Here is a 53,165-nt window from a genome sequence, read left to right on the forward strand (position 1 = left end):
GACGCCCGCCGACGGCCACGGAGGCGGCGTTGCTCGCCGAGCGCGGCACGCCGTCGCCGTACCCCACCGGCACCAGGCCGAGCGTCGTCGCTCGGTCGGCGACCCAGGTGTGGCCGTAGGACACCCCGGCGCCCGCCGGCACGTCCTTGACCATCGCGAGCGTCGCGCGCGCGGTCATCGCCGGCACCAGGCCGAGGTCGGGGAGGCGCCCCGGTGCGGGGTCGAGGCCGTACGACGCGATCCCGCAGCGCACCAGGTCGAAGCGCGCGCTCGGCCGCAGCACGGCCGCAGCGCTGTTCGCCAGGTGGCGCACCTCCGGGGTCAGGCCCGCCTCCTCCGCGACCGCGAGCGCCTCGCGGAAGACCTGTTCCTGGCTGTCGTTGGCGGGGTGGTCGGGCTCGTCGGAGGCGGCGAGGTGGGACCAGAGGCCGGTGACGCGCCAGTGCCCGGCGACCTCGCCGACGCGGGCGGCCTCGACGAGGGCCGGCCAGTCCGCCGGGGTCGCGCCGCCGCGCGAGAGCCCGGTGTCGACCTTGAGCTGGACCCGGGCCGGGGTGCCGGTGCGGCGGACGGCGGCCTCGACCTCGGCCAGCTCGGCGAGGGAGTACGCCGTGACGTCGACGTCGGCGGCGACCGCGCGGTCGTAGGGGTCGCCCGGCACGGTCAGCCAGCACAGCACGCGTCCGGTGTCGCCGGCCGCCCGCAGTGCGAGCGCCTCGTCGATCGTGGCGACGCCCAGCCAGGGCGAGCCGGCCTCGCGGGCGGCGCGGGCGACCTCGACCATGCCGTGGCCGTACCCGTCGGCCTTGACCACCGTCATCATCGCGACGCCGCAGTGCTCGGTGAGCAGCCGCACGTTGTGCCGGACGGCCGCGAGGTCGACCACCAGCTCGGCGCGCGGGACCGGCAGGGGGCTCATGGCGGGCCATTCTCCCACCCGGCCCCGGTCAGGGTCGGGGCAGGCTCCGGACCGCGGCGGGCAGGGCGCGGGCGACCTCGGTCGCGACGAGCGGCCCGTCGCCGCCGGCCAGCGTCGCCGCGGCCCCGTGCAGCCAGGACCCGACGCTCGCCGCGTCGAACGGCTCGAGGCCCGCCGCCAGCAGCGCACCCACCACGCCGCCGAGCACGTCGCCGGCGCCGGCCGTCGCCAGCCACGGGGTCCCGGTCGTCGTCACGCGCACCCGCCCGCCGGGTCGCGCGGTCACGGTGTGGCGGCCCTTGAGCACCACGACGGCGGCGTACTCCTCGGCCGCGTGGCGGGCCCAGGCCAGCGGGTCGCCCTCGATCTCGCCGCGATCGCGACCGAGCATCGCGGCCAGCTCGCCGGCGTGCGGGGTGAGCACCAGGTCGCGCGGGCCCGGCCGGAGGTGCTGGAGCGCGTCGGCGTCGACGACGGTCGGCACCTCGTCGGCCAGGGCGGCCGCGAGCGCCTCGTCGGCGTGCTGCCCGCCGCCGGACCCGACCACCCACGCCTGGACGCGGCCGGCGCCGACGACCTCCGGGTGCGCCTCCCGCACTCGGTCCGCGACGCGGTCCTCCCCGACGTACCGCACCATCCCGGCGAGCCCGCAGGCGGCGCCGGCGACGCAGAGCAGCGCGGCGCCGGGGTACTGCGCGGAGCCGGCCCGGACGCCGACGACGCCCCGGGTGTACTTGTGGTCCTGCGGCCGCGGTCGCGGCACCAGCCGCGCGACGTCCTCGGCCTGCAGCGACTCGACGGCCGCGGGCGGCAGGTCCAGGCCGATGTCGACCAGGTGCACCGCTCCGCACGCCTCGGCCGCCGGGTCGAGGAGGTGCGCGGGCTTGTGGCTGCCGAAGGTGACGGTCAGGTCGGCGACCACGTACGGCCCCTCGACCCGGCCGGTGTCGACGTCGACCCCCGACGGCACGTCGACCGCGACCACCGGGACTCCCGCCACCTGCGTCAGCGCGGCCTCCGCCTCCGGCCGCAGCCCCGGGCGACCGCCGATGCCGACGATCCCGTCGACCACGACGTCGGGCCGGCGGCTCGCGCGCTCGACGCTGCGGCCCCCGGCGGCCCGCAGCGCGGCGAGGCCGCCCGCGTGCACCTGCTCGGAGAGCAGCACCGCCTCGACCGCGCAGCCGCGCCGGGCCAGCAGCGCGCCGGCGTGCAGGGCGTCGCCGCCGTTGTCCCCCGACCCGACCAGCAGCAGCACCCGCGCGCCGTACGCCCCGCCCAGCAGGTCGACCACCGCGTGCGCCAGCCCCGACGCCGCCCGCTGCATGAGCGTGCCCTCCGGCACCCTCGCCATCAGCTCCCGCTCCGCCGCGCGGACCTGCTCGACCGTGTGGGCGTACCGCATGGGCGCGACGCTATCCGCCTCGTGATGCTGAGCGTGCGCTCCACCGCACTCCCAGCATCACGAGGCGGGGTCGGGGGCGGCCTGTGGACGGGCCGGAGCAGCGGCGGCCGATCCGCGGCACCCTCGGACGATGGCGCGCGAGACCTGGCGGACGGTGAGCGCCCGGCAGGCCGGCATGGTCAGCCGGGCGCAGCTTGCCGCGGTCGGGGTCGACCGGTTCGCGGTGCGCAACCAGGTCGCGGCCGGCCGCTGGGTGCTGCGGTCGGCGACCGTCGTCAGCACCACGACCGGCGAGCTCACCCGCCTGCAGACGATGTGGCTCGGCGTCCTCCACGCGGGCGACCGCAGCGTGCTGGGCGACCTCACCGCCGCCGAGCTCGCCGGCCTGCGGCACTGGCACCGGGAGACCGTCACGGTGCTCGTGCCGTACGACCTCGACCTCGACGACGACGTGCCCGGCGTCCACCTCGCCCGGACGCGCCGGCGGCTCAGCTCGATGCAGGACCCCTCGAGCCCGCTCCCCCGGCTGCGGATCGAGCCGGCGGTGCTCCACTTCGCCGCCTACCAGCCCTCCCCGCGCACCGCCCAGGGCGTCGTCGCCGCGGCCGTGCAGCAGCAGCTCACCACCGCCGCGGACCTGCTCGCCTGGGTGGACCGCATGCGCCCGCTCCGCAAGGCGCCGGTGCTCAGGTCGGCGCTCGCCGACATCGGCCGTGGCTCGCACTCCGTGTCCGAGCTCGACCTGGTCCGCCTGTGCCGGGACCACGGCCTGCGCACCCCCGACCGGCAGGTACGCCGCCGCGACGGCGAGGGACGGCTCCGGTTCACCGACGCGGAGTGGCTGCTGCCGGACGGCTCCGTGCTGGTGCTTGAGGTCGACGGCTCGTTCCACATGGCGGTCGAGCAGTGGGAGGACGACCTCGCCCGTCAGCGGCGGCTCACGACGGTCAGTCGCCGAGTCGTCCGGTGCACCTCCCGCGAGCTGCGCGACGAGCCGGCCCGCCTGGCCACGGATCTGCGTCGGCTCGGCGTCCCGCGCGCCGCCCGCCCCGCCTCGTGATGCCCAGCGTGCGCCCCAGCGCACGCTCAGCATCACGAGGCGGTGGACGGGACGCCTCAGGACTCCAGGACGACGACGGCGGAGGCGACGCCGGCGTCGTGGGAGAGCGAGAGGTGGACCGAGGTGACGCCGAGCTCGTCGGCCCGGGCGAGGACCGAGCCGCGCATCTCGAGCAGCGGCCGGCCGGAGGACTCCGAGACCACCTCGGCGTCGTGCCAGGCCAGGCCGACGGGGGCGCCGAGCGCCTTGGCGAGCGCCTCCTTCGCGGCGAACCGGGCGGCCAGCGAGGCGAGCGGCCTCGCGGCCTCGGTCGGCGTGAACAGCCGCGCCGAGAGACCCGGCGTGCGGGTCAGCGACTCCCCGAAGCGGGCGATGTCGACGACGTCGATGCCGACGCCGATGACCGGCATCAGCGGCTCACTCGACGGTGACCGACTTGGCCAGGTTGCGGGGCTGGTCGACGTCGTGGCCCATCGCGGTGGCCAGCTCGCAGGCGAACAGCTGCAGCGGCACGACCGCCACCAGCGGCTGCAGCAGCACCGGCACCTTCGGCAGCCGGATCAGGTGGTCGGCGTACGGCTCGATCGAGGTGTCGCCCTCCTCGGCCAGGCAGATCGTCCGCGCACCCCGCGCCCGAACCTCCTGGATGCCCGAGATCATCTTCTCGTGCAGCTGGTCCCGACCCCGGGGCGGCACGACGCACAGCACCGGCAGCCCCTCCTCCACCAGCGCGATCGGGCCGTGCTTCAGCTCGCCGGCCGCGAACCCCTCGGCGTGGATGTAGGCCAGCTCCTTGAGCTTCAACGCCCCCTCCAGCGCCACCGGGTAGCCCGCGTGCCGCCCCAGGAACAGCACCGACTTCGTGTCGACGTGCGCCCGCGCCAGCGCGTAGACGTCCTCGGCCTGCGCCAGCACCGAGGAGATCTGCTCGGGCACCGCCTCGAGCTGGTGCATGATCTCGCTGATCTCGTCGCCGTAGCGGGTGCCCTTGACCTGCGCGAGGTACAGCGCCAGCAGGTAGCAGGCGACCAGCTGGGTCAGGAACCCCTTGGTCGAGGCGACCCCGATCTCCGGGCCGGCGTGGGTGTAGATCACCGCGTCGGACTCCCGCGGGATCGTCGACCCGTTGGTGTTGCAGATGGCCAGCACCTTGGAGCGCTGCAGCCGCGCGTGCCGGATCGCCTGCAGCGTGTCCGCGGTCTCCCCCGACTGGGAGATCGCGACCACCAGCGTGGAGTAGTCCAGGATCGGGTCGCGGTAGCGGAACTCGCTGGCCAGCTCGACCTCGACCGGCACCCGCGTCCAGTGCTCGATGGCGTACTTCGCGACCAGCCCGGCGTAGAACGACGTGCCGCACGCGATGATGATGATCTTGTCGATGTCGCGCAGCTCCTGGTCCGAGAGCCGCATCTCGTCCAGCTGCAGCAGCCCGTTGCGCGCGTGCCGGCCCAGCAGGGAGTCGGCCACCGCCCGCGGCTGCTCGAAGATCTCCTTGCGCATGAACCAGTCGTGGCCGTCCTTCTCCGCCGCCGACAGGTCCCAGTCCACGTGGTAGCGCGTGCCCTCGGCCGGCGCCCCGTCGAACGTCGTCACCTCGACGCCCTCGCGCGTGATCGTCACGACCTGGTCCTGGCCCAGCTCCAGCGCCTCGCGCGTGTGCTCGATGAACGCCGCCACGTCCGAGCCGAGGAAGTTCTCGCCCTCCCCGATGCCGACCACCAGCGGCGAGTTGCGCCGCGCGGCCACCACCCGCGAGGGGTCCTGGGCGTCGACCGCGACGAGGGTGAACGCACCCTCGAGCCGCTGGCAGACCCGCTGCATCGCCGTGGTCAGGTCGACCCCGGACTCGACCTGCAGCTCCAGCAGGTGCGCGGCGACCTCGGTGTCGGTCTCGGAGACCAGCACGTGGTCGTCGGCCTCGAGCCGCGCGCGCAGGTCGTCGAAGTTCTCGATGATGCCGTTGTGCACCAGCGCCACCCGCCCGGTCGAGCCGAGGTGCGGGTGGGCGTTGACGTCGTTCGGGGCACCGTGGGTGGCCCAGCGGGTGTGCCCGATGCCGGTCGTGGAGGTCGGCAGCGGCTGGTCGGCCAGCACCTTCTCCAGGTTGGCCAGCTTGCCGGCCTTCTTCGCCGAGGCGATGCTCCCGCCGTCGACGAGGGCGATGCCGGCGGAGTCGTACCCGCGGTACTCCAGCCTGCGCAGGCCCTCGATGACGACGTCCTGGGCCTGCTTGTCCCCGACGTACCCGACGATCCCGCACATGGGCCCCACTCTAACGAGATGGGACCGCACGCCCCGCTTCGTCGCGCGGCTGCAACAATCGCCGCCATGTCGCGAGGGTCGTCAGGCTCGACGGGTCCCCTGCCCGGGGCCGGTCCCGTCCACCCCGACGAGTCCCACAAGGAGCCGTCGCCCTACATCGAGCTCGACCGCTCCGCCTGGGCCGCGCTCGGCACCGGCGCCGAGAGCCCGCTGAGCGGCCAGGAGATCCGCACGCTGCGCGGTCTCGGCGACTCGCTCGACCTCGACGAGGTCCGCGACGTCTACCTGCCGCTGAGCCGGCTGCTGAGCCTGTACGTCGAGTCGGCCGGTCGCCTGCACCGCAAGCAGGAGGACTTCCTGCACCGTCGTACGCCGCCGCGCACGCCGTTCGTCATCGGCGTGGCCGGCTCGGTGGCGGTCGGCAAGTCGACCACCGCCCGCGTCCTGCAGCAGATGCTGGCCCACTGGCCCGAGCACCCCAACGTCGCACTGGTGACGACCGACGGCTTCCTCTACCCCAACGCCGAGCTCCAGCGCCGCGGCATCCTGCACCGCAAGGGCTTCCCGGAGTCCTACGACCGCCGCGCGCTGCTGCGCTTCGTCGTCGACATCAAGTCGGGCAGGGACGAGGTCGAGGCGCCGGTCTACTCCCACCTCGTCTACGACGTGGTCAAGGACGAGAAGGTCGTCGTCAAGCGCCCCGACGTCGTGATCGTCGAGGGGCTCAACGTCCTCCAGCCCGCGCGGGTCCGCGAGGACGGGCGCACCAGCCTCGCCGTGAGCGACTTCTTCGACTTCAGCGTGTACGTCGACGCCGGCCGCGACAAGATCCGCGCCTGGTACGTCGAGCGGTTCCTGCGCCTGCGCGAGACCGCCTTCCGCGACCCGGGCTCCTACTTCGCCAAGTACGCCACCCTCACCCGCGAGGAGGCGGTCGCCGAGGCCGAGCGGATCTGGGACACCATCAACGGCCCGAACCTGGTCGAGAACATCCTCCCGACCCGTTCCCGCGCGAATCTCGTCATGCGCAAGGACTGGGACCACTCGGTGCGCTACGTGCGACTCAGGAAGCTGTAGCGACCTTCTTCTGCACGTCCAGCGCCCGCTCGACGACGCGGTAGCCCATCGCCTCGTTGACGGCGTTCATCGGCGCGTTGACGCCGGCGTTGCCGGTCTCGACGTGGGCGCAGGCGGGGAAGAGCTCCCTCACGCGGCGGTGGCTGCGCAGCTTCATCGCCAGCCCGAGCCGGTGACCGCGGTGCTCGGGCAGCACGAGGGTGCCACCGACCTCGGCGTGGCGCGGGTCGACGTCGTGCACCGACAGCTCGGTGAACCCGCACGCGGTGCCGCCGGGGGTCAGGGCCAGCGCGCCGATCCAGGTGCGGCCGGTCTCGAGGAACCGCTCCTCGGTGGCGTGCAGCCGCTCGGCGGTCCAGGTCGTCTCGCCGAGCTCGAGGTCCCCGCTCGGCACCATCGAGGAGAAGACCGAGAGCATCGCGCAGAAGGCGTCGACGTGCTCCGCGGGCATCCGCCGCTCGAACCCCACGACGGAGTACGCCGCCAGGCCGGCCGCCACCTCGCGGTCGAGCGCGTCCCACGAGGCGGGCGCGGTCCGCAGGTCGACCAGCTTGGTCTCCTCGCGGCTGGCGACCGGGTAGCCCCGCGCCGCGCAGAACAGCGTCCCGGCGCTCTCGGCCCCGACCGGTGCGTAGGCGGTGGCGACCAGCGCGGTGCGGCCATCGGCGACCGCCCGCGCCTCGAGGTCGGCGAGCACCGCGGACCCGACGCCCTGCCGCCGCGCGTCGGGCACGACGTACACGAACAGCTCGGCGAGGTGGGGGTTGTCGGCGCGGAACAGCACGAGCATGCCGGCCCCGACGACGCGGCCGTCGAGGGCCGCCGCGACGAGCACGACGTCGACGTCCGGGCGCGGCCGCGGGATCGAGACCCGGGAGACCTCCCAGGCCGGCCACGCGTCGAAGGCACGCTCACGCGAGGCGGCCTCGCCGACCTCCCACCAGGCCCGCAGGGCGCTCTCGTCGGAAGGGTCGACCACGGTGACGTCCACGGGGCGGGAGGCTACGAGAGGGCGAGCCGCTCCCGCACCACATTTGCGAGCCGGTCGGCCACCTCGCGGGCGACCTCCTGCGAGGCCGCCTCGACCATGACGCGCACCAGCGGCTCGGTGCCCGAGGGCCGCAGCAGCACGCGGCCGGTGTCGCCGAGCGCGGCCTCCTCGGCCGCCACCGCGGCGACGAGGACCTCGTCGTCGGTGCGGCTCTTGTCGACGCCCGGCACGTTGACCAGCACCTGCGGGAAACGGGTCATCACCGACGCCAGCTCGGCCAGCGACCGTCCGGTGAGCGCCATCTGCTCGAGCACGTGCAGCGCGGTGAGGATGCCGTCGCCGGTGGTGGCGTGGTCGCGCATGATCACGTGCCCGGACTGCTCGCCGCCGAGGGAGTACCCGTGGGCGTTCATCTCCTCGAGCACGTAGCGGTCGCCGACGGCCGTCTGCCGCACGGCGACGCCGGCGTCCCGCATCGCGTTGACGAAGCCGAGGTTGCTCATCACCGTGGCGACCACGGTGTCGTCCTTGAGCTGGCCGGCCGAGCGGAGGCCGAGGGCCAGGATCGCGAGGATCTGGTCGCCGTCGACGACCTCGCCCGAGGCGTCCACGGCCAGGCAGCGGTCGGCGTCGCCGTCGAGCGCGAAGCCCGCGTCGGCGCCGTGCTCGACGACCGCGGCCTGCAGCGGCCCGAGGTGGGTGGAGCCCACGCCGTCGTTGATGTTGAGCCCGTCGGGGTCGGCGTTGATCGCGACGACCGTGGCCCCGGCGGCCTCGAGGGCGCGGGGGCCGGCCTCGGACGCCGCGCCGTGGGCGCAGTCGAGCACGACCCGGAGGCCGCGGAGCGGCTGCACGGTGGCGACCAGGTGGGCGACGTACTCCTCGATGGGGGTGGCGTACGGCGTCACGCGGCCGACGTCGCCGCCGACCGGGGGCTGCCACGGCTCGCCCATGAGCTGCTCGATCGCCTGCTCGAGGGCGTCGTCGAGCTTGACGCCGCCGCGGGCGAGGAACTTGATGCCGTTGTCGGGCATCGGGTTGTGCGAGGCGCTGATGACGACCCCGACGTCGGCGCCGAGCGCGTCGGTCAGGTACGCGACACCCGGCGTCGGCACGACGCGGACCCGGACCACGTCGACGCCGGCCGACGCGAGGCCGGCCACGACGGCGTGCTCGAGGAACTGCCCCGAGATGCGGGTGTCGCGACCGACGACGGCCAGCGGGCGGGAGCCGCTGAACTCACCGCGGTCGACGAGCACCCGGGCGGCAGAAACGGAGAGGTCCAGGGCCAGCGAAGCGGTGAGGACACCGTTCGCCTGGCCCCGGACCCCGTCCGTGCCGAACAGACGACCCACGTGGGACGTCAGCGCTTGCTGAACTGCGGCGCCTTGCGCGCCTTCTTCAGACCGGCCTTCTTGCGCTCGATGACACGCGCGTCGCGGGTCAGCAGCCCGGCCTTCTTCAGGGTCGGGCGGTTGGCGTCGAGGTCGATCGCGTTGAGGCAGCGGGCCACGCCGAGGCGCAGGGCGCCGGCCTGACCGGTGATGCCGCCGCCGTGGATGCGGGCGATGACGTCGAAGCGACCCTCGAGCTGCAGGGCGGCGAACGGCTCGTTCACGACCTGCTGGTGCAGCTTGTTGGGGAAGTAGGAGTCCAGGGTCCGTCCGTTGACGGTCCAGACGCCGGTGCCCGGCACGATGCGGACGCGGGCGACGGCCTCCTTGCGACGGCCGGTGGCCGCGCCGGGGGCGATGGTCGCGGGACGGGCCGGCGCGTCGGCGGACGGCGCGCTCTCCGAGCTGTAGGCGACGCCCTGCTCGTTGACCTCGTAGGTCTCCTCGACCTCAGTGGTGGTGTCGGTGGTCTCAGCCACGGTGATCCTCACTCAGACTTTCGGTAGGGCAGTCGATTACTGGGAGATCTGGGTGATCTCGAACGGGACGGCCTGCTGGGCCTGGTGCGGGTGGTTCGGGCCGCTGTAGACCTTGAGCTTCTTCAGCATCTGCCGACCGAGGCGGTTCTTGGGGAGCATGCCCCAGACGGCCTTCTCGATGACCTTGCGCGCGTCCTTCTCGAGGAGCTCGCCGACCGGGGTGGCCGAGAGGCCGCCCGGGTAGCCGGAGTGGCGGTAGGCCATCTTGGTGGTCTTCTTGTTGCTCGACAGCGCGACCTTCTCGGCGTTGATCACGATGACGAAGTCACCGGTGTCGGCGTTGGGCGCGAAGATCGGCTTGTGCTTGCCGCGCAGGAGGTTGGCGGTCTGCACGGCGAGACGACCCAGGACGATGTCGGTCGCGTCGATGACGTGCCACTCGCGCTGGATGTCAGCGGGCTTCGGGGCGTACGTACGCACGGCTGTTCTGCTCTCTTCGTTCGTGGTGCCCGGCGCGGAGGGCCCGCGCGGGTTGGTGCTGCTGCGGCTTCTGACGAACACGGCCCGGCTCGCCGTGGCTCCCCTGCGGGAGCGTCGGCGTCCGGATCTGCACCCGCACCCCGGAGGGGGCGGACGCGGCAGGAGTCGCGACCGGCAAGACTACGGCGACGCGCGATCCCCGGTCAAAACGTGGGACCCGCCGTACCGGGTGCCGGGACACCGGGTTAACGCGGTTGCCGGGCGAGGTCTAGGTTGGGTCGCGTGACTGACTCTCTCACCGTCCGCGACAACCGCACCGGACAGGAGTACGACGTCCCGATCACCGACGGCGCCATCAAGGCCGCGGACCTCGGGAAGATCAAGGCCGGAGAGGACGCTCCGGGCCTGGCCGTCTACGACCCCGGCTTCGTGAACACCGCCTCGTGCCGCAGCTCCGTCACCTACATCGACGGCGACCAGGGGATCCTCGAGTACCGCGGGTACCCGATCGAGCAGCTGGCCGAGAAGTCGACGTTCCTCGAGGTGGCCTACCTGCTCATCCACGGGTCGCTGCCCGACAAGGCGCAGTACGACGCGTGGGTGCACGAGATCACGTACCACACGTTCGTGCACGAGAACGTCAAGAGCTTCATGCAGGGCTTCCGGTACGACGCGCACCCGATGGGGATGCTGATGGCGTCGGTGGGGGCCCTGTCGACGTTCTACCCCGACGCGCGCAACATCTCCGACGCCGACAACCGGCACATGCAGATCGTCCGCATGATCGCGAAGATGCCGACCCTCGGCGCCTGGTCGTTCCGCCACGCGCAGGGCAAGCCGTACGTCTACCCGGACAACGACCTCGGCTACACCGCGAACTTCCTCTCGATGCTGTTCAAGATGAGCGAGTCGAAGTACGAGGCCGACGAGCGGCTGGTCAAGGCGCTCGACGTGCTGTTCATCCTGCACGCCGACCACGAGCAGAACGCCTCGACCAACGCGGTGCGCTCGGTCGGCTCGACCCAGGTCGACCCGTACTCCGCGGTCGCGGCCGGCGTCGGCGCCCTCTACGGCCCGCTGCACGGCGGCGCCAACGAGGCCGTGCTGCGGATGCTGCGCCGGATCGGCTCGACGGAGAACATCCCGGCGTTCATCGCCGGCGTGAAGGACGGCAACGAGCGCCTCATGGGCTTCGGCCACCGGGTCTACAAGAACTACGACCCGCGCGCCCGGATCATCAAGAAGGCCGCCACCGACGTCTTCGAGGTCACCGGCACCAACCCGCTGCTCGACATCGCGCTGGAGCTGGAGAAGATCGCGCTCGAGGACGAGTACTTCGTCAAGCGCAAGCTCTACCCCAACGTGGACTTCTACTCCGGCCTGATCTACGAGGCCTTCCAGTTCCCGCCGGAGATGTTCACCGTCCTCTTCGCGATCGGCCGCACCCCGGGCTGGCTGGCCCAGTGGCTGGAGCTGACGCAGGACAAGGAGCAGAAGATCGCCCGCCCCAAGCAGATCTACACCGGCGACCGCGGCCTGACCTTCACCCCCGCCGCCGAGCGGTGGAGCTGACGGGCCACCCGCACCACCCCACGACCCCGGACGGCCAGCCGTCCGGGGTCGTGCGCGTCGAGGGCGTGGTGTGGGACTTCGGCAACGTGCTCATCGACTGGGACCCGCTCGCGGCGATCGCGGCCGGCGTCGGCAAGGACGAGGCGCGGCGGTTCCTTGCCGCCACCGACTTCGACTTCCTGGCCTGGAACCACGGACCCGACTCCGGTGGCACCTGGGAGGACGCCGAGGCGGAGGTACGCCGTACCCACCCGCACTGGGTCGAGCACGCGCTGGCCTACCGCGCGAACTTCGCCGCCTCGCTGCTCGGCGAGGTCCCCGGCACGGCCGACCTGGTGCGCGAGCTGCACGCCGCGCGCGTGCCGCAGTGGGGGCTGACCAACTGGTCCGACGAGCTCTACCCGCACGCGCCGGAGCGCTTCGAGGTGATCGCCCTGCTCGACGGCGTGGTGGTCTCCGGCACCGAGCGCATCGCCAAGCCCGAGCGGCGCGCCTACGAGCTGGTCGCCGAGCGGATGGGGCTGCCGCTCGGCGCGCTGGCCTTCGTCGACGACCGGGTCGCCAACGTCGAGGCCGCGACCGCGCTCGGCATGGCCGGCGTGCTGTTCACCGGCGCCGAGGACACCCGGGCCCGCCTGCGCGGGCTCGGGCTCCCCGTCTGACGGCGCTCAGTTCACGCCCCGGCTGCGCCCCTCCCAGTACGGCGCGCGCAGGTCGCGCTTGAGGATCTTGCCGGTGGGGTTGCGGGGCAGCGCCTCGAGGACGTCGACGCTGCGCGGGCACTTGTAGTGGGCCAGGTGCTCGCGGCAGTAGGCGATGATCTCCTCCTCGGTCGCCGAGGCGTCGGGCTTGAGCGCCACGACCGCCTTCACCGACTCGCCCCAGGTGTCGTCGGGGACGCCGATGATCGCGACCTCCATGACGGCCGGGTGCTCGGCGAGCACCCGCTCCACCTCGGGGCTGTAGATGTTCTCCCCGCCGCTGATGATCATGTCCTTGAGCCGGTCCTCGACGAAGAGGTAGCCGTCCTCGTCGAGCTTGCCCATGTCGCCGGAGCGGAACCAGCCGTCCTCGACGATCACCTCGGCGGTCGCCTCCGGCTTGTTGAGGAACCCCTTCATCAGCTGCGGCGTGCGCAGCCAGATCTCGCCGTGGGTGCCGACCGGGAGGTCCTCGAGGGTCGCGGGGTCGACGATCCGGATCTCCACCCCGGGCACCGCCTTGCCGGCCGAGACCAGCCGCTCGGGGTGGCCGGACGCCTCGGCGGTCCGGTGGTCCTCGGGCATGAGGTGCGTGGCGACGCCCGCGACCTCGGTCAGGCCGTAGACCTGCATGAAGTCGGTGTCGGGCCAGGCCTGCATCGCCGCGCGCAGCAGCGGCGGCGGCATCGGGGCGGCGCCGTAGGTGTAGGTCTTCAGCGCCCCGAACAGCTTGACCGCGTCCTCGCCCGACTGCAGCACCTGGGCCAGCACGGCCGGCACCAGGAACGTGCGGTTGGCGCCGGCCAGGATCGCGCCGGCCAGCGACATCCCGTCGGGGTCGCGGGTCATCACGCTCGGGATGCCGTCGTGGATGCCGAAGAGGACGTACGACGACCCGCCGACGTGGAAGAGCGGCATGGCGACCATCGACTTGTCGCCGGGCTCGAAGCCCCAGCCGTCGTGGGCGTTGACGGTGTGGCTGACCATGTTCCGGTGGGTCAGCATGACGCCCTTGGGCCGGCCGGTCGTGCCGGAGGAGTACATCACCAGGCACACGTCGTCGGGCTCGACGTCGGGCTGGCGGCCCACCGGGGTGGCCCCGGCCAGCAGCGCCTCCCACGCGTCGCCGTCCGCGCCCTCGGGCGTCACCTCGACGACGTGCTGGACCGCCGGCAGCCGGTCGCGGATGGCCTCGACGGTCGGCACCAGCTCGCTGCCGACGACGAGCACCGTCGCGCCGGAGTCGTTCACGGCGTAGTCGACCTCGTCGCCGGCCAGGCGCCAGTTGATGATCGCGTTGGCGGCGCCGAGCGAGCCGGCCGCCATCGAGAGCTCTACGCAGGCCGGGTGGTTCTTGTCCAGGAACGCCACGACGTCCCCGCGCCCGACGCCGAGCTGCTGCAGGGCCCCGGCCGCGCGGCGTACCCGCTCGTCCCACGCGGCCCAGGTCCAGGTCCGTCCGAGGTAGGTCATCGCCTCGGCGTCGGGCGTGGTGGCCGCCCAGTGCGCGAGGCGGTCGTCGACGAAGACGGGGTCGGGGGCGGGGGTGTCGAGGTCGAACTGGGCGGCCGTGGTGGTCATGGCCCGCATTGTGGTCCAGATCACAGCGGCCGTCGACCCTTCTGTCCGGACGGCCAGCCCCGTCTCAGGATCGTCACAGGAGCGCTGGGCACCGTGGAGCCATGACCGAGCACGACCGCGATCCCCAGGACGCCCAGGACACCGCCCCGCTGCACGCCTACCCCGCCGGCCCGCCGCCGTCGGGCCCGCCGGCCGGCCACGGTGGCGGTGCGGCGTCCGGTGGCGCGACGCCCCCGCCCACGCCCCCGGCCCGCGGCCGCAAGGGCTTCGCGGCCGCCGTGCTGGCGGGCGCGCTGGTCGTGGGCGGCGGGGCGGGCGTCGGCGGCGCCGCGCTGTGGTCGGCGTACGACGACGAGGGCGGCTCGTCCTCGCCGGGCGCCGGGCGCACCACCTCCCAGGTCGTCTCGACCTCCGACGACCCGGCCCCCGAGGGCTCGGTGGAGCAGGTCGCGGCCGAGGTGCTGCCCTCGGTCGTGCAGATCGAGGTCACCGGCACCGAGGAGGCCGGGTCCGGCTCGGGGATCGTGCTCAGCTCCGACGGCCTGGTCCTCACCAACAACCACGTGATCGAGCTGGCGGCCGACGGCGGCGAGATCACGGTCGCGTTCAGCGACGGCACCCGGGCCGACGCGGAGATCCTCGGCCGCGACCCGCTGACCGACACCGCGGTCGTCCGGGCCGAGGGAGTCGAGGGCCTGACCCCGGCGACCATCGGCGACTCCGAGGCGCTCGACGTGGGCGAGCAGGTCGTCGCCATCGGCTCGCCGTTCGGTCTCGAGTCGACGGTCACCAGCGGCATCGTCAGCGCGCTGGACCGCCCGGTCAACGTGGGCCAGGACGACGAGAACAACTCCACGACGTACCCCGCCATCCAGACCGACGCGGCGATCAACCCGGGCAACTCCGGCGGTCCGCTGGTCAACATGGCCGGCGAGGTCGTCGGCATCAACTCCTCCATCCGGACCGCCTCGAGCGGCTTGGGCTCCGAGGGCGGGTCGATCGGCCTCGGGTTCGCCATCCCCGTGGCGCCCGTCCTGCCGATCGTCGACCAGATGACCGAGGGCGAGACGCCCACGCACGCCCGCCTCGGCATCACCGTCAGCGACCCCGGCGCGCGCACGACGACCGATGCCCCCGGCCTGCCCGACGAGGACCTGCAGGAGTCCCCGGCGGCCTCGCCGGACGTGCTCGGCGCCGAGGTGGTCGAGATCGGCGACGGATCGACCGCGGGCGGCGCGGGCATCGAGGTCGGCGACGTCATCACCGCCGTCGACGACACCTCGATCACCAGCGCGGACTCGCTGGTGGCGACGATCCGCTCCTACCGCCCCGGTGACCAGGTCAGCGTGACGTTCGTCCGCGACGGCGAGGAGCAGACCGTCGACCTCGAGCTGGACTCCGACGCGGCGGACGGCTGACCCGGCACCGACGGCGGGCGGCTCACAGCCGCTTCTGGAACTCCCCCAGCCGGGCCACCGGCTCGAAGCCGAGCAGCTCGTTGACCGCGATCATGTGGTCGTTGACCTCGGCGTTGTAGGTCAGCAGGTGGGTGATGTCGGGGCGCTGGTCCTGCAGCTGGCGCAGGTTGGCGACCTTGACCGCCAGCCCGAGCCGGTGCCCGCGGTGGGCGCGCCGCACCAGCGTGCCCCACTGGTAGGCGCGGCCCGGCTCGTGCACGGTCGTCGCCAGGTCGGTGTAGGCGACGACCGACCCGTCGGGGGCGAGCGCGACGGTGTTGTACTTGCGGCGGCCCTGCCGGGCCACGACCGCCTCGTGCTCGCGGACCGCCTCCGGGTCGGCCCGCTCCGGCTCGAGCGCCAGGTCGCCGGTCGGCGCCTCGGTCATCAGCGAGGCGGTCACCTCGGCCCACCCGTCGAGCAGCTCGTCGGGGACCGGTCCGACCCAGGACCGCAGGGTGTACGCCGCGTGGTGCGGCGCGGCCTCGGCCGCCAGCCGGTCGAGCAGCCCCGCGTCCACCGGCAGCCGGACCCGCCGCTGCACGTCGCCGAGCCCGAGGGCGTACCCGCGGGCGCGGGCGAACTCCGGGCCGCACTCCCCCGCGCCGTCCGGCCCGGCGGCGTACGCGTAGTGCGCCTCGGCGAGCAGGATGGTGCGGCCGCGCTCGCGGGCGACCTGCTCGAGGTGCTCCAGCACCCGGGTGCCGTGCCCGCGGCGCCGGTGCTCGGGGAGGACGTGCACGGTGAGGTCGGCCCGGTCGAGGTTGTCGTGCAGCGGCGTCCGCATCCAGCCCGCGGCGACCACGGCGGCGTCGGGCCCGTCGCCGAGCACCCCGCTCCAGGCGTCGACGCGGTAGCCGGAGGCCGGCAGCTGCATCAGCGCGCGGACCTCCTCCAGCTGCCAGACGGTCGCGGTGTCCTCGTGCCCGTGCGCCTCGGCCACGGCGTACGTCGCGTGCCAGGCCTCCAGCGCGGCGTCGTCGAAGGGGTCGACCTCGACGACCCGCAGCGCGCTGGTCATCGGGCGCGCGCCACCCGTCCCTCGTCCCAGACCGGGCCGTCGGACTCGTAGACCTCACCGTCCGCGCCGTAGACCAGGAACCGGTCGAAGCCGCGGGCGAACCAGCGGTCGTGCGTCACCGCCAGCACCGTCCCCTCGAACGCCGCGAGCCCCTCCTCCAGCGCCTCGGCGCTCTGCACGTCGAGGTTGTCCGTCGGCTCGTCGAGCAGCAGCAGCGTGGCTCCGGACAGCTCGAGCAGCAGGATCTGGAACCGCGCCTGCTGGCCGCCGCTGAGCGACTCGAAGGCCTGGTCGCCGGCGTGCGCGAGCTCGTAGCGGTCGAGCACCCGCGCCGCCTGCTCGCGGCCCATCCCCTTGCGTCCGTCGGGGTGCCCGTCGCCGCGGTGCAGGACCTCCAGCAGCGTCCGCCCGAGCAGCTCGGGGTGCTCGTGGGTCTGCACGAACCAGCCGGGCCGGACCCGCGCACCGAGCTTGGCCCTACCGGTGTGGGCCACGGGCCGGATGTCGACCTCCCCCACCGGACGGTGCTCGACGTCGGGGTCGCTGCCGCCGGCGGCGAGCAGCCGCAGGAAGTGCGACTTGCCCGAGCCGTTCGAGCCGAGGACGGCTACCCGCTCGCCGTACCAGACCTCGAGGTCGAAGGGGCGCATCAGCCCGGTCAGCTCCAGCTGCTCGCAGACGACCGCGCGCTTGCCGGTGCGGCCGCCCTTGAGCCGCATCGAGACCTGCTGCTCGCGGGGCTGCTCGGTCGGCGGGCCGGCCTCCTCGAACTTCCGCAGCCGGGTCTGCGCCGCGCGGTACTGGCTCGACATCCCGTCGTTGTACTCGGACTTGACCTTCAGCCGCAGGACGAGCGCCTTGAGCTTGGCGTGCTCCTCGTCCCACCGCTTGCGCATCTCCTCGAAGCGCGCGAAACGGTCGGTGCGGGCCTGGTGGTACGACGCGAAGCCGCCCGGATGGGTCCACACGCTGTTGCCGGTGCCGGGCCCGCCGGCGCCGAGCTCGACGGTGACGACCCGGGTCGCGGTGTTGTCCAGCAGCTCGCGGTCGTGGCTGACCATCAGGACGGTCTTGTCCGACTCGCGGATCCGACCCTCGAGCCAGATCTTGCCCGGGACGTCGAGGTAGTTGTCCGGCTCGTCGAGCAGCAGCACCTGGTCGGGCCCGCGGAGCAGGAACTCCAGCACCAGCCGCTTCTGCTCACCGCCGCTGAGGGTGGTCAGCTCGCGGTACTTCACCCGGTCGTAGGGCAGGCCGAGCGCGGCGGTCGTGCAGACGTCCCAGGTGACCTCGACGTCGTAGCCGCCGGCGTCGGCGTACTCCCCCAGCGCCGTGGCGTAGGCCAGCTGGGTGCGCTCGTCGTCGGTCTCCATGAGCGCGACCTCGAGCCGGTCGACCTCCGCCGCGGCCGCAAGCACCCGCGGGGGGGACACGCTCAGCAGCAGGTCGGCCACGGTGGTCGAGCCGTGCGCGACCTGCTGGCGCATGATGCCCAGGCCGCCGCTGCGCGTGACCACGCCCGCGTGCGGCTGCAGCTCGCCGGTGACGATCCGCAGCAGCGTCGTCTTGCCGGCGCCGTTGGCGCCGACGAGCGCGACCTTCTGGCCCTCCCCGACGCGGAACGACACGTCGTCGAGCAGCACCCGCCCGTCCGGCAGCTCGTAGCGCACCCCGGCGACGTCCACGTGTCCCACGAGGGGAGATTGTCCGTGGTCGGGGACCGGAGGGCGACCGGATTACGCCCCTCGGTCACTCGAGCGCGATCGAGCCCTCCGGCGCCTCGACCGTGTCCCGGACGTCGGTGCCCTTCAGCCGCAGGACGGTCTGCCGGACCCTGAGCTCGCCGGTCCCCACCGCCTCGACCGGCACGGAGAAGGTCAGCTCGCCCGCACCGGCGCCCATGGAGGAGAACCCCGTGGACACCGGGACCCACTCGCCCTCGGCGTTCTTGCGCAGCAGGGTCATCCGGGGGTTCCGCGGGATGCCGTAGGCCGCCTTGTAGGAGCGCTTGCCGACCGCGAACCAGGTGGTGGCGAGGTGGGCGTTGTCGCCGCCGAGCAGCGAGCGGCCGTGGCGGACCTCGAAGGTCAGGATGTCCAGGCGCTCGGCGTCCCCGGAGACGACCGGCTCGGGCGCGACCTCGACCCGCACCTTGCGCACGTCGGTCGCCCCCACCAGCCACGGCTCGGCCGAGCCGGTGACATCGCCCTTCGGGTCGCTCGCGGCGACGCCGACGCCCTCCTCGGGAGCGGCGGCGGGGGCGCTCGTGGCCGGGGCGAGCGGCACGGCGAGGGAGAGGGCGAGCGGCAGGGGCGCGAGGGCCACGGAGGCGCGGAAGCGGGTCATGGCCCCACCCTTCCCCGCGCGGTCGCCGTCACTCCTCTCGATCACCGGGCGGAGACGCCGGCGCGGCGCTAGCGTCCCCGGCGTGAGGTCCACCGCGCGCCGCCGCGCCACCACAGCCCTGTCCGCGCTGCTCCCCGCCGTCCTCGCTGCCGGCGCCCTCGCGCTCGGCCCGGTGGCCGTCCCCGCGCCGGCGACGGCGGCAGCCACCGGCGAGGCGACGGTCCCCGGCCCCACGGCGTACGCCGAGGACGGACCGTACGGTGTCGGGCAGCGCACCATGCGCCTGCCGTCGGGGGCCCCAGTCGAGGTCTGGTACCCGACCCGCCCGGCCGACGTCGCCGGGGAGCCCGCCGGCACCTACGACATCGTCGACTGGCTGCCGCCGGTCCTCCAGGGGCTCCTGCCGGAGGGCGCCAGCGTCACGCACCCGAGCGGTGGCGTGCGGCGCGCGCCGATCGCGCGGCGCGGCTTCCCCCTCGTGGTCTTCAGCCACGGGTTCGCCGGCTTCCGCCAGCAGTCGGCCTTCCTGACCGCGGCGGTGGCGTCGTGGGGCTACGTCGTCGCGGCGCCCGACCACCGCAGCCGCACCATGACCACCGTGCTCGGCGGCGAGGCCGGCACCACCACCGACGTGCAGGACCTGCGCGACACGATCACGCTCCTCGGCACGAAGTCGCGCACGAAGAAGAGCTGGCTCCACGAGCGCGTCGACATGACGCGCGTCGGCGCGGTCGGCCACTCCGCCGGCGGCCGCGCGGTGGAGAACCTCGCCGTCGCCGACGCCCGCGTCGACACCTGGGTCGCCATGGCCGGTGCCGCGACCGGCGCGCTCGACGAGGGCGCCACCGAGGTGCCGACCCAGCCCGGGCTGCTGCTCGTCGGCGGCGCCGACCAGATCGTCACGCGCGAACGGATGGAGGCGGCGTACGTCGCGATGAGCGCGCCGAAGCGCTGGGTCGAGCTCGGCGGCGCCGGGCACCTCGCCTTCAGCGACCTGTGCGAGGTCGGCGACGGCGAGGCCGGCCTGCTGTCGGTCGCGGACCTGCTCGGCTTCCCGATCCCGGCCACCCTGGTCCGGCTCGCCTCCGACGGCTGCATCGACCCCGCGCTGGCGGCCGTCGACGCCTGGCCCGCGATCCGCCACGTCGTCGTCGCCCAGCTGCGCTCGGTGCTCGGCCCCGACCAGGCGGCACCGGCGCTCGACGGGCTCGTCGAGGCCTGGCCGGGCGTCGTCACCGACAGCCGCAGCGCCTCCTAGCCGCCTCCCAGCCGCCCCGCCCCGCCTGCGCGACCCCGGACGCTCCATGCACCCGGGGTGTTGCCCAGGTCCCATGCAAAGCGGCGGCGCGCGGCCAGACCACTCTTTAGGATGAGGCGCGTGACGCAGGTCGAGGAGGTCCCCGGACCCCCGTCGACCGACCCCGGGCCGGCGCCCGGCCGTCGCACCCGGCGAGGTGCCCGCGTCGCGGCCATGGCGGCGTACGCCGTCGCGCTGGTGGTGTGGTCGGAGCTGCTCGGCATCCCGAACGACACCGTCCAGGTGTTCCTGTGGCTGTGGCTGGCCACGATCGCCTGGAACGTCCAGGAGCCCGCCCGCCACCACCTGCAGTTCCTGCGGGACTGGTGGCCGCCGGTGGTGGGCCTGGTCATCTACTTCTACAGCCGCGGCCTGACCGACGAGCTCGGGCTGCCGGTGCACGTCACCATGCCGATCCGCGTCGACGAGTGGCTCGGCGGCGGCACGACGCCGACCGAGCACCTGCAGGCCGCCTGGTGCGGCGACCCGTGCCTGCGCGACAGCTCGCCGCGGTGGTACGACGCCGCGCTGACCACCGTCTACGCCTCGCACTTCGTCACCGGCCTGACGCTCGCCGCCGTGCTGTGGCTGCGCAGCCGGCCGGAGTGGGTGCGGTGGATGCGGCGCTACCTGGCGATCAACTTCGGCGCGCTGGTGGTCTACATCCTCTACCCGATGGCACCGCCGTGGATGGCCTCGCGCGACGGCTACCTGGGCGAGGTCACCCGGATCACCAGCCGCGGGTGGGCCGACCTCGGCCTGGGTCGCTTCGACCTGGTGCTGCAGGGTGTCGGCAACCCGGTCGCCGCGATGCCGTCGCTGCACGCAGGGATCGCGTTCCTCGTCGCCGGCTACGGCGTCCTCCGGCTCCGGACCCGCTGGCGGTGGCTGCTCGCGGCGTACCCCCTCGCGATGTCGCTGGCACTCGTCTACTTCGCCGAGCACTACGTGATCGACGTCGTCGCCGGCGCCGCGCTCGCCGGGCTGGTGCTCGCGGGCTGCGGCTGGTGGGAGCGCCGCCAGGACCGCGCGCCGGCCGCGCGCTGACCTCGCCCACGCGCCGGGCAGGATGGCCCGCATGGACCTGAGCCTGACCGACGAGCAGGAGGGCTTCCGAGCGCTGGCGCGGGAGTTCCTCGAGCGCGAAGCCGTGCCGCACCGGGTCGAGTGGGACCGGCGCGAGGCCGTCGACACCGCGATCGTCCCGGCGATGGCGGAGATCGGGTTCTTCGGGCTGACCATCCCCGAGGAGTACGGCGGGCTCGGCGGTGACTACCTGACGTACGTGCTCGCCATGGAGGAGCTCGGCCGCGCCGACTCCGCCCTGCGCGGCATCGTGTCGGTCTCCAACGGCCTGGTCGGCAAGTCGATCCTCGCCGCGGGGACCGAGGAGCAGAAGCAGGAGTGGCTGCCGCGGATCGCGTCCGGCGAGGTGCTCGGCTGCTTCGGCCTGACCGAGCCCGACACCGGGTCCGACGCCGGCAACCTGACCTCGCGGGCGGTGCGCGACGGCGACGACTACCTCATCACCGGGCGCAAGCAGTTCATCACCAACGGCACGTGGGCGCAGGTCGCCCTGGTCTTCGCGCGCACCGGCGGGCCGGGCGCGCGCGGCGTCACGGCGTTCCTCGTCCCCACCGACGCGCCGGGCTTCGAGGCGCGCGAGATCAAGGGCAAGCTCGGCCTGCGCGGCCAGGCGACCGCGGAGCTGTTCCTCGACGACGTGCGGGTGCCGGCGTCCGCGCGCCTCGGCGAGGACGGGCAGGGCTTCAAGATCGCGATGACGACCCTCGACAAGGGCCGGGTGTCGGTCGCGGCCGGCTGCGTCGGGATCGTGCAGGGCTGCCTGGAGTCAGCGGTCTCCTACGCGACGACGCGGACCCAGTTCGGGCGGCCCATCGCCGGCTTCCAGCTCGTGCAGGACATGATCGCCGACATCTCCCTCGACGCCGACGCCGCGCGCCTGCTGGTCTGGCGGTGCGCGGACCTGATCGACCGCGGGCAGCCGTTCGGCGTGGCCGCCTCGAAGGCGAAGCTGTTCGCGTCCGAGGCCGCGGTCCGCGCCGCGAACAACGCGATCCAGGTGCACGGCGGTGCCGGGTACGTCGATGAGTACCCCGCCCAGAAGTACCTTCGCGACGCCCGCGTGATGACCCTCTACGAGGGCACCAGCCAGGTGCAGAAGCTGCTCATCGGGCGCGCCGAGACCGGCATCAGCGCCTTCGTCTGACCCGTCCCCGACCCTTCTCCAGGAGGACCCTCCGTGCCGATCGACCCCCAGCTCGACGTGCTGCTCCAGCTCATGGCCGGCTCCGGCCACCCGCCCATGTGGGAGCAGACCCCCGAGGACGCCCGCCGGGGCTTCCGCGTCCTCACCGTCGACCTGCGCGACCCGGCGTCCGTGCCGGAGGTCGCCGCCGTCGAGGACGTCACCGTTCCCGGCGCCGCCGGATCGCTGCCCGCCCGGGTCTACCGGCCGCGCGCGGACGCCGGTCCACTGCCGACCGTCGCGTTCTTCCACGGCGGCGGGTTCGTCATCGGCGACCTCGACACCCACGACCTCACCTGCCGCACGATCGCCACCCTCTGCGACGCCGTCGTGGTCTCCGTCGACTACCGCCTCGCCCCCGAGCACCCGTTCCCCGCGGCGCCCGACGACGCGCTCGCCGCTGCCCGGTGGGTCTCGGACTCCCTCGCCGACCTCGGTGGCGACGACCGGATGGGCGTGGCCGGCGACTCCGCCGGCGGCAACCTCTCCGCCGTCGTCGCCCAGGCCTTCCGCGACGAGGGCCGCCCGCTCGCCGGCCAGCTGCTCGTCTACCCCGTCACCGACATGGGCGGCTCCTACCCCTCGCACACCGAGAACGCGGAGGGCTTCTTCCTCGACTCACGGACGATGGCGTGGTTCGGCGCGCAGTACGTCGGCGACCCCTCCGCGCTCGGCGACCCGCGCCTCTCCCCGCTCCACGGCCGCCTCGAGGGACTGGCTCCCGCCGTCGTCGTCACGGCCGAGCTGGACCCGTTGCGCGACGACGGCAACGCCTACGCCCGCGCCCTCGCCGACGCCGGGGTCCCCGTCGAGCACCGGGTCTACCCCGGCCTCATCCACGGGTTCGTCGACATGGGGCGCCACTCCGCCGCCGCCCAGGCCGCCGTCGAGGAGACGTGCGCACTGTTCCGGAGGGTCCTGCACGGCTGAGGCGCCTGGGCCCCTCTCACCGGAGCGGGCGCTCGACACCCACCGCGTCGAGCAGGTCCCCGCCGCCGCCCAGCACGCCCGGCACCGCCCGACCCTGATCGCCCTCGCCCGGCACGGTCGTGAACGGGTCGTCGGTCAGCCGCACGTCGCGACAGCCGTAGCCCTCGACGACCACGCCGGTCAGGTCCCGCCCGTGGGCGAGCACCAGCACGTGGCGGGGGCCGAGGTCGGCGGTGCACAGGCGCTCGCCGTCGTCGTACGGCGCCACGCCGGCGAGCGCCTGCTCGACCGCCTCCGACCGGCTCCCCGTCAGCGACTGCGGTCGGTCCAGGCGCTCCCAGCGGTACACCGCGCCGCCGCCCCGGGGCTGCCGGTGGTCGAGCACGCCCCGGTACGTGCACACCCACGCCCGGTCGGCGCCGGACAGGTCGGGCACCTCCGTCGCCGGGGCGTCGGTCCCGAAGCCGTGGCTTTCGTCGTCGGCCTGCGCCAGGCGCTCCGGACAGGCCCGACCTCCGTGGTCCGACAGCTCGTCGACCGAGGCCGTCGAGACCTGCTCCGGCTCCTCGGCGCCACCGGCGCAGGCGCTGGTCGCTGCGAGCAGCCAGGCGGCGAGGATGGCGGTGGCGCCAGTCGGCACCGCTCGTCGGACAGGCACGGGACCTCCAGGTCGTCCTCGGTTCCAGCGGTCCGACGCGCGAGGCGGTCCCGCGGTTGCGCGCCCGCGCCCGGCCGCCGATCGCGACCGTCGACGCCGGACCGCTCCCGCTCGACCGGCGGCGCGGCGGGTCGCGAGACGCCCGCAGGCCACGGGCTCAGGCGGACCCGCACGCGATGAGCGCGAGCTCGAGGAGGAGCTTGTCGCGGGGGTCGGTGAGGGTGCGGCCGGTGAGCTGCTCGATCTGCTTGAGGCGGTAGATGACGGTGTTGCGGTGGCAGTAGAGCTCCTCGGCGGCGTGCGTCGGGGACCCCCCGTGACGCAGGAGCGCGGCGAGGGTGTCGAGGAGCATACGGGACTGGCCCTCGGGGAGGGCGAGGATCGGCCCGAGCGTGCGCGCGAGCAGCAGGGGCGCGACCTGGGGGCTGCCGGCGAGGAGCACCTCGGGCAGCCGTTCGGTGACGGGGACGACGCCGCACCCGGCGCGCGGCAGCGTCTCGGCCGCGCGGGTGGCCAGCTGGAAGGCGGTGGCGAAGCCGGCGATGCCGTCGGGTGAGGCGGCGACGCCCATCCGGCCGGCGGAGTACGGCGCGAACAGCTCGGCGATCCCCGGCTCGTCGGGCAGCGGGCCGGCCAGCAGCCCGAAGTACACCCCGGAGCGGACGTGCCAGCGGGCGACCACGCCGAGCCGGTCGAGCCGGTCCTCGGCCGGGCCGAGCGAGTCCGGCGGGTCGTCGTACAACGCGACCACGCACGCCACGGCGTCGTCGGGGCCGACGTCGAGGACCGTGCGGGCCTCGTCGGCGAAGTCCGGGTCGGCGCCGCGGCCCTCGAGCAGCCCGTCGAGCACGGACTGCTGTCGCTGGAGGTCGTGCCGCTGCAACCGGGCGGCCTCGCGGCGGTAGGCCTCGATGAGCACGGCGTTCTGGACGTCGAGGTTCGACCAGACGGTCCCGCCGGCGGCCAGCAGCACCCGGTCGTCGACCAGCCCGTCCGGGGCGGTGGCCGACCGGGCGATGAGCGCCTCCCACAGCACCCGCGCGCCGTGCATGTAGGCGTTGAGCACCAGCTCCAGCGGGACGCCCTGTCGTGCGCGCCGACGGCCGGTCTCGCGCCAGACGTCGATGGCGGTGGGGTTGCCCGACGTGCGCTGCCCGGACAGCACCTCGAGCCCCCGGCGGATGTGCACCCGCGTGCTCTCCCGGACGTCGACCCGCAGCTCGGGCCCCATCCGCTCGTAGAGGTGCGCGTCCCGCTCGAAGAGCGCCAGCGTGATGCTGTCGGCGATCGTGTCGGACTGGTCGAGGAGCAGCGCCCAGGCCTGCGCCGCGAGCTCGGCGGAGGCCCCGCCGGCGGTCGACTGGGCGGAGCGCATGGACGCACGTTCGCACTCTTCGCACAACCGGCACCAGCCCCGACCCCGGATCGGGGCGGTTCGACCAAGCGAATCTGTGCGCTGCGCCCAGTGCGCATCCTGTGCGCCCGCACCAAGGTGGTGCCCGTCACAGCTCGGGGCGCCGCCCGGAGCGCCGCCCTCTCGGAGGTCCGATTGCCGCCGTCCACGAGCGCCCCCGGCCCGCCGGCGCTGGAGCTGCGCGGCATCACCGTGACCTTCGGCGGCATCACCGCGCTGTCCGACGTCGACCTCGCCGTCACGCCCGGGACCGTCCACGGCGTCATCGGCCCCAACGGCGCCGGCAAGACCACGCTGTTCAACGTCGCCTGCGGCTTCGTCGTCCCCGAGCGGGGCGCCATCAGCCGCCGCGGGGACCGGCTCGAGCGGCTCCACCCCCACGACCTCGCCGGCCTCGGCATGGCCCGCACCCTGCAGGGCCTCGGCCTCTTCGACCGCGTCACCGTGCTCGAGAACGTCCTGGTCGGCGCCGACCGCCACGCCCGCACCGGGTTCCTCGGCTCCCTGCTCGGCCTCCCCCGGGCTGCCCGCGAGGAGCGGGAGCTGCGCGAGCGCGCGACGGACGTGCTGGACCGGCTCGAGATCGGGGCGTACGCCGCCCGCTACCCCGCCAGCCTCCCCTACCCGGTCCGCAAGCGGGTCGCGCTGGCCCGGGCGCTCGCGGCCGAGCCCGACCTCCTGCTCCTCGACGAGCCGGCCAGCGGGCTGGGTGCGGCCGACATGGACGAGCTCGGCGACCTGGTCCGCGGGCTGGTGAGCGACCGGGCGATGTCGGTGATGCTCGTCGAGCACCACATGGACCTGGTGATGCGGGTCTGCGACGAGATCACCGTCCTCGACTTCGGCCGGCGCATCGCCCACGGCACGCCCGACGAGGTCCGCCACGACCCGGCGGTCCTGGCGGCGTACCTCGGCGAGGAGGTCGACTGATGCTCACCGTCACCGACCTCTCCGCCGGCTACGGGCCGGTCCGCGCGCTCGACGGCGTGTCCTTCACCGCCGACCGCGGCCGGGTCACGGCCGTGCTGGGCGCCAACGGCGCCGGCAAGACCACCCTGCTGCGGACCATCTCGGGGCTGCACCGGGCCGACCGCGGCAGCGTCGAGCTCGACGGGAGCCGCCTGGACCGGGTCGCCGCGGAGCGGATGCCGGCCCTGGGCCTCGCGCACGTGCCCGAGGGGCGGGGCGTCATCACCGAGCTCACCGTCGAGGAGAACCTCCGCCTCGGCGGCCTCGGCCGCGCCGGCCGCGTCGACCCGGCCGACCTCGAGCGCGTCTACACGCTCTTCCCGGTCCTCGCCGACCGGCGCGCGGCCCTCGCCCACGTCCTGTCCGGCGGCGAGCGGCAGATGCTGGTGATCGCCCGCGCGCTGATGGCGCGCCCGACGATGCTGCTGCTGGACGAGCCCTCGCTCGGGCTCGCGCCGCGCATCGTCGCGCAGATCTTCGAGCTGCTGCGCGGGCTGGTCGAGTCGGAGTCGCTCAGCGTGCTGCTGGTCGAGCAGAACGCCCGGAGCGCGCTCTCCATCGCCCACCGCGGCGTCGTCCTCAACCTCGGCCGCGTCGTCGCCGACGACGACGCCGACGTGCTCGCGGCCGACGACCAGCTCCGCCACGCCTACCTCGGATTCTGAGCGGGAGACCCAGTGCAACAGCTCCTCAACACCGCCCTCGGCGGCCTGACGCTCGGCATGGTGTACGCCGCGTTCGCGCTCGCCCTGGTCCTCATCTGGCGCTCGACGCGGATCGTGAACTTCGCGCAGGCGCCGATGGCCATGGTCACCACGTTCGTCGCGCTCGTCGTCGTCGACGCCGGCCACTCGTACTGGCTGGCCTTCGCCGCCGCGCTCGTGAGCGGGCTGCTCCTCGGCGCGGTCGTCGAGCGGCTCGTCGTGCGCCCGGTCGAGGGCGGCCCGGAGATCAACGCGGTCATCCTCACCCTCGGGCTGTTCATCGTGCTCCACGCCCTCGCGGCGGTCGTCTTCGGCAACCGGTACCGCAGCTTCCCCGCGCCGTTCGGCGTCCGCGGCCTCGAGGTCGGCGGCACCACGATCGCGCTCACCGGCTTCGGCGTCTTCACCGTCCTGGCCGTGCTGGTGACGATGGGCCTGCTGCTGGCGCTCTTCCGCTACACCGACGTGGGGCTGCGGATGCGCGCCTCGGCCTTCAACCCGGAGGTGGCGCGCCTGCTCGGCGTACGCGTCGGCCGGATGCTCACCCTCGGCTGGGCGCTCGCCTCGCTCGTCGGGTCGCTGGCCGGCCTGCTCATCGCCGGCGGCAGCCTCGTCCACCCCGCCTACATGGACTCGGTCGTCGTCTACGGCTTCGTCGCCGCGGTCCTCGGCGGCCTCGACAGCCCGATCGGCGCGGTCGTCGGCGGGCTGCTCCTGGGGGTCGCGCTCTCCTTCGTGAGCGGGTACGTCGGCTCGCAGCTCGTCGCGCTGGCGGCCCTGGTGATCCTGATGCTCGTCCTCACGCTGCGACCCGGGGGCCTGTTCGCGCAGGCCGCCGCGAGGAGGGTGTGAGATGGCCACCGCGCTCCGACGCGGCCGGACCTGGTGGGCCGGCTCGGTCCTGGGCCGCCACCTGCTGGTCGCCCTCCTCGGCCTCGTGGTCGTCGTGGTGGTGCTCGAGAGCGCCAGCGACTTCCGCAACCTCCAGCTCGCCTCGATGGCCTACCTCGGCATCGCCGCCGGCGGCCTGACGGTGCTCACCGGCCTCAACGGGCAGATCTCGCTCGGCCACGGCGCCCTGATGGCGATCGGCGCCTACACCACCGCGCTGCTGCTCGACGACCGCGACGCCGGCACCCCGCTCCCCCTCGTCGTCCTCGCCGCCGTGGCCGTGACCCTCCTCGTCGGGGCCGTGGTCGGCGCCGCCGCGGCCCGCCTGCACGGCCCCTACCTCGCCGGCGCGACGCTCGCCCTCGCGGTGGCCGTGCCGGGCATCGCCCTCTACTTCAAGGAGCAGCTCGGCGGCGAGCAGGGCCTGCGCGTCGTCCTGCCCGACATCCCCACCTGGGTGCTGGACCTGGCCTTCTTCGTCACCGGCCAGGACCTCACCCGCAGCCGGTACGTCGCCTGCCTGGCCTGGCTCACGCTGATCGTCACCTTCGTGCTCCTCGCGAACCTCTCCCGCACCCGGGTCGGCCGCCGCTGGCGCGCGGTCCGCGACGACGAGGTCGCCGCGGAGCTGGCCGGCATCCGGCTCGGCCGCGCGCGGGTCTCGGCCTTCGTGGTCAGCGCGGCCGCGGCCGGGGCCGCCGGCGCGATGATGGCGATCACCGTACGGCTCGCCGCGCCCAGCGGCTTCACGATCACCCTCAGCCTCACCCTGCTCACGGCGGTCGTGCTGGGTGGGCTCGGCAGCCTCGGCGGCGCGCTCCTCGGCGCCGCGCTGCTCACCTTCCTCCCGCAGGTCGTCACCGACCTCGGCGTCGACGCCGGGCTGTCCGACATCCAGGCCGCGGAGCTGGCGCCCCTCGTCTACGGCCTGGTGATGGTCGTGGTCGTCCTGGTCGCGCCGGCCGGGCTCGTGGGCACCGCCCGCACCGCCCTGCTCCGGCGACGGCTGCAGCGGGCCGGCACCGGCACCAGTACCAGCACCAGCACCGACACAGCAGCACCCACCTCCACCTCCACCACCTCGAAGGGAACCACCACATGAGACGACGGCTCCACAGGTCAGCACCCCTCGCCGCGGTGCTGGCCGGTGCCCTGCTGCTGAGCGCCTGCGGCGCCGGCGGTCGGTCCGACGACGGCGACGGCGGGGACGAGGGCGGCGGTGGCGGCGCCACCGCACCGGGCGTGACCGAGGACTCGATCACCATCGGCGCGCACTTCCCGCTGACCGGCGTCGCGGCGCCCGGTTACAACGAGATCCCCACCGGCGCGAAGGCCTACTTCGACTACGTCAACGCCCAGGGCGGCGTCAACGGCCGGCAGATCGAGTACCTCGTGCGCGACGACGGCTACAACCCCACCAACACCAGCTCGGTGACCAACGAGCTGGTGCTGGAGGAGGAGATCTTCGCGATGGTCGGCGGCCTCGGCACGCCCACCCACAGCGCCGTCGTGGACTTCCTCAACGACGAGGGCGTCCCCGACTTCTTCGTGTCCTCCGGATCCCTGCAGTGGGGCGACGACCCCGAGAACGCGCCGTACACCTTCGGCTGGCAGCCCGACTACGAGATCGAGGGCAAGATCATCGGCCAGTACGTCGCGGAGAACATGCCCGACGCCAAGGTCGGGCTGTTCCTGCAGGACGACGACTTCGGTGACGACGCCGAGAAGGGGGTGCGTCAGTTCCTCGACGAGCAGATCGTCGCGGCCGAGCGCTACACCTCCGGGAACACCGACGTGGGGCCGCAGATCGCCGGGCTCCAGGCCGCGGGCGCGGACCTCGTGCTGGCCTTCAACACCCCGTCGTACACCGCGTTGAGCCAGCTGGTCGCGCTCAAGCTGGGCTACCAGCCGCAGTGGTTCTACTCCAACGTCGGCTCCGACGCCGACCTGGTCGGATCGCTGCTCTCCCGCTTCTCCGAGGGCGCCGTCGAGGGCGGCTCGGGCTCGCTGGACGGGGTGATGACGACCGAGTACATCCCCGGCGTCGACCAGCCCGACGACCCGTGGGTCCAGCTGTGGCAGAAGGTCTGGGACGAGCACGGCGAGAAGGGCGAGCTGACCAACTACCGGGTCTACGGCATGTCCCACGCCTACGCCTTCGTCCAGGCGCTCCTGGCCGCGGGCGAGGACCTGACCCGCGACGGGCTGGTCGAGGCGATGGAGGAGGTCGGCGCCGACCTCGACGGCCCGCAGCTGGCTCCCTTCCGCTACTCCGCCGACAGCCACCTCGGCATCTCCGGGCTGCGCGTCGTCGAGATCCGCGACGGCGCGGGCGAGGACCTCACGCCCGTGCTGGTCACCGACATCGGCGACGCCGAGATCGCCGAGGACGACTCCGGCCAGGACGGCGACGCCCCGCCGGAGAGCGGCGTCCCCGAGGCGCCGTGACCCGCTGAGCCGAGCAGGAGGACCGCTGACGCCCACCCGGCCCGCCCGGGTGGGCGTCAGCGGTAGAGCCGCACCCTCGCGAGCAGCGGCGCGTGGTCGGAGGCGTAGCCGCGGAGGACGGCGTGGCGGGCGAACTGCGCGGTGCCTCCCCGGTCCCGGCGGGTCCGCAGGGAGCGGTCGGCGAGGTGGACGTAGTCGATCCACCGGGTGTTGCGCGTCGGCGCGAGGCCGCGCAGGCCGAGCGCCTGGTACGACGAGGTCGCGCGCCCGCGGAACGCGCGGGTGATGCCACCCGCCGGCCGCGCCCGGGAGTCGTCGGCGAAGTCGAAGTTGTAGTCGCCGGTGCCGACGACCACCGGTCCCGGCGCGGTGTCCCACATCCGGGCGAGCGTCGCGAGGTGCCGCTTGGCCCGACGCGCGTTCAGGTTGTCCTCGAAGCGCTGCCCGGTCTCGATGTGCTGGTTGACGTGGGTGTTGAGCAGCGTGACGGTGCGTCCGGACCCGCGGTGCCGCAGCTGCGCGGTCACCACCCACCGGGCGGGGAACGGGTGGGTGGTCTCCCGCGGGTGGCCACCGCGGTGCATCCTCCGGAACGACACGTCGAGCAGCTCGAAGGTCGCGGTCCGCCACGAGACCGCCAGCGAGATCGGCCCGTCGGGGTCCGGCCAGTGCCAGGTCTGCCAGCCGCGCGAGCGGTACTGCGGGTGCAGTCGTCGGAACGCCGACGACTTCGACTCCTGCCACCCGATCAGGTCCACGTCGCGGCGGGCGGTCAGCCGGTCCCAGTCGCGTCGTGCCCGCTCCAGCGGCAGGAGGCGCAGCGCGTTGTAGGAGACCACGCCGATCGTCGTCAGCAGCTCCCCGGGGAGCCTCGGCGCCACCCGGGCCGGTCCGCCCCGGGTGCCCACGGACGTCGGCGGAGCCGGCTCGTCCGACCGCTGCCACACCACCAGCGCCACCGTCGTCAGGACGGCCAGCACGACGAGCCCCCCGAGGGCTCGGACGGCGACGCGGGTCATGGCAGGACGGTACGGCGGAAATCCCGGTGCGCGGGGAGCCGTGCGGGCCCTAGCCTTCACCGCCGTGGCCGACGACTGGACCGACCCCGCCTGGCTGGCGGAGGTGCGGGCGTGGGTCGACGAGCGGCTGACCTCACTCGGGACCACGCGCAGCGGCGAGGTCGAGCAGCCCCACGTCGAGCCGTGGTCGACGGTGCTGCGGGTGCCGACCGGGCTCGGGCCGGTCTGGTTCAAGGCGACGACGGCGTCGTTGCGGCACGAGGCGTCGACGGTCGCGCTGCTGGCCCGACGCGCGCCCGACCGGGTGCCGCCGCTGCTGGCGGCCGACCCCGACCGCGGCTGGATGCTCATGGCGGACGCCGGCGAGCGGCTGCGCGAGGTCGTCGCCCGCGAGCGCAGCCTGGCGCACTGGCACGACGCGCTCGAGGGCGTCGCGTGGGTGCAGCTGGCGTGCACCCGCGACGTCGAGGAGCTGCTCGCGGCCGGCGTGCCCGACCGGCGGCTGCCTCTCCTCGCAGAGCAGTACGACGCCCTGCTGGCCGGTCTCGACGTGGACCCGCGCTACCGGTCGGCCGCGCCGCTCGTCGAGCGGCTGGCCGCCGACCTGGCGGCGTACGGCCTGCCCGACAGCGTGCAGCACGACGACCTCCACGACGCCCAGGTGTTCCTCCGACCCGGCGGGGACGGGCCGGCGCTCCTCATGGACTGGGGCGACGCCTGCGTCACCCACCCGTTCCTCGTGCTGGCCGTGCCGCTCCGCGGCGTCATCGCCTGGGGGCTCGACGACGAGGAGGACGCCGTGGACACCGCGCCGTACCGGGAGTCCTACCTCGGCCCCTGGGCCGCGGCCCGCCCCGACCTCGGGCCCGACGCCCTCCGGGACGCCGCCGACCTCGCGACCCGGCTGGGGTGGGCGTGCCGCGCGGTCAACGGGCACGTCCCGGGTGACCTGCGCAGCACCGAGCTGCGACTGCGGATGTTCCTGGACGGTCGGGTCACCGAGGACCCGTGACCGACCTCCCTGTGTGGCTCCAGGCCGGCGGCTGGGGGCTCCTCGCCGGTGGCGCGCTCGTGCTCGGCGCCCTCGTCGCCTGGTTCGTGGCCGTGCCCCAGCGGGTGGTCGCCGGTGTGATGGCGTTCGGCGCCGGCGTGCTCATCTCCGCGCTCGCCTTCGACCTCGTCGACGAGGCCGAGCGGACCGGGGGCCTCGGCCCGACCGTGGTCGGCTTCCTCGGCGGGGCGCTCGCGTACGTCGCCGCCAACATCGCCCTCGCGCGGCGCGGCGCCCGGCACCGCAAGCGCTCGCAGGACCAGCAGGCCTCCGAGGAGGACCAGGAGGGCAGCGGCGCGGCCATCGCGGTCGGCGCGCTGCTCGACGGCGTGCCCGAGTCGGTCGTCCTCGGCGTCTCGCTCCTGGGCGGCAGCGGCGTGGGGGTGCCGGTGCTGGCAGCGATCTTCATCTCCAACCTGCCCGAGGGCCTCTCCTCGGCGGCCGGCATGAAGCGGAGCGGCCGCAGCGCCCGCTACGTCTTCGGAGTCTGGGGCGGCATCGCCGCGGCCAGCGGCCTCGCCGGGCTCCTCGGGGCGCTGCTGCTCGACGGCGCCCCGGCCACCACGACCGCCGTCATCACCGCCGTCGCAGCCGGGGCGATCCTCGCGATGGTCGCCGACACGATGATCCCCGAGGCGTTCGAGGACACCCACCTCTACGCCGGCCTGCTGGCCACCCTCGGCTTCATCGTCGCCTTCAGCATCGAGCGGCTCTGACCGGGTCGGAGCGGGTCTGCGCGGCTCGCCCGGAACCGGGCGGCCGTATCCCCCGCGACCGCCCGGGTACCGAGCCGGCTTCCCCCCACCGACCCCGGAGGTCACAGCCCATGGCTCGCAACACCCTCTCCCGCTCCCTGCACGACGTCGGCCTCGCAGCCTGGTTCGGCGGCACGCTCGCCAATGCCGTCGCCCTCAACCCGGCGGCCGCGCAGGCGACGGCCTCCACCGACGTGGGCGCCGTCGCCAACACCGGCTGGGACCGCTGGACGCCGGTCAACGCGGCCGCCATCGGTGCCCACCTCGCCGGCAGCATCGGCCAGCTCGGCGGCAACAAGGGCCGGATCGCCGGCCAGCAGGGCGTCGGCTCGATGGTCGTCGCCAAGACCGCGCTGACCGCGGCGGCGCTCGGCGTCACGGCGTACTCCCGCGCGCTGGGCAAGAAGGTCTCGCAGGAGACGCAGATGCCCGCCGCCTCCGGCACCGAGCCCGAGAGCGGCACGCCGCCCGAGGTGGCGAAGGCCCAGAAGCAGCTCGCCGCCCTGCAGTGGGTGGTCCCGGCGCTGACCGGCGCGCTCGTGGTGGTCAGCTCCTTCGCCGGCGAGCAGCAGCGTGCCACCGAGCAGAAGAAGGGGATCCTCGGGCGGATCACCCCCTGACGGCGGGCGGTCAGCCGCGCCGCGACTCCAGCACCCGGAAGCCCTTCGCCGAGGCCAGCCGCGTGGTGGGGAAGCCCTGCTCCCCCAGCCACCGCTGGAGGGAGTCGGCGCCGAGGTTCTTGCCGACCACCATCACCGCGCGCCCGTCCGGCGCGAGCCGCGGCAGCCAGGTGAGCAGGAGCTCGTGGAGCGCCTGCTTGCCGATCCGGATCGGCGGGTTCGACCAGATCTCGTCGTACGTCGCGTGGGGCTCGACGCCGGCGGGCGTCGCGGCGCGGTAGCGGTCGGCGACGCCGAGCGCCGCGGCGTTCTCGTTCGCGAGCAGCACCGCGCGCTCGTTGACGTCGACGGCGGTGACCGCCGCCGCGGGCACGCAGGCCGCGACCGCCAGCCCGATGACGCCGTAGCCGCAGCCGAGGTCGAGCACCCGTCCGCCGGCGGGCGGCTCGGTCTCGCGGAAGAGCACCGACGTGCCGATGTCGAGGCGCCCCTGCGCGAAGACCCCCGAGCCGCTGACCAGCGCCAGCGACCGGCCCCAGACCTCTGCCGTCACCGGCATCCGCTTGAACGGCACCGACGGGTCGGCGGAGAAGTAGTGCTCCTCCTGCTCGCTCACGGCTTCTCCCTCCGGGCGCGTGTCAGCTCGACCCGGGCGCCGAGCTCGGCGTCGGGCGGGTAGGCGACCTCCTCCAGCGTGAGGCCGTGCGCGTGCACGACGGCGACGGAGGCGTCGCGTCGCTCGGCCGCCAGGACGTCGGCCGCCCAGGCGACGGGCCGGCGCCCCTCCCCCACGGCCAGGAGGCAGCCGACCAGCGAGCGGACCATGCTGTGGCAGAACGCGTCCGCGCGGACCGTCGCCTCCAGCACGCCGGACGGCAGCCGCCGCCAGGACAGCTCCTGCAGCACGCGGATCGTCGTCGCGCCCTCGCGCTGCTTGCAGAACGACGCGAAGTCGTGCTCGCCGACGAGCAGGACGGCGGCCTCGTTGAGCAGGTCGACGTCGAGCGGCCGCGGCCAGGCCAGGACGTGCCCGCGGACCAGCGGGTCGACCGCGGCGGGGGTGTCGGCGACGCGGTAGGCGTAGCGGCGCCACAGCGCGGAGAAGCGCGCGTCGAACCCGGGCGCGGCTTCGACCGCGCGGCGTACGCGCACGTCGGCGGGGAGGATGCCGTTGAGGCGGCGCACCAGCGCCTCCAGCGGCGGGTCGGGCGATCGCCCGGCCGAGCGCGCCAGCGCGTCGGGCTCGACGTCGAGGTGCACGACCTGGCCCCGGGCGTGGACGCCGGTGTCGGTGCGGCCGGCGCACACCAGCTCCACCGAGGGCACCCGCAGCGCGGTCGCCGCGGCCGCCGACAGCTCTCCCTGCACCGTCCGCAGGCCGGGCTGGGCCGCCCAGCCGTGGAAGCCGCCGCCGTCGTAGGCGAGGTCGATCCGGATCCGCACCCCCTCATCCTTCCGTACGCTGTGCGCGTGAGCGCAGCCCCCGCGATCGTCCTCGTCTCCGAGCACCACACCGACGACCTGCAGGACGCCTTCGGGCGCTACCAGCGCGAGTACGACGTGCGGTGCGCCCGTAGCTGCGCGGAGGCCGAGGAGGTCTCCCGCGAGGTCGTCGCGGGCGGCGGGACCGTGGCGATGTACGTCGCCGAGTCCGTCCTCCCCGACTGCCACGTCCTCGAGGCGTTCCACCGCTGGCGCGGCGTCGTGCCCAACGCCCGCCGGATGATCGCCGCGCACTGGGACCGGTTCCTCGCCGACGCCCCCGGCCTGCGCGCCGGCATGGCCAAGGGCAAGTACGACGCCTACCTGCTCATGCCGCGCGGCACGCGCGACGAGGAGTTCCACCACGCCGTCACCGACCTGCTCAGCGACTGGGGCGCCACCATCGCCGAGCCGGAGGTGGTCTCGGCGAAGATCATCAGCCCGGTCCGCGACGGCCGGGTCCTCGCGATCCGCGACTTCCTCGACCGGATGGGCATGGCCAGCCGCGTCTACCACCCCGACGACCCGGTGGCGCGCCACCTCCTCGGCGACCCGGCCGAGGGCGCCGACCCGCCGGCGTACCCCCTCGTCTGGGCGCCGGAGCGACCGGTCGTCGAGGACGCCACCGTGCGCACCGTGGCGATGAGCCTCTACGGCGCACCGAGCGACCTCGACGTCACCGGCACCGTCGACGTGTGCGTGGTCGGCGGCGGCCCGGCGGGCCTCGCGACGGCGGTGTACGCCGCGTCCGAGGGCCTCTCGTGCGTCGTGCTGGAGGCGGAGGCTATCGGCGGGCAGGCCGGCACCAGCTCGATGATCCGCAACTACCTCGGCTTCCCCCGCGGCATCTCGGGGATGCGGCTGGCCCAGCGGGCCCGCAACCAGGCGCTGCGCTTCGGCACCCGCTTCGTCACCGGGTGGACCGTCCACGGCCTCGTGCCGGGGGACGCCGAGCGTCCGCACCTGGTCCGCACCGACGGAGGCGACGTCGCCGCGCGTGCGGTGGTCGTCTCGACCGGGGTGGCCTACCGCAAGCTGCGGGTCGAGCCGCTGGAGCAGCTGGTCGGCAGCGGCGTCTTCTACGGCGCCGCGATGACCGCCGCCCGGGAGATGGAGGACCAGGACGTCGTGGTCGTCGGCGGCGGCAACTCCGCCGGCCAGGCCGCCGTGCACCTCTCCCGGTTCGCGCGCTCGGTCACGGTGCTGGTGCGCCGGCCCGGCCTGGCCGAGACGATGTCGCAGTACCTCGTCGGGGAGATCGCCTACAACCCTCGGATCACCGTGGCGACCTGCAGCGAGGTCGTCGACGGCGGCGGCGACGGACGGCTGGAGTGGATCGAGGTCCGCGACACCCGCGACGGCACGCTCCACCGGCGCGAGGTGGGCGGCCTGTTCCTCCTCCTCGGCGCCGAGCCGCAGTGCGACTGGCTCCCGGCCGAGGTCGCCCGTGACGACCGGGGTTTCGTGCTCACCGGCCGCGACGTGCCCAAGGAGCGCTGGCACGACGGCCTGCCGCCGGCCAACCTCGCCACCACGGTGCCCGGCGTCTTCGCGGCCGGCGACATCCGCGCCGGCTCGATGAAGCGGGTGGCCGCCGCCAGCGGCGAGGGCGCGTCGGTGGTGCCGCTCGTGCACCAGTGGCTGGCGCCCTGACCCACCGCGCCCGGGCCGAGCCGGCTCCGAGCCGCCTCAGAGCCGACCTCAGAGCCGACCTCAGAGCTCGTGGCGGTACGGCGGGTCCGCACCCGGCCGCGACACGGTGACCGCGGCCGCCCGGGCGGCGTGCTCCAGCACCTCGGCCACGACGTCCTCCGCGACCCCGGCGAGCTCCTCGCGCCGGTCCGCGCCGAGCAGCCCGCGCTCCCACAGCGCGTCGACGAGCGCGGCCCCGAAGGTGTCGCCCGCGCCGATCGTGTCCGCCACCTCCACCGGCAGCGAGGCCACCTCCACCGAGCACCGCCCGGTGGTCCAGGCCGCTCCCTCGGCGCCGCGGGTGACCACCACCGCCGCCGGCCCGAGCGCGAGCAGGTGCGCCACCGCGGACGCCTCGTCCAGGTCCGGCCAGAGGGCGGCGAGATCCTCGTCGCTGGCCTTGACCAGGTCGGCCAGGGCGGCCACCCGCTCCACGCGCGCGACGACGTCCGCGCCGGTGCCGGTCACCGCCGGCCGGGCGTTGACGTCGTAGGTCACCGTGGCGCGGTCGCGCAGCCGCCGGAGCAGCGCCGCGACGTCCTCGGCCCCGGGGGCGACGACCGCGCCCAGCGAGCAGGTGTGGACGTGCAGCGGGGCGGGCTCGTCCGTGACCGGGCCGAGCTCCCAGGACAGGTCGAACTCGTACGTCGCCGCACCACCCGTCCCGATCGTCGCCAGGGCCGTCGACGTCCGCGCGACCACCGCCGGGTCGGTCGCCAGCTCCACGCCCGCCGCCGCCAGGTGCCGGGCGACGAGCGCGCCCCGCTCGTCCTCGGCGTACGCCGTCGCGAACCGCACCGGCCGCCCGAGCCGGGCGAGCGCCACCGCGACGTTCGCGGCGCTGCCGCCGGCGTGCTCGCGGGTGGTGCCGTCAGGCCCTCGCACCACGTCGACGAGCGACTCGCCCACGACCAGCACGTCCCGCCCGTCCTGCCCGGTCTGCGCGGTCTGCGCGGTCTGTCCGGCTGCTGCCTCCATGGCGCCACCCTAGGGTGACGCCATGCAGGTGCACCCGCTGGACGCCGAGGACCCCACGCCGCCCTTCGAGCAGCTCCGCGCGCAGCTCGCGGGCCGCGTCGCCGACGGCAGCCTGCCGGCCGGGACCCGCCTGCCGACCGTGCGGGCGGTGGCGGCCGGCCTCGGCCTCGCGGTCAACACGGTCGCGAAGGCCTACCGCGCCCTGGAGTCCGACGGGGTCGTGGTCACCGAGGGCCGGCGCGGCACGTTCGTGGCGTCCACGGCCGGCGCCGGCACGCCCGCCGCCGAGGAGGCCGCCCGGGCGTACGTCGCCGCCGCCCGCCGCGCGGGGCTGACGCTCCCCGAGGCGGTCCGCCTGGTCGAGCGCGACTGGTGACCCGGCCCCGGCGGCGCTGACGCGCCCGGTGAATGCGACCGACCCGCCCGGAGGACCGGGCGGGTCGGTGGTGGTGCGGGTGGAGCGCTGCGGGCCGGATCAGGCCTTGGTGTCGTCCTCGGACTCCGCAGCTGCCTCGGCCTCGGCGGCCTCCTCGGAGACGGGCTCGGTGAGCTCGGTCTCCTCCTCGGCGACGACGCTCTCCTCGGGGGAGGCCTCCTCGGCGAGCTCGGTGGGGCCGGTCTCGGCGGCGGTGTCCTCCGAGACGGTCTCCTCGGCGGGCGCCGGGGCGGCGGCCGGGGCGGCCTTGGCCTTCGGGGCCGACGGGGCGTAGGCCTCGGTCACCAGCTCGATGACCGCCATGGGGGCGTTGTCGCCCTTGCGGGGGCCGATCTTGGTGATCCGGGTGTAGCCGCCGGGACGCTCGGAGAAGGTCGGGGCGATCTCGGTGAAGAGGGTGTGGACGACCGACTTGTCGCGGATGGTCTTGAGGACCTCGCGGCGGTTGTGCAGGTCGCCCTTCTTCGCCTTGGTGATCAGCTTCTCGGCGTGCGGGCGCAGGGCGCGCGCCTTCGCCTCGGTCGTGACGATCCGGCCGTGCTCGAAGAGCTGGGTGGCCAGGTTCGACAGGATGAGGCGCTGGTGCGCCGGGCCGCCGCCGAGGCGGGGACCCTTGGTGGGCTTCGGCATGTCTCTCTCGTTCCTCCCCGGCCGTACCAGGTACCGGGGTAGTAGGCCGCGGGCGGGTTCGCCCCCGGTCAGTTCTCAGATGGTGCTACCCACCTCGGTCAGCCGAGGTGGCGGCTCGTGAGCCGCCAACCGACCTGCACCGAAGCGGACGTCAACTGCGGCGGGGTCCACCTCGGTCAGCCGAGGTGGCGGCTCGTGAGCCGCCAACCGACCTGCACCGAAGCGGACGTCGACTGCGGCGGGGCAGCGTGTCGCCCGGCGGCGAAGCCGCGTGGGACGACGTCCCACTGGCGACACGCTCCCGCCATCCAGCTCAGTACTGCTCGTCCTCGACGAACGCGTCGTCGTCGTCGTCGCCGTACGCCGCGAGGGCGGCGCTGGGGTCGAAGCCGGGCGCGCTGTCCTTGAGGGACAGGCCCATCTCGACCAGCTTGGCCTTGACCTCGTCGATCGACTTGGCGCCGAAGTTGCGGATGTCGAGCAGGTCCTGCTCCGAGCGGCTGATGAGCTCACCCACGGTGTGGATGCCCTCGCGCTTGAGGCAGTTGTAGGACCGGACGGTCAGCTGCAGGTCCTCGACCGGGAGGGCGAGGTCGGCGGCGAGCTGCTCGTCGACGGGCGACGGGCCGATGTCGATGCCCTCGGCCTCGACGTTGAGCTCACGGGCGAGGCCGAAGAGCTCGACGAGGGTCTTGCCGGCCGAGGCGATCGCGTCGCGGGGACGGATCGACGGCTTGGTCTCGACGTCGATGACGAGCTTGTCGAAGTCGGTGCGCTGCTCGACTCGGGTGGCCTCGACCTTGTAGGTCACCTTCAGCACGGGGCTGTAGATCGAGTCGACCGGCATGCGGCCGATCTCGTTGTCGGCACCCTTGTTCTGCACGGCCGAGACGTAGCCGCGGCCGCGCTCGACGACGAGCTCCATCTCGAGCTTGCCGGTGTCGGACAGGGTCGCGATCTTCAGGTCCGGGTTGTGCACCTCGACGCCGGCCGGCGGCGCGATGTCGGCGGCGGTGACGTCACCGGCACCGGACTTGCGCAGGTACATGGTGACCGGCTCGTCGTGCTCGGAGGAGACGACGAGGCCCTTGAGGTTGAGGATGATCTCCGTGACGTCCTCCTTGACGCCCTCGATGGTCGAGAACTCGTGGAGGACGCTGTCGATCTTGATGCTCGTGACCGAGGCACCGGGGATCGAGGAGAGGAGGGTACGGCGCAGCGAGTTGCCGAGGGTGTAGCCGAAGCCGGGCTCCAGCGGCTCGATCACGAACCGCGAGCGGAACTCGTCGACGGACTCTTCCGACAGGGTGGGGCGCTGTGCGATCAGCACTGGTGGTTTCCTTTCCGGGCCCACCCGCTATATGACGGGCCCGAACATCTGTTGGCGGAAGGCTGTGGTGCGGCCACGTCCGGGACCCACCTGGTGGCGGGTCCCGGACGGGTGGGTGCGAGGGGGGGAGCCCCCTGCGCGTTACTTCTTCGAGTAGAACTCGACGATCAGCTGCTCCTGGACCGGGATGTCGATCTGCGCCCGGACCGGCACCTGGTGGACGAGGATCCGCATCCGGTTCGGGAGCGCCTCGAGCCACGCGGGGACGACGCGCTCGCCGTGGGTCTCCCGGGCCACGATGAACGGGGTCATCTCGAGGGACTTCTCCCGGACGTCGATGACGTCGTGGGCGCTGACCTGGTACGACGGGATGTCGACCTTCTTGCCGTTGACCCGGAAGTGGCCGTGGACGACCAGCTGGCGGGCGTGGCGGCGGGTGCGGGCGAACCCGGCGCGGTACACCACGTTGTCGAGGCGGCACTCCAGCAGCTGGAGCAGGTTGTCGCCGGTCTTGCCGGAGCGACGCGAGGCCTCGGTGTAGTAGTTGTGGAACTGCTTCTCCATCACGCCGTACGTGAAGCGCGCCTTCTGCTTCTCGCGCAGCTGCAGGAGGTACTCGCTCTCCTTGATGCGGCCGCGGCCGTGCTGGCCGGGGGGGTAGGGACGACGCTCGAACGCGCCGTCACCGCCGACGAGGTCGACGCCGAGACGGCGCGACTTCCGGGTCATGGGGCCGGTGTAACGGGCCATTTCTCAAAGTCTCCTGTTCTCAGCGGGCGATCAGACGCGGCGGCGCTTGGGCGGGCGGCAGCCGTTGTGGGGAGCGGGCGTGACGTCCTGGATGGTGCCGACCTCGAGGCCGATCGCACCCAGGGACCGGATCGCCGTCTCGCGGCCCGAGCCCGGGCCCTTGACGAAGACGTCGATCTTCTTCATGCCGTGCTCCATCGCCCGACGACCGGCGGCCTCGGCGGCCATCTGCGCGGCGAACGGGGTGGACTTGCGCGAGCCCTTGAAGCCGACGGTGCCGGCCGAGGCCCACGAGATCACCGCGCCGGTGGGGTCGGTGATGGTGACGATGGTGTTGTTGAACGTGCTCTTGATGTGGGCCTCGCCCTGGGCGACGTTCTTCTTCTCCTTGCGGCGCACCTTCTTGGCGCCGGCCGCGGTGCGGCTCTTGGGAGGCATGCAGTATCTCCTGAGTTAGCTGGTCTGTGAGGTCGAGGGCAGTGCGACGCCGAGGCGTCGGATCACTTGGCCTTCTTCTTGCCGGCAACCGTGCGCTTGGGACCCTTGCGGGTGCGCGCGTTGGTCTTGGTGCGCTGACCGCGGACCGGGAGGCCCATGCGGTGGCGGCGACCCTGGTAGCTGCCGATCTCGATCTTGCGGCGGATGTCAGCCTGGACCTCGCGACGGAGGTCACCCTCGATCTTGAAGTTGGCTTCGATCTCGTCGCGGAGCTTGACCAGCTCCTCGTCCCCCAGCTCGTGGACGCGGGTGTTCGGGTTGACCCCGGTGGCCGCGAGCAGCTGCTGGGAGCGGGTACGGCCGATGCCGTAGATGTAGGTGAGTGCGATCTCGATGCGCTTGTCGCGCGGGAGGTCCACACCAACGAGGCGTGCCATGTGGCGTTCCTTTGCTGTTCCGCAGAGGTGTCGGTCGTGTCGCGCCCTGGTCGTGCTGACCAGGCTCCGGCCTCTGCACCGGAGGTGGTTGACCCGCCGGGACGGCGGGTGAGCGATCACGTTGTGGTGTTCAGTTGTGCCGGGCCCGGAGGCCGGCTGCAGCCAGGCTGGGCGGTGTGCTCAGCCCTGGCGCTGCTTGTGGCGAGGGTTCTCGCAGATGACCATGACGCGGCCGTGGCGACGGATCACCTGGCACTTGTCGCAGATCTTCTTGACGCTCGGGTTGACCTTCATGTGAGGCCCCTTCGTTCTCGGCTGGCTACTTGTAGCGGTAGACGATGCGACCCCGCGTGAGGTCGTACGGCGAGAGCTCCACCACCACGCGGTCCTCGGGGAGGATCCGGATGTAGTGCTGGCGCATCTTGCCGCTGATGTGGGCGAGAACCTTGTGGCCGTTGCTCAGCTCGACGCGGAACATGGCGTTGGGCAGGGCCTCCACGACGGTGCCCTCGATCTCGATCACGCCTTCTTTCTTCGGCATGTCCTCCACAATCTGTTGTCGGTCGGTCGTCCACCGTGTCGTTGCACCGCGGGCGGCGCGGGCCGCCTGCGGGTGGCCCGGGAACCTCCGGCCCGCTGTCGCCAGCGTGCCGGTGGACCTCGTGCGGCCGTCCGTGGTCCTCTTCCCGGCACGCGCGGACGAGCGCTCCGAGGAGCGGGACGTCCGCGAGCTCCGGGCAGCCGCGAGGCACCACGAAACAGACCCACGTTGGGCCGACGTTGCAGTCTAGGCGCACCGCGCCCCATAACACGAATCCGTGTGGGGTGGTGCGCACTCCCCCGGGCGTGCCGCCCGGGGACGTCTCAGTCGGCGAGGAGCTCGAGCGTGCGCTCGCGCGCCGGGCTGGCGCCGGGCTCGGTGCCGACGTACGCCGCAGCGACCGGGGCCACCATCACCTCGTCGACGCCGTACGTCGCCGCGAGCTCCGACAGCCGGCCCCGCGACTCCTCCGGTCCGCCGATCACCCATCGCTCGGCCATCGCGTCCATGAGCTGCTGGTGCGCGGGCGGCATCTCGGCCTGGACCTTCTCGGCCTCCTCGACGAGCCGGCCGCGGCCGAGCGGCTGGCCCGTGCGCAGCGCGAGCATCATCTGCAGCTGGGGCAGCGCGAGGCGGCGCGCCTCCTCGGCGTCGTCGGCCACGACGGCGTTGACGGTGAGGAAGGTCTGCGGCCGCTCCAGCTCCGGCGAGGGCCGGAAGGTGCTCCGGTAGAGCTCGAGCGCCTCGGCGGTCCCCTGCCCGGAGAAGTGGTGGGCGAAGACGTAGGGCATGCCCTTCTCCGCGGCCAGGCGCGCGGAGTAGTCGGAGGAGCCGAGCAGCCAGATCGTCGGCGCCGACGTGGCCGCCGGGGTCGCCCGCAGCTCGTGGGTCAGGCCCTGGACGGCGATGCCCACACCCGCGGCGTCCATCATCGCCAGCACGTTGTCGACGTACTCCGGGAAGCGGGTGACCGCCTCGTCGGTGACGCCGCCGGCGCCGTGGCGCAGCGCCCAGCTGGTCACCGGGTCCGTGCCGGGCGCCCGCCCGATGCCGAGGTCGATCCGGCCGGGAAAGGCCGCCTCGAGCAGCGCGAACTGCTCGGCGACGACGAGCGGCGCGTGGTTGGGCAGCATCACGCCGCCTGAGCCGACCCGGATCCGCTCGGTGGCGGCGGCGAGCATCCCGATGAGCACCGGCGGGTTGGTCGCGGCGACCGCGGCCATGTTGTGGTGCTCGGCCACCCAGTAGCGCCGGTAGCCCAGCCGGTCGGCGGTCCGGGCCAGGGCGGTCGAGGCGCGCAGGGCGTCGCCGGTCGTCTGGTCGCTGCGGACCGGGACGAGGTCGAGCACGGACAGGGCGGGGCGGTGGTCGGTCATCCCCCGGGGAACGCCGACCCCGCCCCGCCCTATTCCGGTCAGGCCTGGTTCACTCCGACGGCTTGGGCGCCGGCGGGTTGGAGGCGGTCATCTCCGCGCGCTCGTCACGGCGGGTCTTGGCGAGGCTGAGCCACGCCGTGAGCGCCAGGGTCACGATGATGACGCCGAGGCTCGCGAGCGTGGGCACCTCGAAGCCGATCACGTGGCCCTCGTGCAGGGCGTGGATGATCAGCTTCACGCCGATCCAGGCCAGGATGAACGCCAGGCCCAGCGAGAGGTAGACGAGCCGCTGGAGCAGGCCGCCGAGCAGGAAGTAGAGCTGGCGCAGGCCCATCAGCGCGAAGACGTTCGCGGTGAAGACGAGGTACGGCTCCTGGGTGATGCCGAAGATCGCGGGGATCGAGTCCAGCGCGAACATGATGTCGGTGGCGCCGAGCGCGAGGATGACGATCAGCATCGGGGAGACGACGCGGACGCCGTTCTCCTTCCACCACAACGTCAGGCCGCGGTAGTCCTCGCCGACGTTGAGGCGCCGCTGGGCGAAGGTCACCAGGCGGTTCTCCTCGGGGTGCTCCTCCTCGCCGCCCCGGTAGCTGCGCACCAGGCTGATCGCGGTGTAGATGAGGAACGCGCCGAAGATGTAGAAGACCCACGAGAAGTTCTCGACCAGCTGGTAGCCCACGGCGATGAAGATCGCCCGGAAGATCAGCGCGAGGATGATGCCCACCATGAGGGCTTCCTGCTGGTACTTCCGCGGGACCGCGAGCGCCGACATCAGCACGATGAAGACGAAGAGGTTGTCGACCGACAAGGAGTACTCCACCAACCAGCCGGTGTAGAACTCGATGCCGAAGTCGTGCCCGTGGAACAGCCACACCCAGGCGCCGAAGACGACGGCCGCGCCGACGTAGACGCTGAGGTAGACCGTGCACTCGCGCAACGAGGGCTCGTGCGGCCGGCGGGCGATGACGATGACGTCGAAGAGCAGCACCGCGACGGTGACGCCGATCGTGATGCCCCACTCGAGGGCGGAGACTTCCACAGGGTTCCTCCTGGTCAGGCGGATGACGAAGCGTCAGAGGTCTCTTCCGCCGCGGCTGCGACCCACGGTCCCGGACCGGTTCGGATCACCGGACGTGCTGACGAGACCGCGGCGAAGGAATACTCCCCCCTGCGGGGCACATCCTCGCACGGGCTCGACGCCCGTTACCCATCCGCGGGCCGCGCCACCCGGGGGTGCCGGCCGGTCGGGGGTCAGCGGCCGCCGAAGGGGACGCCGAGCGCGGTGAGCGCCGCCTCGCCGCCGTCGAGGGCGGTGAGCACCCACGCGCCGGCCTCGGTGAGGGTGAAGGTGTGCTCGAAGTGGGCGGCCCGGCTGCCGTCGTCGGTCACGACGGTCCAGTCGTCCGCCAGGGTCGAGACGTCCTTGCCACCCAGGGTCACCATCGGCTCGACCGCGAGCGCGAGCCCGCGGACCAGCTTGGGGCCGCGACCGGCGCGGCCGTAGTTCGGGACGTCCGGCGGCTGGTGCATGGCCGAGCCGATCCCGTGGCCGGTGTAGTCCTCGAGGATCCCGTAGTCACCCTGGGAGCGCACGTGCTGCTCGACCGCGTGGGAGATGTCGGTGACCCGCCCCCCGAGCCGGGCGGCCGCGATCCCGCGCCACATCGCCTCCTCGGTCACCCGCATCAGCTCGGTGACGTCGGCCGGCACCTCGCCCACCGCGACGGTGATCGCGGCGTCGCCGTGCCAGCCCTGCCCGGAGTCGTCGGGGATGATCGCGCCGCAGTCGATCGAGACCACGTCGCCGTCCGCGAGCACCCGGTCACCCGGGATGCCGTGGACGACCTCGTCGTTGACCGAGGCGCAGATCGAGCCCGGGAAGCCGTGGTAGCCCAGGAACGACGGGGTCGCGCCCGAGGAGCGGATGTTGTCCTCCGCGATCGCGTCGAGCTCGCGCGTGGTGATCCCCGCGCGCACGCTGGCGCGCAGCAGCTCGAGGGTCTCCCCCACCACCAGCCCGGCCCGACGCATCGAGGCGATCTGCTCGGGGGTCTTGATCTCGACGCCCCGGTCGCGCAGGCCCATCAGCCGGCCTCCGTCAGGACTCGGGTACGTCGTCGAGCGCGTCGAAGATCCGCTTGGTGACGTCGTCGACCTCGCCCATGCCGTCGACCTCGACGAGGATGCCGCGCCCGCGGTAGACCTCGATGAGCGGCTCGGTCTGCTCGACGTACACCTCCTGGCGACGCCTGATGACGTCCTCGGTGTCGTCGGCGCGACCCTCGACCTGGGCGCGCTGCAGCAGCCGCTGCACGATCTCGTCGGCGTCGACGGTCAGGCAGACCACCGCGTCGAGGGAGTGACCGGTGAACCCGATCATCCCGTCGAGCTCCTCGACCTGCGCGAGCGTGCGCGGGTAGCCGTCGAGCAGGAAGCCGGGCTTGGCGTCCTCCTCGTCGATCCGGTTGCGGACCATCCGGTTGGTGACCTCGTCGGGGACGTACTCCCCCGCGTCCATGTAGCGCTTGGCCTCGACGCCGAGCTCGGTGCCCTGCGAGACGTTCGCGCGGAAGATGTCGCCGGTCGAGATCGCCGGGATGCCGAAGTGCTCGGCGACGAACTTCGCCTGGGTGCCCTTGCCGGCACCCGGGGGGCCCATCAAGATCAGCCTCAACGGAGGAACCCTTCGTAGTTGCGCTGCTGCAGCTGGCTCTCGATCTGCTTCACCGTGTCCAGGGCGACGCCGACCATGATCAGGATCGACGTGCCGCCGAAGGGGAAGTTCTGGTTGGCGTTGATGAGCACCAGGGCGATCAGCGGGATCAACGCGATCAGACCGAGGTAGACCGCGCCGGGCAGCGTGATGCGGGACAGGACGTAGGACAGGTAGTCCTCGGTCGGCTTGCCCGCCCGGATCCCGGGGATGAAGCCGCCGTACTTCTTCATGTTGTCGGCCACCTCGGTCGGGTTGAAGGTGATCGACACGTAGAAGTAGGTGAAGAAGACGATGAGCAGGAAGAAGACCGCCATGTAGAGCGGGTTGTCCCCCGTCACGAAGTACTTGTTGATCCAGCGGATCACCGCGGAGTCGGCGTTCTGGTTGAACTGCACCGCCATCGCCGGCAGGTAGAGCAGCGACGAGGCGAAGATGACCGGGATGATGCCGGCCTGGTTCACCTTGAGCGGGATGTAGGTCGAGCTGCCGCCGAACATCTTGCGACCCACCATCCGGCGGGCGTACTGCACCGGGATCCGGCGCTGCGCCTGCTCGATGAAGATGACCGCGGCGACGATCACGAGACCGACGACGGTGACGATGCCGAAGATCCACCAGCCCTGCTGCTTCTGGACGTCCCACATCGAGGCCGGGAAGGTCGCGACGACCTGGGTGAAGATCAGGATCGACATGCCGTTGCCGACGCCGCGCTCGGTGATGAGCTCACCGAGCCACATGATGACCGCCGTGCCGGCCGTCATGGTGACGACCAGGACCAGGAAGGTGCCGGTGGCGTTGCTGTGCAGGAGCGGCTCGGTGCAGCCCTGGAGCAGGTTGCCCGAGCGGGCGAGCGCCACGATGCCGGTGGCCTGGAGGACCGCGAGGCCCAGCGTCAGGTACCGGGTGTACTGCGTGATCTTGGTCTGGCCCGCCTGGCCCTCCTTCTTCAGCGCCTCGAGCCGTGGGATGACCACGACGAGCAGCTGCAGGATGATGCTGGCGGTGATGTAGGGCATGATCCCCAGCGCGAAGATCGTCAGCTGGAGGAGCGCCCCGCCTGAGAACAGGTTGATCAGGTTGTAGACGCTGTTGTCCTCGACCTGGTCGATGCAGGACTGGACGTTGGCGACGTTCACCCCGGGAGCGGGGATCTGCGACCCGAGCCTGAAGATCGCCACGATCATCAGGACGAAGAGCAGCTTGCGCCGCAGGTCCGGAGTCCGGAATGCGTTCACGAACGCGCTGAGCACGAAGTTCCTCTTTTCCCTGCTGGAGCCGCCTCCCGGCGACCGGCGAGCCCCGGAAGCCTAACAGGCAGGTGACGCTGCCACGGTCCCGACCGGGGTGCACGGGACGTGGGGTGGAACGGGACCGAGCGGTCCGAGCCCGGGCACGACGACGTACGGCGTCCTGCCCGGTGATGCGCGGAAGGGGCGCGGCCCGCGTGCTGAGTACAGCAGTCGCGCCGCGCCCCTCCCGGGACAACGATCACAGGACGGTGGTCGTGCCGCCTGCAGCCTCGATCTTCTCCTTGGCGGAGGACGAGAACGCCTGGGCGCTCACGTCGACCTTCACCGAGATCTCGCCCTGGCCGAGCACCTTGACCGGCTGGCCCTTGCGGACGGCGCCGCGGGCGACGAGCTCCTCGACGGTGACCTGGCCACCGTCGGGGAAGAGCTCGCCGAGCCGGTCGAGGTTGACGACCTGGAACTCCACCTTGAACGGGTTCTTGAAGCCCTTGAGCTTCGGGAGCCGCATGTGGAGGGGCATCTGGCCGCCCTCGAACGCCGAGGGGACCTGGTAGCGGGCCTTGGTGCCCTTGGTACCGCGGCCCGCGGTCTTGCCCTTGGAGCCCTCACCGCGACCCACACGGGTCTTCGCGGTCTTGGCGCCCGGGGCGGGACGCAGGTGGTGCAGCTTGAGCGTCATGTCAGTCGACCTCCTCGACCGTCACCAGGTGACGGACGGTGTGGACCATGCCGCGGATCTCCGGGCGGTCCTCCTTGACGACCACGTCGCCAATCCGCTTGAGACCGAGCGTGCGCAGGGTCTCGCGCTGGTTGGCCTTGCAGCCGATCGTGGACTTCTTCTGCTGGACCTTCAGCTGCGCCATCAGGAGGACACCTCCTCGGAGACACCCGCCGGCACCTCGAGGCGAGCCTTGAGGAGCGCCGCCGGGGCGACGTCCTCGACCCGCAGGCCACGCCGCGCGGCGACGGCCTCGGGCTGCTCGAGCATCCGCAGGGCCTCGACCGTCGCGTGGACGATGTTGATCTGGTTCGACGAGCCGAGCGACTTGCTCAGGATGTCGTGGATGCCGGCGCACTCGAGGACCGCACGGACCGGGCCACCGGCGATGACGCCGGTACCGGGCGCGGCCGGACGCAGCATGACGACGCCAGCCGCCTTCTCGCCCTGGACCGGGTGGGGGATGGTGCCCTGGATGCGGGGGACGCGGAAGAAAGCCTTCTTCGCCTCCTCGACACCCTTGGCGATCGCCGCGGGCACCTCCTTGGCCTTGCCGTAGCCGACACCGACCAGGCCCTCGCCGTCACCGACGATGACCAGGGCGGTGAAGCTGAAGCGACGGCCACCCTTCACGACCTTGGCGACACGGTTGATCGCAACGACGCGCTCGATGTAGGCGGTCTTGTCAGCAGCCTGGCCACCGCGACGGTCGTCGCGGTTGCCTCGGCGCTCGCCACCGCGCTGACTGCGCTGGGCTCCGCTCATGAGACTGTTCCTCTTCTCTCTCTTGCAGCTCTTGCGATCAGAAGGTCAGGCCGCCCTCGCGGGCGCCGTCGGCCAGGGCCGCGACGCGACCGTGGTACTTGTTGCCGGCGCGGTCGAAGACCACGCCGTCGATACCGGCCGCCTTGGCCCGCTCGGCGACGAGCTCGCCGACGCGCTTGGCCTTGGCGGTCTTGTCACCCTCGAAGCCCCGCAGGTCCGACTCCATGGTGGAGGCGTACGCGAGGGTCTGGCCGACGTTGTCGTCCACGACCTGCACGGTGATGTGCTTGGCGGAACGGGTGACGACCAGACGCGGGCGCTCGGCGGAGCCGGCGACCTTCTTGCGGCCACGGGCCTGACGACGCAGGCGCGACTTGACCCGAGCAGCGGTGTGCTTGTTGTTCTTGAGCGAGATGGCCATGGTCACTTACCAGCCTTTCCGACCTTGCGGCGGATCTGCTCGCCGGCGTAACGGACGCCCTTGCCCTTGTACGGCTCGGGCTTGCGCAGCTTGCGGATCTTCGCGGCGGTCTCGCCGACGAGCTGCTTGTCGATCCCCTGGACGCCGAGCCGGGTCGGGTTCTCGACGGTGAACGTGATGCCCTCGGGGGCGTCGAACACGATCGAGTGGGAGTACCCGAGCTGGAACTCCAGCTGGGTCGGGCCCTTGGACAGGACGCGGTAGCCGACGCCCACGATCTCGAGCTTCTTCTCGTAGCCCTCGGTGACCCCGACGACCATGTTGTTGACCAGCGTGCGGGTCAGGCCGTGCAGGGACTTGCTGATGCGCTCGTCGTCCGGGCGCTTGACGTCGAGGACGCCCTCGCCCTGCTCGACGGTGATCGGGGCGGCCACGGTGTGGGACAGGGTGCCCTTGGGGCCCTTGACCGTCACCAGCGGGCCGTCGATCGCCACGTCGACGCCGGACGGGACCGCGACGGGGAGCTTGCCAATACGCGACATGCTTCTAGTACTCCTTCGCAGTTCTCGTCGTCACCAGACGTAGGCGAGGACTTCCCCACCCACGCCCTTCTGGTTGGCCTGGCGGTCGGTCAGCAGGCCCTGGCTGGTCGAGATGATCGCGACACCCAGGCCGCCGAGCACCTTCGGGAGACCCGTGTGCTTGGCGTAGACCCGGAGACCGGGCTTGCTGATGCGGCGGACGCCCGCGATGGAGCGCTCGCGGTTGCGGCCGTACTTCAGGGTGATGGTCAGCGTCTTGCCGACCTCGCCCTCGGCCGGCTCCTTCACCTCGAAGGAGGTGATGTAACCCTCCTGCTTGAGGATCTCCGCGACGCCCTGCTTGAGCTTGCTGTACGGCATGGACACCGCGTCGTGGTACGCCTGGTTGGCGTTGCGCAGACGAGTGAGCATGTCTGCGATCGGGTCAGTCATCGTCATGGCCGTGAGGCCCTTTCTCCACCGTGGTTTCGCGCCTGCATCTCAGGCGCGACCTGCAGCGATCGTTGTAGAGGGTTGATTACCAGGAGGACTTGGTCACGCCGGGCAGCTCGCCACGGTGCGCCATCTCGCGCAGGCAGATCCGGCACAGGCCGAACTTGCGGTAGACGGCCTTCGGGCGGCCGCAGCGCTGGCAGCGGGTGTAGCCGCGCACCGCGAACTTCGGCTTGCGGGCGGCCTTGACCTTGAGAGCGGTCTTCGCCATGTCAGTTCTCCTTGAACGGGAAGCCGAGCTGCTTGAGCAGGGCCCGACCCTGGTCGTCGTTGGTGGCCGTGGTCACGATCGTGATGTCCATGCCACGCGACCGGTCGATCCGGTCCTGGTCGATCTCGTGGAACATGACCTGCTCGGTGAGACCGAAGGTGTAGTTGCCACGACCGTCGAACTGCTGGGGCGACAGACCGCGGAAGTCGCGGATGCGCGGCAGCGCGATCGACAGCAGGCGGTCGAGGAACTCCCACATCCGGTCGCCGCGCAGCGTGGTGTGCGCACCGATCGGCATGCCCTCGCGCAGCTTGAACTGCGCGATCGACTTGCGGGCCTTGGTGACCAGGGGCTTCTGACCGGTGATCGCGGTCAGGTCGCGGACGGCGCCCTCGATCAGCTTGGAGTCGCGAGCAGCCTCGCCGACGCCCATGTTGACCACGATCTTCACCAGACCGGGGACCTGCATGACGTTGCCGATCTCGAACTCGCTCTGCAGCGCCGGGAGGATCTCCTCGCGGTACCGCGTCTTCAGCCGCGGGGTGGCCGCGGCGGAGGTCTGGGTCTCGGTCATCAGATTTCCTTGCCGGTCTTGCGCGAGATGCGGACGCTGCGCTCAGCCTCGTACGTCGAGCCGTCCGGGCGGCGCTTGGTGACCTGGTCGCGGCGGAAGCCGACGCGGGTCACGCCGTCGCCCTCGACGAGCATCACGTTGGAGACGTGGATGGGGGCCTCGGCGGTGATGATCCCGCCGGTGGTGCTGGTGCCACCCTGGTTCACGGCCTTGGTGTGCCGCTTGATCCGGTTGACGCCCTCGACGATCACCCGGTCCTCCTCGCGGAGCACCTGGATGACCTTGCCCTCGGCACCCTTGTCCTTGCCGGCGATCACCTTGACGGTGTCGCCCTTCTTGATGTTCATCGCCTTCGAATTCCTACGCTGTGCCATGGCTCAGAGCACCTCCGGCGCGAGCGAGATGATCTTCATGAACTTCTTCTCGCGCAGCTCACGGCCCACGGGGCCGAAGATGCGGGTGCCTCGCGGCTCGCCGTCGTTCTTGAGGATCACCGCGGCGTTCTCGTCGAAGCGGATGTACGAGCCGTCGGCGCGGCGGCGCTCCTTGACGGTGCGCACGACGACGGCCTTGACGACGTCACCCTTCTTGACGTTGCCACCGGGGATCGCGTCCTTCACGGTGGCGACGATGACGTCGCCGATACCGGCGTAGCGCCGACCCGAGCCGCCGAGAACACGGATGCAGAGGATCTCCTTCGCACCGGTGTTGTCGGCGACCTTGAGTCGCGACTCCTGCTGGATCATCAGTTTCTCCTGGTTGTCGTGCCGGTTCTCGGCGACTCACGGTCGCCGAGCCTGGCCGAACTTGTCGTGGACCTCCCGCCGGTGGGCGGGGAGGGTGCTACTTGGCCTTCTCGAGGATCTGGACGACGCGCCAGCGCTTGGTCGCCGACAGCGGGCGGGTCTCCATGAGGAGGACGCGGTCACCGATGCCGCACTCGTTGGCCTCGTCGTGCGCCTTGAGCTTGCTCGTGCGGCGCATGACCTTGCCGTACAGCGCGTGCTTGACACGGTCCTCGACGGACACGACGACCGTCTTGTCCATCTTGTCGCTGACGACCAGGCCCTCGCGGACCTTGCGGGAGCTGCGCTCCACGGTCGGGGTCTGCTCGCTCATGCGGCACCATCCTCGTTGTCGGTCCCGGGCGCCGTGCGGATGCCGAGCTCGCGCTCGCGCACCACGGTGTAGATCCGGGCGATGTCCTTCTTGACCGTGCGGAGCCGGCCGTGGCTCTCCAGCTGGCCGGTGGCCGCCTGGAACCGGAGGTTGAACAGCTCCTCCTTGGCCTCGCGCAGCTTCGCCTCGAGGTCGACGTCGTTGAGCTCGTCGAGCTCGTGGGCCTTGGTGCTGTTGGCCATCAGAATTCACCCGCCTCTCGCGAGATGAACCGGCACTTCATCGGGAGCTTGTGCATCGCGCGGCGCATGGCCTCGCGGGCGACGTCCTCGGAGACACCGGAGAGTTCGAACATGACGCGGCCGGGCTTGACGTTCGCCACCCACCACTCGGGGGAGCCCTTGCCGGAACCCATGCGGGTCTCGGCCGGCTTCTTGGTCAGCGGACGGTCCGGGTAGATGTTGATCCACACCTTGCCGCCACGCTTGATGTGA

62 protein-coding genes (2 of these 62 only partly in view) are annotated in these 53,165 nt (G+C 72.8%); 19 read left to right on the top strand and 43 right to left on the bottom strand.

The genetic code is table 11. From position 1 onward, the window contains the following. A protein-coding gene (alr, locus tag QWY28_RS12420) for an alanine racemase (protein WP_300952877.1) crosses the window boundary here: on the bottom strand, positions 1-919 show its 5' portion. Its footprint begins 284 nt before the window's first position; 919 of the gene's 1,203 nt are visible here — the first part of the coding sequence; its start codon is at positions 917-919; its stop codon lies beyond the left edge, outside the window. 28 nt (positions 920-947) lie between these two features. Next, positions 948-2,324 (bottom strand): NAD(P)H-hydrate dehydratase, encoded by a 1,377-nt coding sequence (locus tag QWY28_RS12425; RefSeq protein WP_300952878.1) that lies wholly within the window; start codon positions 2,322-2,324, stop codon positions 948-950. 130 nt (positions 2,325-2,454) lie between these two features. On the opposite strand from QWY28_RS12425, the gene QWY28_RS12430 reads away from it, so the two are divergent. After that, positions 2,455-3,384, top strand: a complete 930-nt coding sequence (locus tag QWY28_RS12430; protein ID WP_300952879.1) for a putative endonuclease domain-containing protein — start codon at positions 2,455-2,457, stop codon at positions 3,382-3,384. 56 nt (positions 3,385-3,440) lie between these two features. Here QWY28_RS12430 and QWY28_RS12435 read toward each other — a convergent pair whose 3' ends face one another. Both QWY28_RS12435 and glmS read right to left on the bottom strand, forming a co-directional pair. Next, on the bottom strand, positions 3,441-3,794 hold the full coding sequence (locus tag QWY28_RS12435) for a holo-ACP synthase (protein WP_300952880.1): 354 nt from the start codon (positions 3,792-3,794) through the stop codon (positions 3,441-3,443). Positions 3,795-3,801: 7 nt separating this feature from the next. After that, positions 3,802-5,646 (bottom strand): glutamine--fructose-6-phosphate transaminase (isomerizing), encoded by a 1,845-nt coding sequence (gene glmS, locus QWY28_RS12440; RefSeq protein ID WP_300952881.1) that lies wholly within the window; start codon positions 5,644-5,646, stop codon positions 3,802-3,804. 66 nt (positions 5,647-5,712) lie between these two features. On the opposite strand from glmS, the gene coaA reads away from it, so the two are divergent. Continuing rightward, positions 5,713-6,723, top strand: a complete 1,011-nt coding sequence (gene coaA, locus QWY28_RS12445) for a type I pantothenate kinase (protein WP_300952882.1) — start codon at positions 5,713-5,715, stop codon at positions 6,721-6,723. Here coaA and QWY28_RS12450 read toward each other — a convergent pair. Genes QWY28_RS12450 through rplM form a run of 4 tightly spaced genes read right to left on the bottom strand, consistent with a single transcriptional unit; the run spans position 6,710 to position 10,067 of the window. Beyond that, positions 6,710-7,714, bottom strand: a complete 1,005-nt coding sequence (locus QWY28_RS12450) for a GNAT family N-acetyltransferase (protein ID WP_300952883.1) — start codon at positions 7,712-7,714, stop codon at positions 6,710-6,712. The genes coaA and QWY28_RS12450 overlap by 14 nt on opposite strands. 11 nt (positions 7,715-7,725) lie before the next feature. After that, on the bottom strand, positions 7,726-9,069 hold the full coding sequence (gene glmM, locus QWY28_RS12455) for a phosphoglucosamine mutase (RefSeq protein ID WP_300952884.1): 1,344 nt from the start codon (positions 9,067-9,069) through the stop codon (positions 7,726-7,728). Positions 9,070-9,077: 8 nt separating this feature from the next. After that, positions 9,078-9,587, bottom strand: a complete 510-nt coding sequence (rpsI, locus tag QWY28_RS12460; RefSeq protein WP_300952885.1) for a 30S ribosomal protein S9 — start codon at positions 9,585-9,587, stop codon at positions 9,078-9,080. A 36-nt stretch (positions 9,588-9,623) separates the two neighbouring features. After that, positions 9,624-10,067 (bottom strand): 50S ribosomal protein L13, encoded by a 444-nt coding sequence (gene rplM, locus QWY28_RS12465; protein ID WP_300952886.1) that lies wholly within the window; start codon positions 10,065-10,067, stop codon positions 9,624-9,626. Between the two features lie 282 nt (positions 10,068-10,349). On the opposite strand from rplM, the gene QWY28_RS12470 reads away from it, so the two are divergent. Further along, on the top strand, positions 10,350-11,639 hold the full coding sequence (locus tag QWY28_RS12470; RefSeq protein WP_300952887.1) for a citrate synthase: 1,290 nt from the start codon (positions 10,350-10,352) through the stop codon (positions 11,637-11,639). Then, positions 11,630-12,301 (top strand): HAD family hydrolase, encoded by a 672-nt coding sequence (locus QWY28_RS12475; RefSeq protein WP_300952888.1) that lies wholly within the window; start codon positions 11,630-11,632, stop codon positions 12,299-12,301. Before QWY28_RS12470 ends, QWY28_RS12475 begins: the two co-directional genes overlap by 10 nt. 6 nt (positions 12,302-12,307) lie before the next feature. Here the strand turns inward: QWY28_RS12475 and QWY28_RS12480 are convergent, their stop codons facing one another. Next, on the bottom strand, positions 12,308-13,921 hold the full coding sequence (locus QWY28_RS12480; RefSeq protein ID WP_300952889.1) for a long-chain-fatty-acid--CoA ligase: 1,614 nt from the start codon (positions 13,919-13,921) through the stop codon (positions 12,308-12,310). A 101-nt stretch (positions 13,922-14,022) separates the two neighbouring features. On the opposite strand from QWY28_RS12480, the gene QWY28_RS12485 reads away from it, so the two are divergent. Continuing rightward, positions 14,023-15,339 carry a S1C family serine protease gene (locus tag QWY28_RS12485; RefSeq protein WP_300952890.1) on the top strand — a complete coding sequence of 439 codons (1,317 nt, stop codon included), beginning with the start codon at positions 14,023-14,025 and terminating at the stop codon, positions 15,337-15,339. 22 nt (positions 15,340-15,361) lie between these two features. Here QWY28_RS12485 and QWY28_RS12490 read toward each other — a convergent pair whose 3' ends face one another. From QWY28_RS12490 to QWY28_RS12500, 3 genes are read right to left on the bottom strand one after another with little or no spacing between them, the layout of a single operon-like run. Continuing rightward, complete coding sequence (locus QWY28_RS12490) at positions 15,362-16,399, bottom strand: GNAT family N-acetyltransferase (RefSeq protein WP_300952891.1); 1,038 nt, start codon at positions 16,397-16,399, stop codon at positions 15,362-15,364. Beyond that, positions 16,396-18,093 carry an ABC-F family ATP-binding cassette domain-containing protein gene (locus QWY28_RS12495; RefSeq protein WP_300952892.1) on the bottom strand — a complete coding sequence of 566 codons (1,698 nt, stop codon included), beginning with the start codon at positions 18,091-18,093 and terminating at the stop codon, positions 16,396-16,398. Before QWY28_RS12495 ends, QWY28_RS12490 begins: the two co-directional genes overlap by 4 nt. A 55-nt stretch (positions 18,094-18,148) precedes the next feature. Further along, positions 18,149-18,745, bottom strand: a complete 597-nt coding sequence (locus QWY28_RS12500; protein ID WP_300952893.1) for a hypothetical protein — start codon at positions 18,743-18,745, stop codon at positions 18,149-18,151. 82 nt (positions 18,746-18,827) lie between these two features. Here QWY28_RS12500 and QWY28_RS12505 point away from each other — a divergent pair, with 82 nt between their 5' ends. The 4 genes from QWY28_RS12505 (at position 18,828) to lipP1 (ending at position 23,241) form a co-directional block, all read left to right on the top strand. Further along, entirely contained in the window at positions 18,828-20,003 is a 1,176-nt protein-coding gene (locus QWY28_RS12505) for an alpha/beta hydrolase family protein (RefSeq protein WP_300952894.1), read from the top strand. A gap of 120 nt (positions 20,004-20,123) precedes the next feature. Beyond that, positions 20,124-21,089, top strand: coding sequence for a phosphatase PAP2 family protein (locus QWY28_RS12510; protein ID WP_300952895.1), 966 nt, complete (start codon positions 20,124-20,126; stop codon positions 21,087-21,089). Between the two features lie 31 nt (positions 21,090-21,120). Next, on the top strand, positions 21,121-22,272 hold the full coding sequence (locus tag QWY28_RS12515) for an acyl-CoA dehydrogenase family protein (protein ID WP_300952896.1): 1,152 nt from the start codon (positions 21,121-21,123) through the stop codon (positions 22,270-22,272). A 33-nt stretch (positions 22,273-22,305) separates the two neighbouring features. Next, on the top strand, positions 22,306-23,241 hold the full coding sequence (gene lipP1 / locus QWY28_RS12520) for a LipP1 family hormone-sensitive lipase (RefSeq protein WP_300952897.1): 936 nt from the start codon (positions 22,306-22,308) through the stop codon (positions 23,239-23,241). Between the two features lie 16 nt (positions 23,242-23,257). On the opposite strand, the gene QWY28_RS12525 is transcribed toward lipP1, so the two are convergent. Together QWY28_RS12525 and QWY28_RS12530 are read right to left on the bottom strand one after the other, a co-directional pair. Then, positions 23,258-23,899, bottom strand: coding sequence for a hypothetical protein (locus QWY28_RS12525; RefSeq protein ID WP_300952898.1), 642 nt, complete (start codon positions 23,897-23,899; stop codon positions 23,258-23,260). 157 nt (positions 23,900-24,056) lie between these two features. Next, positions 24,057-25,274 carry a PucR family transcriptional regulator gene (locus tag QWY28_RS12530; RefSeq protein WP_300952899.1) on the bottom strand — a complete coding sequence of 406 codons (1,218 nt, stop codon included), beginning with the start codon at positions 25,272-25,274 and terminating at the stop codon, positions 24,057-24,059. Between the two features lie 90 nt (positions 25,275-25,364). Between QWY28_RS12530 and QWY28_RS12535 the strand changes: the two genes are divergently transcribed. From QWY28_RS12535 to QWY28_RS12555, 5 genes are read left to right on the top strand one after another with little or no spacing between them, the layout of a single operon-like run. After that, positions 25,365-26,243, top strand: coding sequence for an ABC transporter ATP-binding protein (locus QWY28_RS12535; protein ID WP_300952900.1), 879 nt, complete (start codon positions 25,365-25,367; stop codon positions 26,241-26,243). Next, complete coding sequence (locus tag QWY28_RS12540) at positions 26,243-26,947, top strand: ABC transporter ATP-binding protein (RefSeq protein ID WP_300952901.1); 705 nt, start codon at positions 26,243-26,245, stop codon at positions 26,945-26,947. Before QWY28_RS12535 ends, QWY28_RS12540 begins: the two co-directional genes overlap by 1 nt. A 12-nt stretch (positions 26,948-26,959) precedes the next feature. Next, positions 26,960-27,838 carry a branched-chain amino acid ABC transporter permease gene (locus QWY28_RS12545; RefSeq protein ID WP_300952902.1) on the top strand — a complete coding sequence of 293 codons (879 nt, stop codon included), beginning with the start codon at positions 26,960-26,962 and terminating at the stop codon, positions 27,836-27,838. A 1-nt stretch (position 27,839) separates the two neighbouring features. Next, complete coding sequence (locus QWY28_RS12550) at positions 27,840-28,979, top strand: branched-chain amino acid ABC transporter permease (RefSeq protein WP_300952903.1); 1,140 nt, start codon at positions 27,840-27,842, stop codon at positions 28,977-28,979. Then, positions 28,976-30,325, top strand: coding sequence for an ABC transporter substrate-binding protein (locus QWY28_RS12555; protein WP_300952904.1), 1,350 nt, complete (start codon positions 28,976-28,978; stop codon positions 30,323-30,325). Before QWY28_RS12550 ends, QWY28_RS12555 begins: the two co-directional genes overlap by 4 nt. Positions 30,326-30,381: 56 nt before the next feature. Here QWY28_RS12555 and QWY28_RS12560 read toward each other — a convergent pair whose 3' ends face one another. Further along, positions 30,382-31,344 carry an exonuclease/endonuclease/phosphatase family protein gene (locus QWY28_RS12560; protein WP_300952905.1) on the bottom strand — a complete coding sequence of 321 codons (963 nt, stop codon included), beginning with the start codon at positions 31,342-31,344 and terminating at the stop codon, positions 30,382-30,384. A gap of 64 nt (positions 31,345-31,408) precedes the next feature. Here QWY28_RS12560 and QWY28_RS12565 point away from each other — a divergent pair, with 64 nt between their 5' ends. The 3 genes from QWY28_RS12565 (at position 31,409) to QWY28_RS12575 (ending at position 33,770) form a co-directional block, all read left to right on the top strand. Further along, positions 31,409-32,356, top strand: coding sequence for a phosphotransferase family protein (locus QWY28_RS12565; protein ID WP_300952906.1), 948 nt, complete (start codon positions 31,409-31,411; stop codon positions 32,354-32,356). Next, complete coding sequence (locus QWY28_RS12570) at positions 32,353-33,111, top strand: ZIP family metal transporter (protein ID WP_300952907.1); 759 nt, start codon at positions 32,353-32,355, stop codon at positions 33,109-33,111. The genes QWY28_RS12565 and QWY28_RS12570 overlap by 4 nt, the downstream gene beginning before the upstream one ends. A 110-nt stretch (positions 33,112-33,221) precedes the next feature. Continuing rightward, positions 33,222-33,770: a hypothetical protein gene (locus QWY28_RS12575; protein ID WP_300952908.1), complete on the top strand. Its 549-nt coding sequence runs from the start codon at positions 33,222-33,224 to the stop codon at positions 33,768-33,770. A gap of 10 nt (positions 33,771-33,780) precedes the next feature. On the opposite strand, the gene QWY28_RS12580 is transcribed toward QWY28_RS12575, so the two are convergent. Both QWY28_RS12580 and truA read right to left on the bottom strand, forming a co-directional pair. After that, positions 33,781-34,329: a class I SAM-dependent methyltransferase gene (locus QWY28_RS12580; RefSeq protein ID WP_300952984.1), complete on the bottom strand. Its 549-nt coding sequence runs from the start codon at positions 34,327-34,329 to the stop codon at positions 33,781-33,783. Between the two features lie 53 nt (positions 34,330-34,382). Further along, on the bottom strand, positions 34,383-35,213 hold the full coding sequence (gene truA, locus QWY28_RS12585) for a tRNA pseudouridine(38-40) synthase TruA (RefSeq protein ID WP_300952909.1): 831 nt from the start codon (positions 35,211-35,213) through the stop codon (positions 34,383-34,385). A 27-nt stretch (positions 35,214-35,240) separates the two neighbouring features. Here truA and QWY28_RS12590 point away from each other — a divergent pair, with 27 nt between their 5' ends. Continuing rightward, on the top strand, positions 35,241-36,905 hold the full coding sequence (locus QWY28_RS12590; RefSeq protein ID WP_300952910.1) for an NAD(P)/FAD-dependent oxidoreductase: 1,665 nt from the start codon (positions 35,241-35,243) through the stop codon (positions 36,903-36,905). A gap of 60 nt (positions 36,906-36,965) precedes the next feature. Here the strand turns inward: QWY28_RS12590 and QWY28_RS12595 are convergent, their stop codons facing one another. Beyond that, the gene (locus QWY28_RS12595; RefSeq protein WP_300952911.1) at positions 36,966-37,922 is read right to left on the bottom strand and encodes a carbohydrate kinase family protein; all 957 of its coding nucleotides are present in this window, start codon (positions 37,920-37,922) and stop codon (positions 36,966-36,968) included. Between the two features lie 22 nt (positions 37,923-37,944). Between QWY28_RS12595 and QWY28_RS12600 the strand changes: the two genes are divergently transcribed. Further along, the gene (locus tag QWY28_RS12600; protein ID WP_300952912.1) at positions 37,945-38,298 is read left to right on the top strand and encodes a GntR family transcriptional regulator; all 354 of its coding nucleotides are present in this window, start codon (positions 37,945-37,947) and stop codon (positions 38,296-38,298) included. Positions 38,299-38,397: 99 nt separating this feature from the next. On the opposite strand, the gene rplQ is transcribed toward QWY28_RS12600, so the two are convergent. The 25 genes from rplQ to rplP form a co-directional block, all read right to left on the bottom strand. Next, positions 38,398-38,988, bottom strand: a complete 591-nt coding sequence (gene rplQ, locus QWY28_RS12605) for a 50S ribosomal protein L17 (RefSeq protein WP_300952913.1) — start codon at positions 38,986-38,988, stop codon at positions 38,398-38,400. A 313-nt stretch (positions 38,989-39,301) separates the two neighbouring features. Next, positions 39,302-40,318, bottom strand: coding sequence for a DNA-directed RNA polymerase subunit alpha (locus QWY28_RS12610; protein ID WP_300952914.1), 1,017 nt, complete (start codon positions 40,316-40,318; stop codon positions 39,302-39,304). A gap of 141 nt (positions 40,319-40,459) precedes the next feature. Then, positions 40,460-41,068 carry a 30S ribosomal protein S4 gene (gene rpsD, locus QWY28_RS12615; RefSeq protein WP_300952915.1) on the bottom strand — a complete coding sequence of 203 codons (609 nt, stop codon included), beginning with the start codon at positions 41,066-41,068 and terminating at the stop codon, positions 40,460-40,462. Positions 41,069-41,098: 30 nt separating this feature from the next. After that, positions 41,099-41,506 carry a 30S ribosomal protein S11 gene (rpsK, locus tag QWY28_RS12620; RefSeq protein ID WP_166195653.1) on the bottom strand — a complete coding sequence of 136 codons (408 nt, stop codon included), beginning with the start codon at positions 41,504-41,506 and terminating at the stop codon, positions 41,099-41,101. Between the two features lie 62 nt (positions 41,507-41,568). Next, on the bottom strand, positions 41,569-41,943 hold the full coding sequence (rpsM, locus tag QWY28_RS12625; protein ID WP_300952916.1) for a 30S ribosomal protein S13: 375 nt from the start codon (positions 41,941-41,943) through the stop codon (positions 41,569-41,571). Positions 41,944-42,123: 180 nt separating this feature from the next. Beyond that, positions 42,124-42,237: a 50S ribosomal protein L36 gene (gene rpmJ, locus QWY28_RS12630; protein ID WP_056862094.1), complete on the bottom strand. Its 114-nt coding sequence runs from the start codon at positions 42,235-42,237 to the stop codon at positions 42,124-42,126. Between the two features lie 25 nt (positions 42,238-42,262). Beyond that, positions 42,263-42,484, bottom strand: coding sequence for a translation initiation factor IF-1 (gene infA, locus QWY28_RS12635; protein ID WP_011757309.1), 222 nt, complete (start codon positions 42,482-42,484; stop codon positions 42,263-42,265). A gap of 323 nt (positions 42,485-42,807) precedes the next feature. After that, positions 42,808-43,860 (bottom strand): LLM class flavin-dependent oxidoreductase, encoded by a 1,053-nt coding sequence (locus QWY28_RS12640; protein WP_300952917.1) that lies wholly within the window; start codon positions 43,858-43,860, stop codon positions 42,808-42,810. Between the two features lie 49 nt (positions 43,861-43,909). Next, entirely contained in the window at positions 43,910-44,902 is a 993-nt protein-coding gene (locus QWY28_RS12645) for a TerC family protein (RefSeq protein ID WP_300952918.1), read from the bottom strand. A gap of 212 nt (positions 44,903-45,114) precedes the next feature. Further along, positions 45,115-45,948 carry a type I methionyl aminopeptidase gene (gene map, locus QWY28_RS12650; RefSeq protein ID WP_300952919.1) on the bottom strand — a complete coding sequence of 278 codons (834 nt, stop codon included), beginning with the start codon at positions 45,946-45,948 and terminating at the stop codon, positions 45,115-45,117. A gap of 13 nt (positions 45,949-45,961) precedes the next feature. After that, positions 45,962-46,537 (bottom strand): adenylate kinase, encoded by a 576-nt coding sequence (locus tag QWY28_RS12655; RefSeq protein WP_300952920.1) that lies wholly within the window; start codon positions 46,535-46,537, stop codon positions 45,962-45,964. Then, positions 46,534-47,829 (bottom strand): preprotein translocase subunit SecY, encoded by a 1,296-nt coding sequence (secY, locus tag QWY28_RS12660; protein ID WP_300952921.1) that lies wholly within the window; start codon positions 47,827-47,829, stop codon positions 46,534-46,536. Before secY ends, QWY28_RS12655 begins: the two co-directional genes overlap by 4 nt. Before the next feature lie 238 nt (positions 47,830-48,067). Further along, positions 48,068-48,508, bottom strand: coding sequence for a 50S ribosomal protein L15 (gene rplO, locus QWY28_RS12665; RefSeq protein WP_300952922.1), 441 nt, complete (start codon positions 48,506-48,508; stop codon positions 48,068-48,070). Between the two features lies 1 nt (position 48,509). Continuing rightward, positions 48,510-48,692, bottom strand: coding sequence for a 50S ribosomal protein L30 (gene rpmD / locus QWY28_RS12670; protein WP_165228353.1), 183 nt, complete (start codon positions 48,690-48,692; stop codon positions 48,510-48,512). Beyond that, entirely contained in the window at positions 48,692-49,312 is a 621-nt protein-coding gene (rpsE, locus tag QWY28_RS12675) for a 30S ribosomal protein S5 (RefSeq protein ID WP_300952923.1), read from the bottom strand. Before rpsE ends, rpmD begins: the two co-directional genes overlap by 1 nt. Before the next feature lie 37 nt (positions 49,313-49,349). Then, the gene (gene rplR / locus QWY28_RS12680; RefSeq protein WP_300952985.1) at positions 49,350-49,733 is read right to left on the bottom strand and encodes a 50S ribosomal protein L18; all 384 of its coding nucleotides are present in this window, start codon (positions 49,731-49,733) and stop codon (positions 49,350-49,352) included. 2 nt (positions 49,734-49,735) lie between these two features. Continuing rightward, positions 49,736-50,275: a 50S ribosomal protein L6 gene (gene rplF / locus QWY28_RS12685; protein ID WP_300952924.1), complete on the bottom strand. Its 540-nt coding sequence runs from the start codon at positions 50,273-50,275 to the stop codon at positions 49,736-49,738. 30 nt (positions 50,276-50,305) lie between these two features. Beyond that, positions 50,306-50,713 (bottom strand): 30S ribosomal protein S8, encoded by a 408-nt coding sequence (gene rpsH / locus QWY28_RS12690; protein WP_179662553.1) that lies wholly within the window; start codon positions 50,711-50,713, stop codon positions 50,306-50,308. Positions 50,714-50,792: 79 nt separating this feature from the next. Next, a complete protein-coding gene (locus QWY28_RS12695; protein WP_011757321.1) occupies positions 50,793-50,978 on the bottom strand; it encodes a type Z 30S ribosomal protein S14 in 186 nt (61 codons plus the stop codon). 1 nt (position 50,979) lies between these two features. Then, positions 50,980-51,552, bottom strand: a complete 573-nt coding sequence (rplE, locus tag QWY28_RS12700) for a 50S ribosomal protein L5 (protein ID WP_300952925.1) — start codon at positions 51,550-51,552, stop codon at positions 50,980-50,982. After that, a complete protein-coding gene (rplX, locus tag QWY28_RS12705; RefSeq protein WP_439117251.1) occupies positions 51,552-51,899 on the bottom strand; it encodes a 50S ribosomal protein L24 in 348 nt (115 codons plus the stop codon). Before rplX ends, rplE begins: the two co-directional genes overlap by 1 nt. Before the next feature lie 30 nt (positions 51,900-51,929). Then, a complete protein-coding gene (rplN, locus tag QWY28_RS12710; RefSeq protein ID WP_116570784.1) occupies positions 51,930-52,298 on the bottom strand; it encodes a 50S ribosomal protein L14 in 369 nt (122 codons plus the stop codon). Positions 52,299-52,395: 97 nt separating this feature from the next. Then, positions 52,396-52,671: a 30S ribosomal protein S17 gene (rpsQ, locus tag QWY28_RS12715; protein ID WP_186346415.1), complete on the bottom strand. Its 276-nt coding sequence runs from the start codon at positions 52,669-52,671 to the stop codon at positions 52,396-52,398. After that, positions 52,668-52,913 (bottom strand): 50S ribosomal protein L29, encoded by a 246-nt coding sequence (gene rpmC, locus QWY28_RS12720; RefSeq protein WP_154615509.1) that lies wholly within the window; start codon positions 52,911-52,913, stop codon positions 52,668-52,670. The genes rpsQ and rpmC overlap by 4 nt, the downstream gene beginning before the upstream one ends. Continuing rightward, positions 52,913-53,165, bottom strand: partial view of a 50S ribosomal protein L16 gene (rplP, locus tag QWY28_RS12725; protein ID WP_137065147.1) — the 3' portion only. 167 nt of this gene lie beyond the right edge of the window; the window shows 253 of its 420 coding nt (coding positions 168-420); its start codon lies off the right edge, out of view — the gene reads right to left on this strand; its stop codon occupies positions 52,913-52,915. The genes rpmC and rplP overlap by 1 nt, the downstream gene beginning before the upstream one ends.

The sequence above is a fragment of the Nocardioides oceani genome (assembly GCF_030412965.1).
Taxonomy (GTDB): domain Bacteria; phylum Actinomycetota; class Actinomycetes; order Propionibacteriales; family Nocardioidaceae; genus Nocardioides; species Nocardioides oceani.

What these genes read in the sequence shown, in the direction of transcription:
- rpsM (WP_300952916.1), bottom strand. Translation starts at nt 41,943, where the DNA reads ATGGCACGCCTCGTTGGTGTGGACCTCCCGCGCGACAAGCGCATCGAG.
- QWY28_RS12695 (WP_011757321.1), bottom strand. Translation starts at nt 50,978, where the DNA reads ATGGCGAAGACCGCTCTCAAGGTCAAGGCCGCCCGCAAGCCGAAGTTC.
- rplO (WP_300952922.1), bottom strand. Translation starts at nt 48,508, where the DNA reads ATGACGCTCAAGCTGCACCACCTGCGTCCCGCCCCGGGCGCCAAGACC.
- QWY28_RS12515 (WP_300952896.1), top strand. Translation starts at nt 21,121, where the DNA reads ATGGACCTGAGCCTGACCGACGAGCAGGAGGGCTTCCGAGCGCTGGCG.
- rpsH (WP_179662553.1), bottom strand. Translation starts at nt 50,713, where the DNA reads ATGACGATGACTGACCCGATCGCAGACATGCTCACTCGTCTGCGCAAC.
- QWY28_RS12430 (WP_300952879.1), top strand. Translation starts at nt 2,455, where the DNA reads ATGGCGCGCGAGACCTGGCGGACGGTGAGCGCCCGGCAGGCCGGCATG.
- QWY28_RS12550 (WP_300952903.1), top strand. Translation starts at nt 27,840, where the DNA reads ATGGCCACCGCGCTCCGACGCGGCCGGACCTGGTGGGCCGGCTCGGTC.
- QWY28_RS12435 (WP_300952880.1), bottom strand. Translation starts at nt 3,794, where the DNA reads ATGCCGGTCATCGGCGTCGGCATCGACGTCGTCGACATCGCCCGCTTC.
- rpsQ (WP_186346415.1), bottom strand. Translation starts at nt 52,671, where the DNA reads ATGAGCGAGCAGACCCCGACCGTGGAGCGCAGCTCCCGCAAGGTCCGC.
- rplR (WP_300952985.1), bottom strand. Translation starts at nt 49,733, where the DNA reads ATGGCCATCTCGCTCAAGAACAACAAGCACACCGCTGCTCGGGTCAAG.
- QWY28_RS12600 (WP_300952912.1), top strand. Translation starts at nt 37,945, where the DNA reads ATGCAGGTGCACCCGCTGGACGCCGAGGACCCCACGCCGCCCTTCGAG.
- coaA (WP_300952882.1), top strand. Translation starts at nt 5,713, where the DNA reads ATGTCGCGAGGGTCGTCAGGCTCGACGGGTCCCCTGCCCGGGGCCGGT.
- rpsK (WP_166195653.1), bottom strand. Translation starts at nt 41,506, where the DNA reads ATGCCTCCCAAGAGCCGCACCGCGGCCGGCGCCAAGAAGGTGCGCCGC.
- QWY28_RS12425 (WP_300952878.1), bottom strand. Translation starts at nt 2,324, where the DNA reads ATGCGGTACGCCCACACGGTCGAGCAGGTCCGCGCGGCGGAGCGGGAG.
- QWY28_RS12580 (WP_300952984.1), bottom strand. Translation starts at nt 34,329, where the DNA reads ATGCCGGTGACGGCAGAGGTCTGGGGCCGGTCGCTGGCGCTGGTCAGC.
- rpsD (WP_300952915.1), bottom strand. Translation starts at nt 41,068, where the DNA reads ATGGCCCGTTACACCGGCCCCATGACCCGGAAGTCGCGCCGTCTCGGC.
- rpmC (WP_154615509.1), bottom strand. Translation starts at nt 52,913, where the DNA reads ATGGCCAACAGCACCAAGGCCCACGAGCTCGACGAGCTCAACGACGTC.
- infA (WP_011757309.1), bottom strand. Translation starts at nt 42,484, where the DNA reads ATGCCGAAGAAAGAAGGCGTGATCGAGATCGAGGGCACCGTCGTGGAG.
- QWY28_RS12490 (WP_300952891.1), bottom strand. Translation starts at nt 16,399, where the DNA reads ATGACCAGCGCGCTGCGGGTCGTCGAGGTCGACCCCTTCGACGACGCC.
- rplX (WP_439117251.1), bottom strand. Translation starts at nt 51,899, where the DNA reads ATGAACATCAAGAAGGGCGACACCGTCAAGGTGATCGCCGGCAAGGAC.
- QWY28_RS12595 (WP_300952911.1), bottom strand. Translation starts at nt 37,922, where the DNA reads ATGGAGGCAGCAGCCGGACAGACCGCGCAGACCGCGCAGACCGGGCAG.
- QWY28_RS12640 (WP_300952917.1), bottom strand. Translation starts at nt 43,860, where the DNA reads ATGACCGACCACCGCCCCGCCCTGTCCGTGCTCGACCTCGTCCCGGTC.
- rplE (WP_300952925.1), bottom strand. Translation starts at nt 51,552, where the DNA reads ATGACCGAGACCCAGACCTCCGCCGCGGCCACCCCGCGGCTGAAGACG.
- rplF (WP_300952924.1), bottom strand. Translation starts at nt 50,275, where the DNA reads ATGTCGCGTATTGGCAAGCTCCCCGTCGCGGTCCCGTCCGGCGTCGAC.
- QWY28_RS12485 (WP_300952890.1), top strand. Translation starts at nt 14,023, where the DNA reads ATGACCGAGCACGACCGCGATCCCCAGGACGCCCAGGACACCGCCCCG.
- glmS (WP_300952881.1), bottom strand. Translation starts at nt 5,646, where the DNA reads ATGTGCGGGATCGTCGGGTACGTCGGGGACAAGCAGGCCCAGGACGTC.
- rpmD (WP_165228353.1), bottom strand. Translation starts at nt 48,692, where the DNA reads ATGGCGCAGCTGAAGGTCCAGCAGAAGAAGTCCACGATCGGCTGCAAG.
- rpsE (WP_300952923.1), bottom strand. Translation starts at nt 49,312, where the DNA reads ATGAGCGGAGCCCAGCGCAGTCAGCGCGGTGGCGAGCGCCGAGGCAAC.
- QWY28_RS12575 (WP_300952908.1), top strand. Translation starts at nt 33,222, where the DNA reads ATGGCTCGCAACACCCTCTCCCGCTCCCTGCACGACGTCGGCCTCGCA.
- rplN (WP_116570784.1), bottom strand. Translation starts at nt 52,298, where the DNA reads ATGATCCAGCAGGAGTCGCGACTCAAGGTCGCCGACAACACCGGTGCG.
- map (WP_300952919.1), bottom strand. Translation starts at nt 45,948, where the DNA reads ATGGGCCTGCGCGACCGGGGCGTCGAGATCAAGACCCCCGAGCAGATC.
- QWY28_RS12530 (WP_300952899.1), bottom strand. Translation starts at nt 25,274, where the DNA reads ATGCGCTCCGCCCAGTCGACCGCCGGCGGGGCCTCCGCCGAGCTCGCG.
- QWY28_RS12540 (WP_300952901.1), top strand. Translation starts at nt 26,243, where the DNA reads ATGCTCACCGTCACCGACCTCTCCGCCGGCTACGGGCCGGTCCGCGCG.
- rplQ (WP_300952913.1), bottom strand. Translation starts at nt 38,988, where the DNA reads ATGCCGAAGCCCACCAAGGGTCCCCGCCTCGGCGGCGGCCCGGCGCAC.
- QWY28_RS12480 (WP_300952889.1), bottom strand. Translation starts at nt 13,921, where the DNA reads ATGACCACCACGGCCGCCCAGTTCGACCTCGACACCCCCGCCCCCGAC.
- QWY28_RS12560 (WP_300952905.1), bottom strand. Translation starts at nt 31,344, where the DNA reads ATGACCCGCGTCGCCGTCCGAGCCCTCGGGGGGCTCGTCGTGCTGGCC.
- rpmJ (WP_056862094.1), bottom strand. Translation starts at nt 42,237, where the DNA reads ATGAAGGTCAACCCGAGCGTCAAGAAGATCTGCGACAAGTGCCAGGTG.
- QWY28_RS12555 (WP_300952904.1), top strand. Translation starts at nt 28,976, where the DNA reads ATGAGACGACGGCTCCACAGGTCAGCACCCCTCGCCGCGGTGCTGGCC.
- QWY28_RS12500 (WP_300952893.1), bottom strand. Translation starts at nt 18,745, where the DNA reads ATGACCCGCTTCCGCGCCTCCGTGGCCCTCGCGCCCCTGCCGCTCGCC.